Source organism: Rhizorhabdus wittichii, from assembly GCF_017607425.1.
In the GTDB taxonomy this organism is placed as follows: domain Bacteria; phylum Pseudomonadota; class Alphaproteobacteria; order Sphingomonadales; family Sphingomonadaceae; genus Rhizorhabdus; species Rhizorhabdus wittichii.
In genome coordinates this window covers 5,640,659-5,695,987 of sequence record NZ_CP059319.1, presented here as the reverse complement: position 1 = coordinate 5,695,987, position 55,329 = coordinate 5,640,659, and the positions used below count along the sequence as shown (strand labels likewise).

At 69.2% G+C, this 55,329-nt stretch carries 56 protein-coding genes (1 of these 56 running past the window's edge); 28 read left to right on the top strand and 28 right to left on the bottom strand.

Annotated elements, in window-relative coordinates; genetic code table 11:
- A protein-coding gene (locus HRJ34_RS27175; RefSeq protein WP_208632968.1) for a hypothetical protein crosses the window boundary here: on the top strand, positions 1–1,010 show its 3' portion. It extends 37 nt beyond the left edge of the window; the window shows 1,010 of its 1,047 coding nt (coding positions 38–1,047); its start codon lies beyond the left edge, outside the window; its stop codon occupies positions 1,008–1,010.
- A 95-nt stretch (positions 1,011–1,105) separates the two neighbouring features.
- Here the strand turns inward: HRJ34_RS27175 and HRJ34_RS27170 are convergent, their stop codons facing one another.
- The gene (locus tag HRJ34_RS27170) at positions 1,106–1,597 is read right to left on the bottom strand and encodes a methylated-DNA--[protein]-cysteine S-methyltransferase (RefSeq protein ID WP_011952091.1); all 492 of its coding nucleotides are present in this window, start codon (positions 1,595–1,597) and stop codon (positions 1,106–1,108) included.
- Positions 1,598–1,793: 196 nt separating this feature from the next.
- On the opposite strand from HRJ34_RS27170, the gene HRJ34_RS27165 reads away from it, so the two are divergent.
- Positions 1,794–5,012, top strand: coding sequence for a DUF3857 domain-containing protein (locus HRJ34_RS27165; RefSeq protein ID WP_208632967.1), 3,219 nt, complete (start codon positions 1,794–1,796; stop codon positions 5,010–5,012).
- Between the two features lie 70 nt (positions 5,013–5,082).
- Here the strand turns inward: HRJ34_RS27165 and dnaJ are convergent, their stop codons facing one another.
- Together dnaJ and dnaK are read right to left on the bottom strand one after the other, a co-directional pair.
- The gene (gene dnaJ, locus HRJ34_RS27160) at positions 5,083–6,225 is read right to left on the bottom strand and encodes a molecular chaperone DnaJ (RefSeq protein WP_011952092.1); all 1,143 of its coding nucleotides are present in this window, start codon (positions 6,223–6,225) and stop codon (positions 5,083–5,085) included.
- A gap of 134 nt (positions 6,226–6,359) precedes the next feature.
- On the bottom strand, positions 6,360–8,252 hold the full coding sequence (dnaK, locus tag HRJ34_RS27155) for a molecular chaperone DnaK (protein ID WP_011952093.1): 1,893 nt from the start codon (positions 8,250–8,252) through the stop codon (positions 6,360–6,362).
- Between the two features lie 160 nt (positions 8,253–8,412).
- Between dnaK and HRJ34_RS27150 the strand changes: the two genes are divergently transcribed.
- The gene (locus HRJ34_RS27150) at positions 8,413–8,865 is read left to right on the top strand and encodes a copper chaperone PCu(A)C (protein WP_016745712.1); all 453 of its coding nucleotides are present in this window, start codon (positions 8,413–8,415) and stop codon (positions 8,863–8,865) included.
- A complete protein-coding gene (locus HRJ34_RS27145; protein ID WP_011952095.1) occupies positions 8,865–9,791 on the top strand; it encodes a sulfotransferase family protein in 927 nt (308 codons plus the stop codon). The genes HRJ34_RS27150 and HRJ34_RS27145 overlap by 1 nt, the downstream gene beginning before the upstream one ends.
- Before the next feature lie 149 nt (positions 9,792–9,940).
- Here HRJ34_RS27145 and grpE read toward each other — a convergent pair whose 3' ends face one another.
- The gene (gene grpE / locus HRJ34_RS27140; protein ID WP_011952096.1) at positions 9,941–10,486 is read right to left on the bottom strand and encodes a nucleotide exchange factor GrpE; all 546 of its coding nucleotides are present in this window, start codon (positions 10,484–10,486) and stop codon (positions 9,941–9,943) included.
- Positions 10,487–10,613: 127 nt separating this feature from the next.
- Between grpE and HRJ34_RS27135 the strand changes: the two genes are divergently transcribed.
- The 5 genes from HRJ34_RS27135 to HRJ34_RS27120 all read left to right on the top strand — a co-directional run bounded on the left by HRJ34_RS27135 (position 10,614) and on the right by HRJ34_RS27120 (position 14,670).
- The gene (locus tag HRJ34_RS27135) at positions 10,614–11,723 is read left to right on the top strand and encodes an 8-amino-7-oxononanoate synthase (protein WP_208632966.1); all 1,110 of its coding nucleotides are present in this window, start codon (positions 10,614–10,616) and stop codon (positions 11,721–11,723) included.
- Positions 11,720–12,349 carry a dethiobiotin synthase gene (gene bioD / locus HRJ34_RS27130; RefSeq protein ID WP_208632965.1) on the top strand — a complete coding sequence of 210 codons (630 nt, stop codon included), beginning with the start codon at positions 11,720–11,722 and terminating at the stop codon, positions 12,347–12,349. The genes HRJ34_RS27135 and bioD overlap by 4 nt, the downstream gene beginning before the upstream one ends.
- A complete protein-coding gene (locus HRJ34_RS27125) occupies positions 12,346–13,599 on the top strand; it encodes an adenosylmethionine--8-amino-7-oxononanoate transaminase (protein ID WP_208632964.1) in 1,254 nt (417 codons plus the stop codon). Before bioD ends, HRJ34_RS27125 begins: the two co-directional genes overlap by 4 nt.
- On the top strand, positions 13,596–13,730 hold the full coding sequence (locus HRJ34_RS29520; protein WP_264319411.1) for a hypothetical protein: 135 nt from the start codon (positions 13,596–13,598) through the stop codon (positions 13,728–13,730). The genes HRJ34_RS27125 and HRJ34_RS29520 overlap by 4 nt, the downstream gene beginning before the upstream one ends.
- Before the next feature lie 61 nt (positions 13,731–13,791).
- Positions 13,792–14,670, top strand: a complete 879-nt coding sequence (locus HRJ34_RS27120) for a hypothetical protein (protein WP_208632963.1) — start codon at positions 13,792–13,794, stop codon at positions 14,668–14,670.
- Between the two features lie 47 nt (positions 14,671–14,717).
- Here HRJ34_RS27120 and HRJ34_RS27115 read toward each other — a convergent pair whose 3' ends face one another.
- The 13 genes from HRJ34_RS27115 to flgB form a co-directional block, all read right to left on the bottom strand.
- A complete protein-coding gene (locus tag HRJ34_RS27115; protein ID WP_016746074.1) occupies positions 14,718–15,722 on the bottom strand; it encodes a flagellar motor protein MotB in 1,005 nt (334 codons plus the stop codon).
- Between the two features lie 31 nt (positions 15,723–15,753).
- A complete protein-coding gene (gene motA / locus HRJ34_RS27110; protein ID WP_011952103.1) occupies positions 15,754–16,617 on the bottom strand; it encodes a flagellar motor stator protein MotA in 864 nt (287 codons plus the stop codon).
- Positions 16,618–16,726: 109 nt separating this feature from the next.
- A complete protein-coding gene (locus HRJ34_RS27105) occupies positions 16,727–17,584 on the bottom strand; it encodes a flagellin (RefSeq protein ID WP_011952104.1) in 858 nt (285 codons plus the stop codon).
- A 12-nt stretch (positions 17,585–17,596) separates the two neighbouring features.
- Positions 17,597–18,949 (bottom strand): flagellar hook-associated protein FlgK, encoded by a 1,353-nt coding sequence (flgK, locus tag HRJ34_RS27100; RefSeq protein ID WP_208632962.1) that lies wholly within the window; start codon positions 18,947–18,949, stop codon positions 17,597–17,599.
- A complete protein-coding gene (locus tag HRJ34_RS27095) occupies positions 18,946–19,314 on the bottom strand; it encodes a rod-binding protein (RefSeq protein ID WP_011952106.1) in 369 nt (122 codons plus the stop codon). Before HRJ34_RS27095 ends, flgK begins: the two co-directional genes overlap by 4 nt.
- A complete protein-coding gene (locus HRJ34_RS27090; protein WP_011952107.1) occupies positions 19,311–20,414 on the bottom strand; it encodes a flagellar basal body P-ring protein FlgI in 1,104 nt (367 codons plus the stop codon). The genes HRJ34_RS27095 and HRJ34_RS27090 overlap by 4 nt, the downstream gene beginning before the upstream one ends.
- A 26-nt stretch (positions 20,415–20,440) precedes the next feature.
- Complete coding sequence (locus HRJ34_RS27085) at positions 20,441–21,124, bottom strand: flagellar basal body L-ring protein FlgH (RefSeq protein WP_016746071.1); 684 nt, start codon at positions 21,122–21,124, stop codon at positions 20,441–20,443.
- The gene (flgG, locus tag HRJ34_RS27080; protein ID WP_011952109.1) at positions 21,105–21,893 is read right to left on the bottom strand and encodes a flagellar basal-body rod protein FlgG; all 789 of its coding nucleotides are present in this window, start codon (positions 21,891–21,893) and stop codon (positions 21,105–21,107) included. The genes HRJ34_RS27085 and flgG overlap by 20 nt, the downstream gene beginning before the upstream one ends.
- 21 nt (positions 21,894–21,914) lie before the next feature.
- A complete protein-coding gene (locus HRJ34_RS27075) occupies positions 21,915–22,658 on the bottom strand; it encodes a flagellar basal body rod protein FlgF (protein WP_011952110.1) in 744 nt (247 codons plus the stop codon).
- A gap of 29 nt (positions 22,659–22,687) precedes the next feature.
- Complete coding sequence (locus HRJ34_RS27070; protein ID WP_030091013.1) at positions 22,688–23,995, bottom strand: flagellar hook protein FlgE; 1,308 nt, start codon at positions 23,993–23,995, stop codon at positions 22,688–22,690.
- A 23-nt stretch (positions 23,996–24,018) separates the two neighbouring features.
- Positions 24,019–24,699, bottom strand: a complete 681-nt coding sequence (locus HRJ34_RS27065) for a flagellar hook assembly protein FlgD (protein ID WP_011952112.1) — start codon at positions 24,697–24,699, stop codon at positions 24,019–24,021.
- Positions 24,696–25,100 (bottom strand): flagellar basal body rod protein FlgC, encoded by a 405-nt coding sequence (gene flgC / locus HRJ34_RS27060; protein ID WP_011952113.1) that lies wholly within the window; start codon positions 25,098–25,100, stop codon positions 24,696–24,698. Before flgC ends, HRJ34_RS27065 begins: the two co-directional genes overlap by 4 nt.
- Before the next feature lie 3 nt (positions 25,101–25,103).
- Complete coding sequence (flgB, locus tag HRJ34_RS27055; RefSeq protein ID WP_011952114.1) at positions 25,104–25,451, bottom strand: flagellar basal body rod protein FlgB; 348 nt, start codon at positions 25,449–25,451, stop codon at positions 25,104–25,106.
- A 218-nt stretch (positions 25,452–25,669) separates the two neighbouring features.
- Between flgB and HRJ34_RS27050 the strand changes: the two genes are divergently transcribed.
- The 5 genes from HRJ34_RS27050 (at position 25,670) to HRJ34_RS27030 (ending at position 28,255) form a co-directional block, all read left to right on the top strand.
- Positions 25,670–26,356 carry a motility protein A gene (locus HRJ34_RS27050; RefSeq protein ID WP_016746070.1) on the top strand — a complete coding sequence of 229 codons (687 nt, stop codon included), beginning with the start codon at positions 25,670–25,672 and terminating at the stop codon, positions 26,354–26,356.
- Positions 26,353–26,853, top strand: coding sequence for a flagellar motor protein MotB (locus HRJ34_RS27045; RefSeq protein WP_030091011.1), 501 nt, complete (start codon positions 26,353–26,355; stop codon positions 26,851–26,853). The genes HRJ34_RS27050 and HRJ34_RS27045 overlap by 4 nt, the downstream gene beginning before the upstream one ends.
- Before the next feature lie 162 nt (positions 26,854–27,015).
- On the top strand, positions 27,016–27,591 hold the full coding sequence (locus tag HRJ34_RS27040) for a flagella basal body P-ring formation protein FlgA (protein WP_011952117.1): 576 nt from the start codon (positions 27,016–27,018) through the stop codon (positions 27,589–27,591).
- Between the two features lie 65 nt (positions 27,592–27,656).
- Positions 27,657–27,941, top strand: a complete 285-nt coding sequence (gene flgM, locus HRJ34_RS27035; protein ID WP_208632961.1) for a flagellar biosynthesis anti-sigma factor FlgM — start codon at positions 27,657–27,659, stop codon at positions 27,939–27,941.
- Positions 27,938–28,255, top strand: a complete 318-nt coding sequence (locus tag HRJ34_RS27030; protein WP_011952119.1) for a hypothetical protein — start codon at positions 27,938–27,940, stop codon at positions 28,253–28,255. The genes flgM and HRJ34_RS27030 overlap by 4 nt, the downstream gene beginning before the upstream one ends.
- Here HRJ34_RS27030 and HRJ34_RS27025 read toward each other — a convergent pair.
- Both HRJ34_RS27025 and HRJ34_RS27020 read right to left on the bottom strand, forming a co-directional pair.
- Positions 28,234–29,166, bottom strand: coding sequence for a DMT family transporter (locus tag HRJ34_RS27025; RefSeq protein WP_208632960.1), 933 nt, complete (start codon positions 29,164–29,166; stop codon positions 28,234–28,236). The genes HRJ34_RS27030 and HRJ34_RS27025 overlap by 22 nt on opposite strands.
- Positions 29,167–29,182: 16 nt before the next feature.
- Entirely contained in the window at positions 29,183–30,478 is a 1,296-nt protein-coding gene (locus HRJ34_RS27020; RefSeq protein WP_208632959.1) for an O-acetylhomoserine aminocarboxypropyltransferase/cysteine synthase family protein, read from the bottom strand.
- A gap of 227 nt (positions 30,479–30,705) precedes the next feature.
- On the opposite strand from HRJ34_RS27020, the gene flhA reads away from it, so the two are divergent.
- The 3 genes from flhA to HRJ34_RS27005 are packed head-to-tail and all read left to right on the top strand — an operon-like array spanning position 30,706 to position 34,425.
- Positions 30,706–32,853, top strand: coding sequence for a flagellar biosynthesis protein FlhA (gene flhA / locus HRJ34_RS27015; protein ID WP_011952122.1), 2,148 nt, complete (start codon positions 30,706–30,708; stop codon positions 32,851–32,853).
- Positions 32,850–33,707, top strand: a complete 858-nt coding sequence (locus tag HRJ34_RS27010) for a MinD/ParA family ATP-binding protein (RefSeq protein ID WP_208632958.1) — start codon at positions 32,850–32,852, stop codon at positions 33,705–33,707. The genes flhA and HRJ34_RS27010 overlap by 4 nt, the downstream gene beginning before the upstream one ends.
- Complete coding sequence (locus tag HRJ34_RS27005) at positions 33,697–34,425, top strand: sigma-70 family RNA polymerase sigma factor (RefSeq protein WP_011952124.1); 729 nt, start codon at positions 33,697–33,699, stop codon at positions 34,423–34,425. Before HRJ34_RS27010 ends, HRJ34_RS27005 begins: the two co-directional genes overlap by 11 nt.
- 23 nt (positions 34,426–34,448) lie before the next feature.
- Here HRJ34_RS27005 and HRJ34_RS29355 read toward each other — a convergent pair whose 3' ends face one another.
- The 4 genes from HRJ34_RS29355 to HRJ34_RS26990 all read right to left on the bottom strand — a co-directional run bounded on the left by HRJ34_RS29355 (position 34,449) and on the right by HRJ34_RS26990 (position 37,412).
- Positions 34,449–34,823: a hypothetical protein gene (locus HRJ34_RS29355; RefSeq protein ID WP_226948979.1), complete on the bottom strand. Its 375-nt coding sequence runs from the start codon at positions 34,821–34,823 to the stop codon at positions 34,449–34,451.
- Positions 34,790–35,239, bottom strand: coding sequence for a hypothetical protein (locus HRJ34_RS29350; RefSeq protein ID WP_226948978.1), 450 nt, complete (start codon positions 35,237–35,239; stop codon positions 34,790–34,792). The genes HRJ34_RS29355 and HRJ34_RS29350 overlap by 34 nt, the downstream gene beginning before the upstream one ends.
- Before the next feature lie 87 nt (positions 35,240–35,326).
- Positions 35,327–36,148: a flagellin N-terminal helical domain-containing protein gene (locus tag HRJ34_RS26995; protein WP_011952126.1), complete on the bottom strand. Its 822-nt coding sequence runs from the start codon at positions 36,146–36,148 to the stop codon at positions 35,327–35,329.
- 442 nt (positions 36,149–36,590) lie between these two features.
- The gene (locus HRJ34_RS26990; protein ID WP_011952127.1) at positions 36,591–37,412 is read right to left on the bottom strand and encodes a flagellin N-terminal helical domain-containing protein; all 822 of its coding nucleotides are present in this window, start codon (positions 37,410–37,412) and stop codon (positions 36,591–36,593) included.
- A 481-nt stretch (positions 37,413–37,893) separates the two neighbouring features.
- Between HRJ34_RS26990 and HRJ34_RS26985 the strand changes: the two genes are divergently transcribed.
- From HRJ34_RS26985 to HRJ34_RS26935, 11 genes are all read left to right on the top strand, one after another.
- Positions 37,894–39,171, top strand: coding sequence for a sigma-54 interaction domain-containing protein (locus tag HRJ34_RS26985; protein ID WP_208632957.1), 1,278 nt, complete (start codon positions 37,894–37,896; stop codon positions 39,169–39,171).
- 11 nt (positions 39,172–39,182) lie between these two features.
- On the top strand, positions 39,183–39,548 hold the full coding sequence (fliE, locus tag HRJ34_RS26980; RefSeq protein ID WP_029994231.1) for a flagellar hook-basal body complex protein FliE: 366 nt from the start codon (positions 39,183–39,185) through the stop codon (positions 39,546–39,548).
- A gap of 3 nt (positions 39,549–39,551) precedes the next feature.
- Complete coding sequence (gene fliF, locus HRJ34_RS26975; RefSeq protein WP_011952130.1) at positions 39,552–41,288, top strand: flagellar basal-body MS-ring/collar protein FliF; 1,737 nt, start codon at positions 39,552–39,554, stop codon at positions 41,286–41,288.
- Between the two features lie 4 nt (positions 41,289–41,292).
- Positions 41,293–42,327, top strand: coding sequence for a flagellar motor switch protein FliG (gene fliG, locus HRJ34_RS26970; RefSeq protein WP_011952131.1), 1,035 nt, complete (start codon positions 41,293–41,295; stop codon positions 42,325–42,327).
- Entirely contained in the window at positions 42,320–42,973 is a 654-nt protein-coding gene (locus HRJ34_RS26965; RefSeq protein WP_208632956.1) for a FliH/SctL family protein, read from the top strand. Before fliG ends, HRJ34_RS26965 begins: the two co-directional genes overlap by 8 nt.
- A gap of 31 nt (positions 42,974–43,004) precedes the next feature.
- Positions 43,005–44,330, top strand: a complete 1,326-nt coding sequence (locus HRJ34_RS26960; protein WP_208632955.1) for a FliI/YscN family ATPase — start codon at positions 43,005–43,007, stop codon at positions 44,328–44,330.
- Complete coding sequence (locus HRJ34_RS26955; RefSeq protein ID WP_011952134.1) at positions 44,327–44,755, top strand: hypothetical protein; 429 nt, start codon at positions 44,327–44,329, stop codon at positions 44,753–44,755. Before HRJ34_RS26960 ends, HRJ34_RS26955 begins: the two co-directional genes overlap by 4 nt.
- Position 44,756: 1 nt before the next feature.
- Entirely contained in the window at positions 44,757–46,412 is a 1,656-nt protein-coding gene (locus tag HRJ34_RS26950; RefSeq protein ID WP_208632954.1) for a flagellar hook-length control protein FliK, read from the top strand.
- A 27-nt stretch (positions 46,413–46,439) separates the two neighbouring features.
- A complete protein-coding gene (locus HRJ34_RS26945; RefSeq protein ID WP_011952136.1) occupies positions 46,440–47,039 on the top strand; it encodes a flagellar basal body-associated FliL family protein in 600 nt (199 codons plus the stop codon).
- A 159-nt stretch (positions 47,040–47,198) separates the two neighbouring features.
- A complete protein-coding gene (locus HRJ34_RS26940; protein ID WP_086014471.1) occupies positions 47,199–47,348 on the top strand; it encodes a hypothetical protein in 150 nt (49 codons plus the stop codon).
- 26 nt (positions 47,349–47,374) lie between these two features.
- Positions 47,375–47,653: a DUF3175 domain-containing protein gene (locus HRJ34_RS26935; protein ID WP_011952138.1), complete on the top strand. Its 279-nt coding sequence runs from the start codon at positions 47,375–47,377 to the stop codon at positions 47,651–47,653.
- Positions 47,654–47,721: 68 nt separating this feature from the next.
- Here HRJ34_RS26935 and lpdA read toward each other — a convergent pair whose 3' ends face one another.
- The 5 genes from lpdA to mdh all read right to left on the bottom strand — a co-directional run bounded on the left by lpdA (position 47,722) and on the right by mdh (position 55,316).
- Complete coding sequence (gene lpdA, locus HRJ34_RS26930) at positions 47,722–49,113, bottom strand: dihydrolipoyl dehydrogenase (RefSeq protein ID WP_016746314.1); 1,392 nt, start codon at positions 49,111–49,113, stop codon at positions 47,722–47,724.
- A 13-nt stretch (positions 49,114–49,126) separates the two neighbouring features.
- Complete coding sequence (gene odhB, locus HRJ34_RS26925; RefSeq protein WP_029994227.1) at positions 49,127–50,377, bottom strand: 2-oxoglutarate dehydrogenase complex dihydrolipoyllysine-residue succinyltransferase; 1,251 nt, start codon at positions 50,375–50,377, stop codon at positions 49,127–49,129.
- Between the two features lies 1 nt (position 50,378).
- On the bottom strand, positions 50,379–53,291 hold the full coding sequence (locus HRJ34_RS26920; RefSeq protein WP_011952141.1) for a 2-oxoglutarate dehydrogenase E1 component: 2,913 nt from the start codon (positions 53,289–53,291) through the stop codon (positions 50,379–50,381).
- 126 nt (positions 53,292–53,417) lie between these two features.
- Positions 53,418–54,302 (bottom strand): succinate--CoA ligase subunit alpha, encoded by an 885-nt coding sequence (gene sucD, locus HRJ34_RS26915; protein ID WP_011952142.1) that lies wholly within the window; start codon positions 54,300–54,302, stop codon positions 53,418–53,420.
- A gap of 51 nt (positions 54,303–54,353) precedes the next feature.
- Positions 54,354–55,316 carry a malate dehydrogenase gene (mdh, locus tag HRJ34_RS26910; protein ID WP_011952143.1) on the bottom strand — a complete coding sequence of 321 codons (963 nt, stop codon included), beginning with the start codon at positions 55,314–55,316 and terminating at the stop codon, positions 54,354–54,356.
- Positions 55,317–55,329 lie beyond the last annotated feature (13 nt).

The following is a 55,329-nucleotide window of genomic DNA, read 5'->3' as shown; positions in this document are numbered from 1 at the left end:
CCGCGATTGCCGCGGTCCTGGCCTTTTCCTCAACCCCGTCCTTCGCGCAGGATGCCGCCCCGACCGTGGTGACCCCGCCGCCGGTCGTGGAGCCGGCACCGGCAACCATCGCGCCCACCCTCGCTCCGATGACGCAGAGCAGCGCCGCGCCGTCGACCGGCGGCCTCGTCACCGTTCCGACCCGGCCGGGCGGCATCGCCACCGGCCTCGACGCGGCCCCCGCGACGCCGGCCGCCGCTCCCGAACCTGCGGCCGAGACGGTGAGCCGTCCCGTCGTCCGCACTGCACCGGCGCGGCGCGCCAACCCGGCTCCCGCGCCACGCGAAACCGCTCCGGCCGCTCCCGTCGCGGCCCAGCGCGCGGCGCCCGTCGCGCCGCCCACGGCTCCGGCCGTCGATACCGCTCCACCGCCCGTCGCGCCCGTCGCCGAGGTTCCGGCCGTCGCGCCCGAACCCGCGCCGGCGCCCGCCCCTCGCGCCACGCCGGCCGATGCCGACAACGACGTCCTGCCGATCGCCGGCGCCGCCGGTATCGCCATCCTGCTGATCGGTGGAGGCGTCTATGCGATGCGTCGCCGCCGCCGCGACGAGGGCGAGGAGGAACTCCTGCTCGCCGACAGGGTGGCCGAGACGCCGGCCGAGCCCGTCCCGGTCCCGGCCGCCGCCGCGCCCCTGCCGATGGCAGACGCAGCCCCCGCCACGACCACCGATGCGCCCGTCACCGCCATCCCCGCCGGCTTCGACATCTCGCGCTTCGGCCGCCACACCCAGGCCGCCTATCGCGGCCCGACGCCCGGCAATCCCTCGCTGTCGCTGAAGCGCCGCCTGAGGGTCGCCAGCTTCCTCGACGGGCGCGAGCGGATGGCGGCGCCGGGCGGGCAGCCCGCCGCGACCCCGGCCGCCGCTGCACCCGCGCCCCAGCCGGCCGCCGCCCCGCGCCAGCCCGGCCACATCACGACGCGGATCAAGGTTCCGCCGCGTCCCGGTTTCCGGCCCGCCTGGCAGAGCTGAGGTCCCGGCCTCGCTCCGCCACGGACCGGAGCGCCGTCTCTTGCCAGGTCGTTCTCCGACGGGGGGAACGACCCGGCGAGGGGCGGCGCACCTTTTCAGGCCGCCAGCCGGCCGCTTTCCAGATCGAGCAGGTAGCGCTTGGCGTCGAGCCCGCCGGCAAAGCCGGTCAACGCCCCGGCCGATCCCACCACGCGATGGCACGGCGCGATGATCGAGATCGGGTTGCGCCCATTGGCCGCCCCCACCGCGCGCGACGCCGACGGGCGGCCGATCTGCCGGGCGATCTCGCCATAGCTCCGCGTCTCGCCGAACGGGATGGTGAGCAAGGCGGCCCACACCTGCTTCTGGAAATCTGTGCCCCGGAAATCGAGCGGCACGTCGAAGCGTTCGAGCTGCCCCGCGAAATAGGCGCCGAGCTGCCGGACGGTCTCGACCAGCACCGGATGACCGGGCTGTTCGGCCAACCCCTCCAGACGGACCCGACCCGGATCGTCGTCGGGCCAGAGGATGGCGACGAGTCCGCGCTCGCCGGCGACGAGCGTCAGGTCGCCCACGGGCGAAGGAAGGATGGTGAAGGCGAGGGTCATCGATCGGCTCCTTGACGGGCGCGGATGTCTCCGCGGATGTCCTTCCATGGCGCAGGCAAAAGGGCAAAGCTCTCCGTTCCTTGCGGCATAATCGCGTTCCTTCGCTGCGGTCCGTCCCGAGATCGGTCGATCTTGGACCTTTTCTACGGTTGATTGTTCCACCCGGGCAATTAAAAAGAACAAAGGGGGATCAATCATGCGGATGCTCATCTGGATCATGCTGGCCTGCGCGGCGCTATCGCCGGCGCGGGCGGCCGACAGGGTGGAGACCGGGCCGGTTCCGGCCTGGGTCAGGCCGGTCGCCATGCCCGCCGCCACCGGCCCGGTGCGGGGATCGATCAGCTATCTCCTCGCCGACAGGCAGGTCCGCCTGGAGCCGGGCAGGACCAGCATCTACGGCGAGACGGCGATCCGGATCGAGACGGCCGAGGGGCTGGCGGCCGGCAATATCTCGCTGTCCTGGCAACCCGGGACGCAGACCGTCACCGTCCACCGGCTGGCGATCGAGCGCGGGGGCAGGACAATCGACCTGCTCGCGACCGGACAGGCCTTCACCGTGCTGCGCCGCGAGGCCAATCTGGAAAGCGCGATGCTCGACGGCGAGCTGACCGCCAACTTCCAGCCCGAGGGGCTCCAGGTCGGCGACATCGTCCATCTGGCGACCACGACGACCTCGTCCGATCCCACCTATGGCGGGCATGTCGAGCATCGCTTCGACGCCGCTTACCGGGTCCGCGTCGGCCGCCAGCATTTCCGCGCGCAATGGCCGGCCTCGATGGCCGTGCGGCTGCGCCAGACCAGCGGCCTGCCGCCGCTCGAGCCCCGGCGCGTCGGCGGCGTCGTCACCGCCGAGCTGACGGTCGACGGGCTGGAGCCGGCGGCGACGCCGAGCCAGGCGCCGCAGCGCTACCGGCGGCCACGACTGGTCGAGCTCAGCGATTTCGGCGACTGGGCGCAGCTCGCCGGCCTGTTCCGGCCGCTCTACGACCGGGCCGCGACGCTGCCGGCGGACAGCCCCTTGCAGGCGGAGATCGCCCGCATCCGCGCCGCCTCCACCGATCCCAAGGCGCGCGCCGAAGCCGCGCTGGCGCTGGTGCAGGGACGGGTCCGCTATGTCGCGCTGCTGATGGGCGACGGCAATTTCGTGCCGGCGGACGCGACGCTGACATGGCAACGGCGCTTCGGCGACTGCAAGGCCAAGTCGGCGCTGCTGCTGGCGGTGCTGCGCGGCCTCGACATCGCCGCCGACCCGGTCGTGGTCAACGCCGATGGCGGCGACGGGCTCGACGAGCGGCTGCCGATGATCGGCCTGTTCAACCATGTCATCGTGCGCGCGACGATCGGCGGCAGGAGCTATTGGCTCGACGGCACCCGGACGGGGGACGCGCAGCTCGACCTGATCGACACGCCCGACATGGGCTGGGGGCTGCCGCTGGTGGCGAATGCCGTTCCGGTCCGGCTCCTTCCCGAAGCGCCCGAGCGGCCGCTCGTCGAAACCCGGCTGCGGATCGACGCGCGCAACGGCATCACCCTGCCCGCGCCGGCCGAACTGGAGGTCGTGTTCCGGGGTGACGACGCCTATCGGATGCAACTCGGCGACATGGCGGCAAGCGCGGAGGAGCGCGAGCGGGGGCTGCGCGACTTCTGGAAGAAGACCTACGCCTTCGTCGACGTCCGGACCACCGGCGCCGGCTATGATCCCGATCGCCGCGAATATCGGATCGAGGCGAAGGGCGATGCCCGGCTCGACTGGGAGGACAAGGCCCATTGGCTGACCGACAGCGGGCTCGGCGATGCCGAGGTCAGTTTCGAGCGCGATGCGCGGGAGGACCAGAACGCCCCCTTCGCCGTCACCTATCCCTATTTCTGGCGCACGACCCAGACGATCCTGCTGCCGCCCGGGATCGAGCCCGACGACGCCGACGTGGACGAGACGGCCGGCGGCATCCATTATCGCCGCAAGGCGAGCTTCGTCGATAATGTCTATACGATGGAAAGCAGCACCCGGAGCATCGCCCCCGACTTCCCCGCGCGCGAGGCCCCGGCCGCCCAGAAGACGATCCGCGCCCTCGCCACGCGTCATGTCGCCCTTCGCATCGGGCGCGATTATGAACAGAGCCCTGCGGAGATCGAGGCCGTGCTCGCGCGGACGGCCGAAACGGCGGAGGAACTGAACGAGCAAGGCAAGCTCCTGTTCGATCTTGCGCGCTATGAAATGGCGCTGGCCCGGTTCGATCAGGCCGCGAAGCTCGAGCCGGACAATGCGATCGTGCTGGCAAGACGAGGCGTCACGCGGTTGCGGCTTGGCGACCATGCGGCCGCGGATCGCGACTTCGCGGCGGCCGAGGCGATCGATTCCGACAGTCTGACGCTGGCATGGGGGCGCGGCCTGCTCGCCCAACAGACCGACAAGGCCGAGGAGGCGGTTCGCTATTACAGCAAGGTGATCGAGAAAATACCCGGCGACAGCGAGGTGCTGGTCTCGCGGGCGGAAATGTATGTCGACCTGAAACGCTATCCGGCCGCGCTCGACGATCTTGATCGCGCCATCAAGCTCCGGCCCGACTGGATTCGACCCAGCGGGCTCCGGGCCAAGGTTCTCCATCGGATGGGAAAGACCGATCAGGCGCTGGCGACAATCGACCGGATGCTCGTCGATCATCCCGGCGAGCGCATGGCGGCGATCACGGCGGCCTGGTACCATGCCCGCTTCGGCAGCCGGAAGGATGCGCTGCGCTTGTACAGCCGCGCGCTCGACATGGAAAAGACCGTCGATACATTATTGGATCGTTCCTATTTTCGCCCGTGGGACGATGTTGCCGGCCGCCTGGACGATGTGGCAACGGCGCTCCGCATCGATCCGGGCAATGCCGCGGCACTGCGGGAGAAAGCCGATCTTCAGCGCCGCAACGGCGACCTGGCTGGAATGACCACCACCCTGTCCACCGCGCTGAAGCGCCATTCGAACGATGTCATATTGCTGGGGCAGCGGGCCCAGTCGCTCTGGCTGGACGGACGCAAGGCGGATGCGCGCAAGGGCTTCGCCGCCGCGCGCGCCACCGCCGAAAATCCCATCGAACTGGCCAGTCTGTGCTGGATCAGGGCCATCAGCGACATCGACCTGACCGAGGCGCTCGCCGATTGCGATGCCGCGCTGTCGCGATCCCCGAACAGCGCGGCCGTGCTCGAAAGCCGCGGCTTCGTCCTCGTCAAGCTGGGGCGTCTCGACGACGCCATCCTCTCCTATGATCGCGCGCTGGCGGAAGATCCGGCCATGGCGGAAGCATTGCTCGGCCGCGCCGTCGCCTGGAAACGCAAGGGCGATCAGGCCAGGAGCGACGCCGACTTCGCGGCGGCGACGGCGCGCAACGAAGACATCGTCGCCCAATATCATTATTATGGGATGAGCTTTTAACCTCTTCTCTACGCTCCATCTTCGTCATTCCCGCGAAAGCGGGAATGACGAGGAGCAAGTAGGACGAGGCCTACTCCGTCAGATCTTCCCACATGCCCTTGAGGCGGGCGAAGAAGCCGCTCGACTGGGGGCATTCCTCGCCGGTCTCGGTCGAGCGGAATTCCTCGAGCAGCTCCTTCTGTCGCGCGCTGAGGCGGGTCGGGGTCTCGACGTCGATCTGGATGACGAGGTCGCCATGGCCGCGGCCGTTGAGCACCGGCATGCCGGCGCCGCGCTGGCGGATCTGCTTGCCCGACTGGATGCCGGCGGGGATGCGGATCTCGTGGCGCTTCTTGTCGAGGCCGGGCACCTCGATCGTGCCGCCGAGCGCGGCGGTGGTGAAGCTGATCGGCGCGCGGGCGAACAGGGTCGTCCCGTCGCGCTCGAAGATCCCATGCTCGCGCAGGTGGATGAAGATGTAGAGGTCGCCCGGCGGGCCGCCCCGCGCGCCGGCCTCGCCCTCGCCGGTCAGGCGGATGCGGGTGCCTTCGTCGACGCCGGCGGGGACCCCGACGTCGAGCGTCTTGGTCTTCTCGATCCGGCCCTCGCCATGGCAGGCGTCGCAGGGATCGGAGATCACCTGCCCCGCGCCGTGGCACGACGGACAGGTCCGCTCGACCACGAAGAAGCCCTGCTGCGCGCGCACCTTGCCGTGGCCGCCGCAGGTCTTGCAATGCTGGGTGCCGGTGCCGGGCTTGGCGCCCGATCCGTCGCAGGTGTCGCACTGCGCCGCGACGTCGACGGTGATCGACGCCTGCTTGCCGGCATAGGCCTCCTCCAGCGTGATCTCGAGATCGTAGCGCAGGTCCGCGCCGCGCCGCACGCTGGAGCGCTGTCCGCCGCCGCCACGGCCGCCGCCCATGAACTCGCCGAAGATATTCTCGAAGATGTCGGAGAAGCCTTCGAAGCCGCCGCCGCCGAAACCGCCGGCGCCCGGCCCGCCATTCTGGAAGGCCGCCTTGCCGAACCGGTCGTAGGCGGCGCGCTTCTGCGGGTCCTTCAGGCAGTCATAGGCCTCGTTGATCGCCTTGAACTTCGCCTCGGCCGCATGATCGCCGGGATTGCGATCCGGATGATACTGCATCGCCAGCCGTCGGAACGACGTCTTGAGGACCTTGTCGTCGGCCGTACGCTCGACCTCGAGCAGCTCGTAATAATCGATATCCGTGCTCATCGCGCCCCGTAGACCACCACATGCCCCGCGACCGCCTCCATCGCGGCGGCCGACCATTCCATATGCTCTTGCCAGACATTACACGGCCCCGCCATCGCTGACGGGGCCGGTAAGGTCACGGCATCATCGACGCCTTACTTCTTGTCGTCGACTTCCGAGAATTCGGCATCGACCACGTCGTCGTCCTTCGGCGCCTCTTCGCCCGGAGCCGCGGCGGCCGCCTGCTCCTTCTCGTAGATCGCCTGGCCGAGCTTCATCGCGACCTGGGCGAGCGCCTGGGCCTTCTCGGTCATCGCATCGGCGTCGCCGCCCTCGACCGCGGTCTTGGCGTCGGCGATCGCAGCCTCGATCTCGGACTTGAGGCCGCCGTCGACCTTGTCGCCATGCTCCTGGAGCTGGCGCTCGGTCGTGTGGATCAGGCTCTCGGCGTTGTTCTTCGCCTCGGCCGCCGCACGGCGCTTCTTGTCCTCCTCGGCGAACTTCTCGGCGTCCTTCACCATGCCGTCGATGTCGGCGTCCGAAAGGCCGCCCGAGGCCTGGATCTTGATCTGCTGTTCCTTGCCGGTGCCCTTGTCCTTGGCGGACACGTTGACGATGCCGTTGGCGTCGATGTCGAAGGTGACCTCGATCTGCGGCACGCCGCGCGGCGCCGGCGGGATGCCGATCAGGTCGAACTGACCCAGCATCTTGTTGTCGGCCGCCATTTCACGCTCGCCCTGGAAGACGCGGATGGTGACGGCGTTCTGGTTGTCGTCGGCCGTCGAATAGGTCTGCGACTTCTTGGTCGGGATCGTCGTGTTGCGGTCGATCATCCGGGTGAACACGCCGCCCAGCGTCTCGATGCCCAGCGACAGCGGGGTCACGTCGAGCAGCAGCACGTCCTTGACGTCGCCCTGGAGCACGCCGGCCTGGATCGCCGCGCCCATCGCCACCACCTCATCGGGGTTGACGCCGGTGTGCGGCTCCTTGCCGAAATAGCTCTTCACGACCTCGCGGACCTTGGGCATGCGGGTCATGCCGCCGACCATGACGACCTCGTCGATGTCGGCCGCCTTCAGGCCGGCATCGGCCAGCGCCTTCTTGACCGGCTCGATCGAGCGCTGGATCAGCGGCTCGACCAGACGCTCCAGATCGGCGCGGGTCAGCGACTTGACGAGGTGCTTCGGCCCGGTCGCGTCGGCGGTGATGAACGGCAGGTTGACCTCGGTGGTCTGCGCCGAGGACAGCTCGATCTTCGCCTTCTCGGCGGCTTCCTTGAGCCGCTGCAGCGCGAGCCGGTCCTTGGTCAGGTCGATGCCCTCGGCCTTCTGGAAGTCGGCCGCGAAGAACTCGACCAGCTTGGCGTCGAAGTCCTCGCCGCCCAGGAAGGTGTCGCCGTTGGTCGACTTCACCTCGAACACGCCGTCGCCGATCTCGAGGATCGAGATGTCGAAGGTGCCGCCGCCGAGATCGTAGACCGCGATGGTCTTGCCGTCGTTCTTCTCAAGGCCATAGGCGAGCGCCGCCGCCGTCGGCTCGTTGATGATGCGCAGCACCTCGAGGCCGGCGATCTTGCCGGCGTCCTTGGTCGCCTGGCGCTGGGCGTCGTTGAAATAGGCGGGGACGGTGATCACCGCCTGGGTCACGGTCTCGCCCAGATAGCTCTCGGCGGTCTCCTTCATCTTCTGCAGCGTGAAGGCCGAGATCTGCGACGGCGAATAATCCTCGCCGCCCGCCTGCACCCACGCGTCGCCGTTCGGGCCCTTCACGATGTGATAGGGGACCAGCTCGGTGTCCTTGCGGGTGATCGGATCGTCGAAGCGACGACCGATCAGGCGCTTCACCGCGAAGATGGTGTTGTCCGGGTTGGTGACGGCCTGACGCTTCGCCGGCTGGCCGATCAGCCGCTCGCCATCCTTGGCGAACGCGACGATCGACGGCGTGGTCCGCGCGCCTTCCGCATTTTCGATGACCTTGGGCTTGCCGCCTTCCATCACGGCGACGCAGCTGTTGGTGGTGCCCAGATCGATACCGATTACCTTAGCCATTCCAGTCCTTTCAAACCCCCAAAACCGATCCCGTCCATGCCCCCAGATAACGAGGCGAGCATGCGGCCGATCGCATTGAATGGGGGCGATATAGGTGGGGATTCATTTGCTGCAAGACGCAACAGCGCCTAATTGCATCCCGATTCCCACGGAGTTTCCGATGCATCGCACGATTGCCGCCGTCATGGCCCTTGTCGCCCTGTCCGCCTGCCAGCCCAGAGGCGCCGGCCAGCCGGTGGTGAAGGGCGCCCAGGTACGGCTCGCCGCGGTGCCCGGCGGCCCGGCCGGCGGCTATTTCACGCTGGAGGGCGGCGCGAAGGACGATCGGCTGCTGAGGATCGACAGCGCCGTGGTGAACAAGATAGAGTTGCACGAGAGCGTCATGAACGGGGGCGTGATGACGATGCGGCCGATCGCCGAAGTGCCGGTTCCGGCAGGGAAGACCGTCGCGTTCGCGCCGGGCGGCAGCCATGCGATGCTGTTCGGCGTCGATCCGCGAATCACCGCGGGCACCGGCGTGCCGATGCTGTTCACCTTCGCCAGCGGCGCGCGGATCGAGGTCGAGGCCAAATCGGTCGCGGCCGGGGACGACATGGACGGCATGCGCCACTGATGGCCACCGCGCCGGCCATGGCCCCGCCCGTCTTCCTGGTCGCGGCACCGCGATCGGGCTGCGTGGCGTTGCGCCAGTTGCTGGACCGGCACCCGGCGGTGGCGATCGCCCCCGACATCGACTTCCTCGTCGACGCGATCACCCCCGACGGACGCTTCATGAAGCGCGACGCCTTCGTCCGGTCGGTCGAGTTCGACAGCCGGTTCAGGACGCTGGGGCTGACCGTTCCCACCGGCCTGCCCTTCACCGGCATCGCCCGCGCGCTGCTCGACCAGCTCACCGCGAAGCCCGGCGCGACCGTGACCGGGGCGACGATCCGGCATCATTTCGACCGCATCCTGTGGCTGTGGCCCGACGCGCGCTTCATCCACCTCGTTCGCGACGGGCGGGACGTCGCCGCCGCCCATGTCCACCGCCGCGAGGCGGGCAATCTGTGGCACGGCGTCGCCGACTGGGTCGAAGTTGAGACGTTGTGGGACCGGATGTCGCACAAATTGCCGCCGGACCGGCAGTTCACCCTGAAATATGAGATGCTCGCCGGCGAACCCGAATATGAGCTGCGCCGCCTGTGCGAGTTCCTGCGGGTGCCGTTCGCGCCGGCGATGCTCCAGCCGCCGGTGGCGCTCGACCAGGAACCGGCGGGCCGCTGGCGCAAGGCCGACACGCGCGAGATCTCGGCGGCGGAGCACAGCGCCGCGCGCTGGCTGCTCCAGAACGGCTATTTCCTGAGCGGGACGGTCCGGCCGCCGTCGATGCTGCGCCGCGCCGCGTTCGGCATCCAGAACAAGCTCGTCCTCGCCAACCATCGCCGCGAGCGGCTCGGCACCGGGCTGTGGCTCAAGGCCGGGCTGGTCGCGAAGCTCGGCGGCCGCAAGGCCAGGGCGCGGATGAAGCGCCGCCAGTACGACATACTGTCGAGGGATTGAGGGAGTTCCCCCTCCCTTTCAAGGGCGAGGGTCAGGGGGTGGGTGCGAGCGCAGCGAGCATGCTCGATCGTCGCGCGGAACTCCGTAGAGGGGCATCGAGCCCCTCTACTCCGTACCCCACCCTCCCCTGAAGGGGAGGGAAAAACCTTTTAGGCCTCCGGCGTCTTCGCGACGCCGACCAGGGCCGGGCGCAGCAGCCGGTCCTTGATCATGTAGCCGGCCTGCATCTCCTGGATCACCGTGCCGGGCTCGGCGTCGGCGCTGGGCAGCTCGACCATCGCCTGGTGGCGATTCGGGTCAAGCTTGGCGCCCAGCGCCTCGATCTTGCTGATGCCGTTGCGCTGGAACACGTTCTCCAGCTCCTTGGCGGTCATCTCGATGCCGGTCAGCAGCGAACCGATCCGGTCGTCCTCGCGCAGCTCGGCGGGAATCGCGGCCAGCGCGCGGCCGAGATTGTCGGCGACCGACAGCATGTCACGCGCGAAGCCGGTCGCGGCATAGGCCGAGGCGTCGGCCTTTTCCTTCTCCAGCCGGCGGCGGACGTTCTGGGTCTCCGCCTGGGCGTACAGCACCTCGTTGCGCAGCTTCTCCAGTTCGCCTTCGAGCTTGGCGAACGGGCTCTCGACCTCGGCCTCGGCCGACGGTTCGGTCTCGGGGGTCTCGACTTCGTTCTCGCCGATATTCTCTTCGCTCATGCCTTCTTCCGGTAGCTTCGCGGATCGATCCGCATCTGTTTCGCGGGCTGATATAGTCAAACGCGGCCGAACGACCAGAGGTTCGGTATTTTTTGCATCATAAAGGATCAGGCTCTAGGGCAACGCCATGTCGATCCTCGACGCGCATCGCGAAGCCCTCGTCCGGATCGCCCGGCGCTCCCGCACCCGCAGCCTGATCCCGCGCGCGGGGCACGACTTCGCCTCGAACGACTATCTCGGGCTGTCGCGATCGGCCGAGCTGCGCACCGCCGTCGCCGCCGCGCTCGACCGGGGCGTGGCGATCGGCGCGGGCGGGTCGCGGCTGCTGCGCGGCAACGATCCCGAGCATGAGGCGCTGGAGGCCGAGGCAGCCGCCTTCTTCGGCAGCGAGGCGAGCCTGTTCTTCTCCTCGGGCTTTGCGGCGAACAGCGCGATCTTCTCCACCCTGCCCGGCGGGCGCGACCTGATCGTCCATGATTCGCTGATCCACGCCAGCGCGCATGAGGGGATGCGGCTCGGCCGCGCGGCGACGGTCGCGGCCGCGCACAACGACGTCGACGCCTTCGCCGACGCGATCGCCCGCTGGCGCGCGGAGGGCAACAAGGGCCGCGCCTGGATCGCGGCCGAGAGCCTGTACAGCATGGACGGGGACAAGGCGCCGCTCGCCGAGCTGGCGGCGCTCGCCGATCGCGAGCAGGCCTTCCTGCTGATCGACGACGCCCATGCCGTCGGCGTGTTCGGCCGCGACGGCCGGGGCCTCGCCGACGGCCTCGACGGGCGCGAGAACGTCGTCGTGCTGCGGACCTGCGGCAAGGCGCTGGGCTGCGAGGGCGCGCTGGTCTGCTGCCCCCGCGTCATCGCCGACCTGTTGGTCAACAAGGGGCGCGGCTTCATCTTCTCGACCGCGCCCTCGCCGCTCGCCGCCGCCGCCGTCCGCGCCAGCCTCGACCTCGTCCGCGCCCAGCCCGAGCGGCGCGATCGGCTCGCCCGGCTCGTCGCCTTCGCCGGCGGGCGGTTGCCGCCGAGCGGCTCGCAGATCGTCCCCGTCATCCTCGGCGACGACGCCCGGACGATGGCGGTCGCCGCCGGTCTCCAGCGGCGCGGCTTCGACGTGCGCGGCATCCGGCCGCCGACCGTGCCGACCGGCACCGCGCGGCTGCGCATCTCGCTGACCCTCAACGTCGACGAGGCCGCGGTCGCAGCACTCGCCGACGCCGTCACGGAGCTGACCGCATGACCCGCGCGATCGTCGTCACCGCCACCGACACCGACGTCGGCAAGACCGTCTTCTCGGCCGGGCTCGCCGGCATGCTCGACGGCTGCTACTGGAAGCCGGTGCAGGCCGGGCTGGCCGACGGCACCGACAGCGACACCGTCCGCCGCCTGTCGGGCCTTCCCGACGACCGCATCCTGCCCGAGGCCTATCGCCTCGCGACCCCCGCCTCGCCGCACCATGCCGCCGCGATCGACAATGTCGTGATCGATCCCGCGCTGCTGGCGCCGCCGCCCTGCGACCGGCGGCTGGTGATCGAGGGCGCGGGCGGGCTGCTGGTGCCGCTGGCGGGCGGGCTGCTGTTCGCCGACATCTTCGCGGGCTGGCGGTTCGAGACGGTGGTGGTGGCGCGGACCGCGCTCGGCACGATCAACCACAGCCTGCTGACGATCGAGGCGCTGCGCGCGCGCGATATCCCGATCCTCGGCATCGCCTTCATCGGCGATCCGCAGGAGGAGAGCGAGCGGACGATCGCGGCGATCGGCGGGGTGCGGCGGCTGGGCCGCCTCCCCCGGCTCGACCCGCTCGACGCCGGCACGCTCGCCGCCGCCTTCGCCGCCGCCTTCTCGCCCGAGGATTTCGCCCCATGAGCTCGCCCGTCTGGCACCCCTTCACCCAGCACGGCCTGGGCGAGGACATCCCGCTGATCGAGCGCGCGGAGGGCGCCGGGCTCCACGCCGCCGACGGCCGCCGCTATGTCGACGCGATCTCGTCCTGGTGGGTGACGACCCACGGCCATTGCAATCCCCGGATCATGGCCGCGATCCGCGCCCAGACCGAGAAGCTCGACCAGCTGATCTTCGCCGGCTGGACCCACGAGCCTGCCGAGACGCTGGCGCGCGCTCTGGTCGACATCACCCCCGCCGGGCTCGACCATGTCTTCTTCTCCGACAGCGGATCGACCAGCGTCGAGGTCGCGCTGAAGATGGCGCTGGGCACCTGGCTCAACCGGGGCGAGCCGCGCCACCGCATCGTCGTGATGGAGCACAGCTATCATGGCGACACGATCGGCGCGATGTCGGTCGGCGAGCGCGGGGTCTACAACCGCGCCTACCAGCCGCTGCTGTTCGACGTCGACACCCTCCCCTTCCCCGTCGGCGACGGCGACCGGACGATCGCCGCGCTCGAGGCGATCTGCGCGCATGGCACGCCGCCCGCCGCGCTGATCGTCGAGCCGCTGATCCTCGGCGCCGGAGGGATGCTGATCTATCCGCCGCATGTGCTGAAGGCGCTGCGCGACATCTGCGCGCGCGAGGGCGTGCTGTTCATCGCCGACGAGGTGATGACCGGCTGGGGCCGCACCGGCATGCTGTTCGCCTGCCAACAGGCGGGGGTGAAGCCCGACCTGATGTGCCTGTCCAAGGGGCTGACCGGCGGCGCGATCCCGCTGGCGGCGACGCTCGCGACCCGCGAGATCTTCGACGCGCACCTGTCGCAGGACCGCGCGCGGATGTTCTTCCATTCGTCGAGCTACACCGCCAACCCGATCGCCTGCGCCGCCGCCAACGCCAATATCGCGATCTGGCAGGAGGAGCCGGTGCTCGACCGGATCGGCGCGCTCGTCCACCGCCAGGCGCGGCGGCTCGACCGGCTCGACCACCCGCTGATCGTCGGCAAGCGCCAGCTCGGCACGATCACGGCGATGGAGTTCGTCGATCCCTATGGCGACTATCTGTCGGCGATGGCGCCGATGCTCGGCCGCTTCTTCCGCGACAACGGCCTGCTGCTGCGGCCGATGGGCAACACCGTCTATGTGATGCCGCCTTATTGCATAGACGATAAGGACCTCGACGCGATCTACGACGCGATCCTGGCGGCGGCGCTGGAGATGGCGGCGTGAAGAAGCAGATCGTCGCCGCGATCCTGCTGCTCGTCCTGCTGCTGCCGATGTTCGCGGGGATCAGCCGGATCAAGCGCCTGCCGCGTGCGCCGAAGAAGAAGGACGAAGGCGCGAAGGACGACGGCGCCTGAGCGGCAACCTTTCGTTAACCATGATCAGCGACAATTAAGGGATGTTAACGGGACCCTTCTCATGAGCCTGCCGGGCTTCGGCCGCGTCGAGCGCGAGGCCGGCGTGCGCGGGGCGATCGGCCGCGCGGCGCAGCGGGTCGGGGTCGACTTCACCTATCTGCTCAACCAGGCGCGCTCGGAGAGCGGGCTCGACCCGAACGCGCAGGCGCGGTCGAGCTCGGCGGGCGGGCTGTTCCAGTTCATCGACCAGAGCTGGCTCGGCGCGGTCAAGATGTACGGCGCGAAGCACGGCCTCGGCTGGGCCGCCGACGCGATCAGCCGGCGCGGCGACGGCGGCTGGAAGGTCGACGGCGCGGTGCGCGACCAGGTGATGGCGCTGAAGAACGATCCGGAGGCCTCCTCGCTGATGGCCGCCGAGTTCGCGAGCGACAATGCCGACGGGCTGAAGGCCTCGCTCGGCCGCCAGCCGCGCTCGGCCGATCTCTATTTCGCCCATTTCCTGGGCCTCGAAGGCGCGACCCGCTTCCTCAAGGCCGCCGACGCGCGGCCCGACGCCAGCGCCGCCGCGCTGTTCCCGCGCGAGGCCCGCGCCAATCGCTCGATCTTCTACGACGGCGGCGGCAATGCCCGATCGCTGTCGCAGGTCTATGCGCTGATGGCGAAGAAGATCGACGACAATGGCGCGCCGCTGAACGGCGCTCCCGCCAACCCCGCCAACCCCGGCGACGCCTTCGGCGCCGACACGCTCCGCCTCGCTTATGCGAAGGAGGTGTTCGAAGGCGACGACACGGCGACCCCCGACACCGGCGAGATGCTGGCGATGATCGGCAACCAGCGGCTCAACCTGCTCAAGCCCAACCCCGCCAATGCGAGGCTCGCCTATATGATGCTCGCGTCGGACGGCAACGGCAGCATCACCGACACCAGCCTCGACGCCTGATTCCCGTCGTCCGTGCTCGTCATCCTGGCGAAAGCCGGAATGACGATCTACGGAGCGCCGTCCTGTTTCCCCGCCTTGCGCGCGGCGATCTGCGCCAGCCCGGCGGCCGGCATGGCGGTCGGGTCGCTGGCGCCGCCGCCCGCCATCAGGTCGACCGGCCCCGCCTCGGCGGGAGCATCGGCCGCCGACCAGGCGAGGGTGATCGACATGCGGCGATTGCGGGGATCATAGGGATCGCCCGCGACATAGGGCTCGCGGTCGGCGACGCCCTCGATCCGCGCGAAGCGGGTGTTGGCGACGCCGAAGTCTGAGAGGGCGCGACGGGTCGCCTCGGCCCGCGCGGCCGACAGCGTCCAGTTGTTGACGGTGCGGCCCTTCGAATAGGGCATCGCATCGGTGTGCCCGCGCACGATCACCGAATTGTCGGCGAAGTTGGTCACCTCGGCGACCTGCTTCATCAGCGCGCGCGCCTCGGACGACAGCTCGTCGGTGCCCGAGCGGAACATCGCGAAGTCGGCCTGGTCGACCAGGTCGATGCGCAGCCCCTCGCGCGTCTCCACCATCCGCACATTGCTCATCATCTTCGCGAGCCTGGGGTCGGCCGCCATCTTCGCCTGGAGCAGCAGCTTGAGCTTCTGGAAGGCGACGCGGTCCCGCGACTTCGCCGATCCGGCGCCGTCCTTCTCGCCCCCCGACGCATCCTTGGGGATGCTGATCGACTTCGATCCGGTCTGCGCCGCGCGGTGCGGGTAATTGTCCTTGTCGACCACCGACTCGCCGCCGAAGATGCCGTTGGAGCCGGCGCTCTTCTCCTTGAACTGGACCATCGTCGGCGTGAAATAGTCGGCGATGCCCTTGCGCTGCTTCTCGTTGGTCGCGCCGAGGATCCACATCAGCAGGAAGAAGGCCATCATCGCCGTCACGAAGTCGGCATAGGCCACCTTCCAGGCGCCGCCATGATGGCCGCCATGGCCTTCCGCGATGATCTTCTTGATGATGATCGGGCGGGGTTCGGGCTCGTTCCTGCCGCGCTTCGTGGGCGATTGCGCCATGGTGGAAGCGTTCCTCTATGCGCCGGGGGGCTCAGCGGCCGCGCATGCCGTCGAACACGTCGGCGAAGGCGGGCTGGTTGACATGGGTGATGCCCGAGCGGGCGGCCTCGATCACCAGCGGCAGCGGGTGGCCGTGCAGCGAGGCGATGATGATCTGCTTGACCACGCCATAGATGGCGCCATCGGCCTCGATCACCTGGCGGCAGCGGCCGGCGAAGGGGCCGACGATGCCATAGGCGAGCAACACGCCGAGGAAGGTGCCGACCAGCGCCGAGCCGATCATCGCGCCGAGGATCGCCGGCGGCTTGTCGATCGAGCCCATCGTCTTCACCACGCCGAGCACGGCCGCGACGATGCCGAGCGCGGGCAGCGAGTCGGCGAGGTTCTGCATCGCGTCGGCGGGCTTGATCTCGTCATGGTGGTGCGTCTTCAGCGCATTGTCCATGACGTCCTCGACCGCCATCGGATCGAGCGTGCCCGAGGAGATGACCACCAGACGCAGCGTGTCGGTGATCATGTGGATCAGCGTGTCGTCCTTGAGCAGCTTGGGATATTCGGCGAACAGCGTCGATCCCTTGGGGTCCTCGATATGCGGTTCGAGCGCGACGGGCCCCTCGGTGCGCAGCTTCTTCATCAGCGTCGAGACGAGGAAGATGACGTCGAGATAGTCCTTCTTGCCGTATTTCGGTCCCTTGAAGACCTTGGCGAAGCCGCCGCCGAGCGCCTTGAGCTCCTTCATCGAATTGCCGGCCACGACCGCGCCGAGCGCGGCGCCGCCGATGATCAGCATTTCGTGCGGGATGGCATGCAGCACGGGCTCCAGGTCGCCGCCGGTGAAGGCGAATCCCCCGAACACCATGGCGAAGAGAATGACCAGGCCGATGCCAGCAAACATGAACGCTTACTCCCAGGAATTCCGTCGGGTCCGGGCCCGGTCGCCGGTCCCTCCCCCATCACCGTTAACGGCACGAAAAGCAGATGCTTTATCCATGCCGCGAGCCCGCCTAGCGCAGGAAATCGAATAAAGTGTTGCTGTTGACCTTGGCGAAGGCGGCCTGCGCGGCCTGCAGCGTCAGGGTCTTGGCGTTGAGCTTCATGATCGCCGCCGCGACGTCGGTGTCCTCGAGCGAGCTGCGCTCCTCGGAGAGTTGGGTCGAGACGCCTTCGAGCGTGTCGGCCGCGACGTCGAGCTGCTGGGCGCGGACGCCCTGGGCGGCGCGCTGATCGGTGACGCGCTGGACCGCCACGTCGATGTCCGACAGCGCGACGTCGGCGGCGGCGCGGCGCGCGGTGGCGTCGTCGGTCGAGATCGCGTCGATCGCGGTCCCGATCGCATCGTCGAGGCTGCCGGTGCCATGGGTATAGGCGAGGCCGTCGAACACGGTCGACCGCTGCGCGGTCGCCGCCAGCCGCACCGTCGACGACACCGATATCTGCAGCGGGGCGTCGGTCGGGAACAGCGCCTGGCCGGTCGGCGTGCTCGTGGTGGCGATGTTGCTGAGCGCGGTGCGCAGCGATTGCAGTTCCTGCACCATCGCCGCGCGATCGGCGGCCGATGCCGAATCCGATCGCCCGGCCAGCGTCAGTTCCTTCACGCGATTGAAGATGTCGGCCATGTTGCCCATCTGCGTGTCGACCTGCGCGGCGACCGACTGCGCGGTCTGGATGTTGCGCGACCAGGTGACCTGGTCGGCCTGCACGCGGCGCAGCTCGGCGATGCGGGCGGCCGAGATCGGATCGTCGGACGCCGTCTGCACCTTCTTGCCGGTCGATATCTCGGTCTGGGTGCGGGCAATCTCCTCGCCGAGCTTCGCCTGGCGGTTGATTTGCGCAATGGCGCTGTAGCGGGTCGCGGAGATCACCGGTCAATCCTTCTAGTTGAACAGGCCCAGGATTTCCTGGAGGGTTTCGCGGGCGACCTGGATGATCCGGGCCGAGCCGCTATAGGCCTGCTGGAAACGCAGGAGCTGCGCCGCCTCGACATCGAGATCGACGCCCGTGACCTCGTCGAGCTGCTGGTAGGCGCCATCGCGCTGGGTGGCGGTCGCCGTCTGCTCCGCCTTGGCCGCCGACACGCTCTGCGCATGCGCCGAGACGAGCTGCGACCATTGCGCTTCCGGCCCGGTGGAATTGCGATAGTCCTTCAACGCCAGCGCATTGCCGTTGGCGACGCCGCCCTTCGCGGCGGCGATCTTCGACAGGTCGCTGGTGGCGACCTCCAGCGTATCCGCCGTCGTACCGGTGATCAGCGCCGCGCCGGGATCGCCGTTGCGATCGACGCCCGCACTGTTCCAGTCGTTGATCACCTGCGCGAAGCGGCCGGCGATCGCATCGAGCGAGTCGCGGCGCGAGGCGATGATGTTGGCCGCGTCGGCGAGCCCGGCGAGCGAGCCCGATTGCGGGTTCATCGCCATTTCGCTGCCGAAGCCCGAGGCGATCAGCGAGAAGCGGCCGCTGTCCGATGCGACAAGCCCGACATAGCCGGCATTGGTGCTGGCGGCGTCGACCAGGGTGACGGTGCTGTCGCCGAGCAGCTTGACCGTGGCGCGGCCGTCATCCTCCAGCTTCACGTCGATGCCGACCGCGTTGGAGATGCTCTGCAGCACCTGGTCGCGCTGGTCCTGGAGCAGCGCCTGGCCCGACGAGCCCGCACCGGCGCGGCGGAGCGCCGAATTGATCTGCACCAGCGTGCGCAGGTCGTCGTTGAGCTTGGCAACGGCGTTCTGCGCCTCGGTCGAGACGCCGTCGGCCGCCGAGCGCAGCGCGGTCGAGGTGGTCTTGAACTGGTTCACCGCATTGCCGAGCGCGGTCAGCAGGGTCAGGCGGTTGGTGTCGCTGCTGACGTCGGCGCTCATCGCCTCGGCGGCGGTGAACACGCTCGACATCTTCACGCCCAGGCCGACGTCGGAATCGTCGAGCGCGGCCTCGGCGGTGTCGAGCCAGGTCGCCTTGGCGTCGGCGCGCGCCGCCTCCGAATTGGCGAAGCGCGCATAGGTGCTGCGATAATTGTCGAAGATGCGCTGGACGCTGCCCGCCTCGACGCCGCCGAACACCGCCGAGGAGCGGTAGATATAGCTGTTCGCAGCGGAGACGGCCGACTCGTTGAGCACCACCTTGCGGCGGCTATAGCCCTCGGTCTCCGCGTTCGAGACGTTCTCGCCGACCGTGGCCAGCGCCGTCCGATAGGCGACGACGCCCGAGCGGCCGATCTGGAGGAGGTCGCTCATCCGCTCGCCCCGTCGGCCTTGGCGGCGTCGGCGGTCGCGGCGGCGTCGGTCGATCCGGTCGATCCGGTCGTGGCGGCGGGCTTCGCCACGCGCGCCTGGAACTGGCGGACGAGCAGGTCGGCGATGCCGATCGCGCCCTTGTTCGCGAGCTGGTCGGCGAGGTTCGAGTCCTGCATGTCGCGGAACTGGTCGGTCGCGTCGCTGCCGAACAGATCGTCGTCGCACAGCTTCGCGTCGCGGGTGGACTTGAGCATCTGGCGGGTGAAGATCGCCTCGAACTGCTTCGCGGCGGCCTTGAGCTGGTCGAGCCCGCTCGCCTTGGGATCGGCGAGCGCGCCGACCTTCGCGGAAACATTGCCGATCATAGCACCACCAGCTCCGCCTTCATCGCGCCCGCCTGCTTGAGCGCCTCGAGGATCGCGACCAGATCGGCCGGCGAGGCGCCGATCGCGTTGACCGCCTTGACGATGTCGGCCAGCGACGCGCCGGGGTTGAACTCGAACATCGGCCGGGCCTCCTGCTCGACGTTGATCGCGCTCGACTGCTGGACGGCGGTCTGCCCGCGCGAGAAAGGCTGCGGCTGGATGATCTGCGGCTTCTCGTCGACCTGGACGGTCATCTTGCCATGGGTGACGGCGACCGGTGCGATCCGCACCGCGCCGTTGATCACGACGGTGCCGGTGCGCGCGTTGACCACGACCCGCGCGGGGGCCTCGGCCGTGTCGACCTCCAGATTCTCGATCCGGCTCATCAGCGCGGTGCGGACCTCGGCGCCCTGCGGCGCGTCGATGGTGATGGTGGTGGCGTCGATCGAGCGGGCGATCGGCTGGCCGAGCCGACCGTTGATCGCGGCGGCGACGCGCTGCGAGGTGGTGAGGTCGCCCTCCGAAAGGTCGAAGCGGAGCTGCGGCGTCGTCGCGAAGCCGGCGTCGACGCTGCGCTCGACCGTCGCCCCGCCGGGGATGCGACCGGCGGTCGGCACGTTGATCGTCAGCTTGGAGCCGTCGGCGGCATCGATGCCGAGACCGCCGACCGCGAGATTGCCCTGCGCCATCGCGTAGATCTGACCGTCGGCGCCCATCAGCGGCGCCATGATCAGCGTGCCGCCGCGCAGCGACTTGGCCTTGCCCAGCGCCGATATGGTGATGTCGAGCCGCTGGCCGGGCTTGGCGAAGGCGGGCAGCTCGGCGGTGATCATCACCGCCGCCGCGTTCTTGAGCGCCGGGTTGACGCCGGCCGGAAGCTGCAGGCCGAAGCGCGAGGCGACGCCCTTCATGCCGAGGGTCGAATAATCGAGGCTGTCGTCACCGGTCCCCGCCAGGCCGACGACGATGCCGTAGCCGGTGAGTTGGTTCGCGCGCAGGCCCGCGAAGCTGCCGATGTCCTTGATCCGTTCGGCATGGCCCGCCCCCGCGAGGGCGAGGCCGGAGAAGCAGAACAGGGCGGTGATCAGGGCGCGGAACATGAACGGCCAATCCTCGAAATTCTTAATCAGAATGGACTCAAGATGGAAAAGAAACGGTTAAGCCATCCCTGCCGCGAACCGCGGGCGATCTCGCCCTTGCCCGAATAGGTGATGCGGGCGTCGGCGACGCGGGTCGACGGAACCCGGTTGTCCGGGCCGATGTCGGCGGCGCGGATCAGGCCGGTGATCGCGATATTCTCGTCGCCGCGGTTGAGCGTCAGCAGCTTCTCCCCGCGCACCAGCATCGTCCCGTTCGGATAGACCCGGACGATCGAGACGCTGATCTCGCCGTTGAGCTGGTTCGACTGGGCGGCGGCGCCCTTGCCGGTGAAGGTGCTGCCCCCGCTCGCGCCGACGTCGGTCGGCTTGAACAGCGACAGCGGGCCGGTGGTCGGCGGGGTCAGGCCCAGTTCGCCCGAGCGATCGGTCGACGCGCTGTTCGACTTGGCCGCCTGGGTCCGCTCGACCAGCGTGATCGTGACGATGTCGCCGATCATCGCGGCGCGCGCGCCGTTGGTCAGCGCCGAATAGCCGTTGGCGGCCTGGTAGATCGCGCCGTTCGCCTGCGACGGCAGCGGCTCCGCCGCGAACACCGGCGAATAGTCGATGGCGCGGGCGCGCTTGGCGGCCAGCGCCGGATCGGCGGCGGCACCGAGCGACAGCGCCGCGAGCGCGCCGAGCAGGACGGCCTTAGAGGTTCTGGTTGACATATTGCAGCATCTGGTCGGTCGAGGAGATCATCTTGCTGTTCACCTCATAGGCGCGCTGCGTCTCGATCATGTCGACCAGCTCCTCGACGATGTTGACGTTCGAGGATTCGAGCGACGACTGCTGGATCGTGCCGCGCCCGTCGATGCCGCCGGGGCCGGTCTGCGGCTGGCCCGAGGCGGGGGTCTCGGTCAGGATGTTGTTGCCCTCGGCCTGAAGCCCCGCCGGGTTGGAGAAGCGCGCCAGCTCGATCTTGCCCAGCTCGGTCGAGGTCGTCTCGCCGGCCTGGGTCGCGCTGACCGTGCCGTCGGCGGCGATCGTCAGGTTGGTCGTGTTCTCGGGGATCTGGATCTGCGGCTGGAGATGATAGCCGTCGGCGGTGACGATCGTGCCGTCGTCCGAACGGTTGAAATTGCCGTCGCGGGTATAGCCGGTCCGGCCGTCGGGCAGCAGCACCTGGAAATAGCCGTCGCCCTGGATCGCCATGTCGAGCGGGTTGCCGGTCTCCTGCAGCGCGCCCTGGGTCTGGATCTTGGCGGTGCCGTTGATCTGGACGCCGGTGCCGAGATTGGTGCCGGTCGCGAATTTGGTCGAATCCGACGAGGCGGCGCCCGGCGCCGTCATCGCCTGATAGGCGAGCGTCTCGAAGCTGGCGCGGTCGCGCTTGAAGCCGGTGGTGTTCACGTTCGCCAGGTTGTTGGCGATCACCTGCATGCGCATGTTCTGGGCATCGAGGCCCGTGCGCGCGACGTGCAGTGCTGCGTTGCTCATGGCAAGCTACTCCTCTGAACTTTAATCGAACCGCATGAGATCAGCCGACGCCTTGTCGATGTCCTGGGCCGAACTCATCATCTTGACCTGCATGTCCCAGTCCCGACTCGCCTCGATCATGTCGATCAGCGTGGTCGAGACGTTGACGTTCGATCCCTCGATCGCGCCCTGCCGCACCGCCGCCTGGGGATCGGCGCCGAGCGTGCCGCCGCTCTGCGGGCGGAACAGGCCGTCGAGCCCCTTGGCGACCGCGCTGCCGTTGGTCGATACCAGCTTGAGCCGGTCGACCATCTGCATCTGGGTCGGATCGCCGCCCTGCGGCACGATCGAGATCGTGCCGTCGCCGGCGATCACCAGCCTGTCATAGGGCGGCAGGGTGATCGGTCCGCCGTCGCCGAGGACAGGCATCCCGTCGCCGGTGGTCAGCAGCCCGCTGTCGCCGATCTGGAGATCGCCGCGGCGGGTATAGGCCTCGTCGCCCTCGCGGCTCTGCACCGCGAGCAGCGTGTCCTTGCCCTGCAACGCGACGTCGAGGTCCCGGCCGGTCTCGTTGATCGTGCCTTCGCTCATGTCGGCCGAGGTGACCTCGCCCGAATTGGTCGCGCGGCTGTCGAACCCGTCGCCCTTGAGCCACAGCGCCGTGCTCGAGCTCATCTCGCCGCGGAAGCCCACGGTGTTGGCGTTGGCGAGGTTGTTGGCGGTCATCGTCTGACGCGCCATCGCCGATCGCATCGCCGAGAGGGAGCTGTAGATCAGCTTGTCCATGGCCGGGGTCCTCTAGTCCGTCAGCGGGATCAGGTGCGCAGGTTGACGATCGTCTGGGTCATGGTGTTGGCCGCCTCGATCGTCTTGGCGTTGGCCGAGAAGTTGCGCTGCGCCTGGATCAGCGCGACCAGTTCCTCGGTGATGTCGACATTGGCCTGTTCGAGCGCGCCGGACTGGATCTGGCCGGTGCCGTTGCTGCTCGCCTCGCCGATGATCGGTTCGCCCGACAGGCCGGTGGCGCCCCACTTGCTGTCGCCGAGCTGGCGCAGCCCCTCCGGGTTGGAGAAGTTGGCGAGGATGATCTTGCCCAGCGCCTGGCTGTCGCCGTTCGAGAAGGTCGCGACGATCAGGCCGTCCGCACCAACCGACACGTTGTCGAGCTGGCCGGCGGCATAGCCGTCCTGGTCGAAGCTGGTCAGCGTGAACGGCGAAGCCGACATCTTGGTGCTGCCGCTGTAGTTCAGGGTGAATTCGAGCGGAGCCGAAGCGCCGGCCGGGGTGAGCGGACCGAGATTGATGACGCCCGACGGAGCGGTCTTGGCGCCGGTGCTGTCGAAGGTCAGCGTCAGCGGCGCCGGCTGGGTCGCGGCCGAGCTGTCATAGCTGATCTCGGTGTCGCCAATGAAGGTGTGCGCGGTCCAGTTGGTGTCGGTGACCGAGCCGCCCGGCAGGTTCTCGCGGATATAATAGGTGGTCATCGGGAAGGCATTGCCCGCCGCGTCATAGACCGTGGTGGTGGTCGACTGGTTGTAGCTGTTCGGATCGGTGCGGTCGAACTTGTAGGGGTTCGTCGTGCTGTAGATCGCCCGGGTCGAGGGCACGTCGCCCGCCGACGGGAAGGTCACCGACAGGTCGATCGTCTGCGTCGCCTTCGAGGTGCCCGAGGTGAGCGGGAGCTGTATCGAGCGGGCCGAGCTGAGGCCGGTCGCGGTGACGTTGCCCTTGGTGTCGGTCGGCAGCGCCTGCAGATAGGCGCCCGAGGAGTCGACCAGGAAGCGGTTCGCGTCGACGCTGAACGCGCCGTTGCGGGTGTAGCTGACCTGCCCGTTCGAGTTGGAGGCGCGGGTCACGAAGAAGCCCTGGCCCGAGATGGCGAGATCGAGCGAACGCTCCGACGATTCGAGGCCGCCCTGGGTGAACTGCTGGGCGATGCCGCGCAGGCGGGTGCCCTGGCCGGCGATGCCGGAGCTCTGCATCGGCGAGGAGGAGACAAGGTCGCCGAACTCGGTGCCGCTGCGCTTGAAGCCGGTGGTGCCGACATTGGCGATGTTGTTCGAGATGACGGCGAGGTCGGTCTGCGAGGCCTTGAGGCCGGAAAGCGCGGTGTAGAAGGACATGGGGGCTTGCTCCGTTACCGAAATCAGGAAAGCTGAAGGGCGTCCGCCGGGTCGAAATTGCCCAGCGGGGTGACGATCTTGGTGGAACCGCTGGCCGGCGAGCTGACGCTCGCGACGGTGGCCCAGCTCGACGTGGTGATGCCGGCCATCGCCTGCGCCTGGCTGTCCTTGGCGGAGGCGACGATGGTCAGCGGACCGGCGACGGGATTGCCGTCCTGGTCCTTGCCGTCCCAGTAGAAGGGGACGTCGCCGGCCGGCACGTTGGTGGCGCTGCCGGTATAGACGACGGTGCCGCTGCCATCGACCAGGCTGATGTCGACCCGCGAAGCGGCGTCCGGCAGGGTGACGTTGCCGGCGAAGGAACCGTCGGCCAGCGCGCTGGCGGCCTTGGACGGCAGCAGCGCCGCCTTGCCGATCCAGTTGGCGGCGTCGGCGACGCGCGACTGCTGGAGGCTCTGGACCATCGACTTGAGCGACTGGTTCATCTCGGCGATGCCGGTCGTCTGCGAGAATTGCGCCATCTGGGCGACCATCTGCGTGTTGTCGACCGGGTTGAACGGGTCCTGCGTCTGCATCTGCGTGGTCAGCAGCTTCAGGAAGTCGTTCTGGCTGAGCGACTCGTTGCTCTTCTTGGTCGTGGTGGTCGAGCTGTTCTTCGCGCCGTTCAGGCTGTCGAGATAGCTGCTACCGGTGGATATCGTCATTTGCCGAGCCTCAGCGTGTCGAGGGTGAGCGTCTTGGCGGTCTGCATGACCGAGACGTTGTTCTGGTACTGGCGCGCGGTCTCCATCATCTCGACCAGCTCCTGCGCCTGGTCGACGCCCGCTTCCCAGACATTGCCGTCCTTGTCGGCCTTGGGATGGTTGGGGTCGTAGCGCTTGGTCGGCTCGATGTTGGAGGCGACGACCTGGTCGACCTTGACCGTCGCGACGCCGGGGGCGTCGGTGACCGAGGAGAAGACCGGCTTGATCGCGCGGAACGCCTCGGCCTTGCTGCCCGCGACCGACCCCGCATTGGCGAGGTTCGAGGCCGAGGTGTTGAGCCGGACCATCTGCGCCGACATGGCGCGGCCGGCGATGTCGAAGACGGAGAGATTGCCCGCCATGGCTTATTCTCCCTTCAGCGCCTGCATGACCGTGCCGATCCGGCCTTCGAGGAAGGACAGCGTGGTCTTGTAGCGCAGGGCGTTCTCGGCGAACTGGTTCTGCTCGGTCGACAGCTCGACGGTGTTGCCGTCGAGCGAGGTTTCGAGCGGGACGCGGTAGCCGATATGGGCGTCGGCGGCCTGCGCGGCCGACATGCCGTCGGTCGCGTCGGACAGCGCCTTCTGGAAATCGATGTCGCGCGCCTTGTAGTTGGGCGTGGCGGCATTCGCGATGTTGGACGCCAGCATCGACAGGCGCTGCGACCGCAGCTCCAGTGCCTTGCCGTGGATCCCGAAAAGCGGATCAGCCATTTTTTCGCTTCACCTTCTAAAGTCCTGTCGTCGGCGGCCGTTAATCCTGTTCGAACAGGCTCGACGGCTGCCTTGGCCACCACCCAAGCAACTGCCGTGCCAAACATGGTTAACGGGGCGATCACCCCCGAAATTTCCGGGATTCGACGTCGAACCGGCAACGCCTTGCCGGGAGCGGCAAACTCTTGCCGGCGATCTTGCCGGATATTGGGGAAGCAATGGTCCTGCTCGAACAGATCGCCCGATATATCGACCCGGTGGCGATCGGGATCGTGTTCGGCGGGACGCTTCTGACCACCGTCTTCCGGGCGACCCGCGCCGATATCGGCCGCGCCCTTGCCTCGCTGTCGCTGCTCGGCCGGGCCGATCCGCAGGCCGATGCCGCCGCCGCCCGCGTCTCGGTGAGCCGCATCCGCGAGCTGGCCGAGGTCCGCAGCCTCGCCTGCGTCGACCGGGTCGAGACCGCCCAGCGCTTCCTGCTGCGCGCCGCGCGCGAACTGTCCGACGCCCGCACCTCGGCCGACTTCGTCCGCTGGGCGAGCGCCGACATCGAGGCCCGCCGCCAGCGCCACCAGGGCGTGATCGGCGTGTGGCGCGCGATCGCCGAGACCGCGCCGGCGATGGGCATGATCGGCACGATCATCGGGCTGGTCCAGATGTTCGCGCATATGGAGGACCCGGCGGCGATCGGCCCGGCGATGGCGGTGGCGATGCTCACCACCCTCTATGGCGTGATCCTGTCCTCGGCGGTGGCCGGGCCGATCGCGGGCCGGCTGGAGACCCTCTCCGATGCCGAACTCGCCTGGCAGACCATGGCGTGCCGGCAGCTCGAGCTGCTCGCGCGCGAGGAGCTGGACAGCCTGCCCCCCGCGATCGTCCGCCCGAACCTGAGGACCGTGCTGTGAGGCGCGAGATATCGCAGCGCTGGGTGCTCAGCTTCGCCGACCTCACCCTCCTCCTCCTCGCCTTCTTCGTGCTGATGCAGGCGCAGGCCGCCGACCGGCTCAAGCTGGCGGCGGGCATCCGCGACGCGTTCGGCGGCGATGGCGCGGACGGCGCCTCCAGCAACGACGTCCAGGGCTTCACCGCTGCCGCGATCTTCGAGAGCGGCGAGGCGATCCTCAAGCCCGGCGCGCTCCAGCGGCTGAAGGCGATCGGCGCCGCCGCCGCCCGGACGGGCGCGCGGGTCGTCGTCGCCAGCCAGGGCCGCGACGGCCAGTCGGCCCGGCTCGACAGCTGGGAACTCGCGGCCGCGCGCGCGACCGCGACCGCGCGCGCGATCCGGTCGGGCGGCCTTTCCGACGCGAGGATCGAGATCACCCTGCCGCCGATGCGCGCCAGCGAGCCCGCCAAGGGCCAGCGCATCTCGGTTCAACGGCTTTCGGGGCCCCCGCCCCGATGACGGTCCCCCGGCGGACGGCCGGGTTCCCCCAACGGGCGCTCCTGTCTCTGTGCTGGCCGCAGGACGCCCGGGAACCCGCCGCCCGCCGGGGCGATCGCCCCGCGCGAATGGTAAGCGCGGCGTTAACCAAATCTTTGCGGTTGGGCGGATAGGCTCGGCAGCATGAACCGGAACCTGCCCACGACGCGCATCGCCCTTCGGCCCCTGGCGCTGGCCGCCGCCGCGCTGGGCGTCGCGGCCCCGCTCGCCGCGCAGAACGCGCTGCCGCCCGCGCAGGACCTCGGCCAGCTCGAACGGATGGTGGTCGCCTCGGTCGGCGCCGACGTCGGCATGCCCGGCGGTCCGCTGGCGCCGATCGACCGCCGCATGCGGCTCGCCGCCTGCCCCGGCGCGATCCAGATCGATCCGCCGGGCACCAGTTCGGTCACGGTGCGCTGCACCACCTCCGGCTGGCGGCTGCGCGTGCCGCTGATGCGCGCCGCCATGGCGATGAACGCCAGCGCGACGATGGGCGGCGGCAATGACGGCACCACCGCCTCCGCCAACGCCGCGGTCCGCAAGGGCGATCCCGTCCAGCTCGTCGCCCAGGGCTCCTCCTTCTCGATCAGCGTCGATGCGACGGCGATGGAGGATGCCGATATCGGCCGCCGGGTGCGGGTCGCAACCAATTCGAAAGGCTCGACAATCTTCGCGGAGGTGATCGATGTCGGCCGGGTCCGCCTGATCGGATTTAAATAAATTCGAAACCTGTCGTTATCATCGGCAGTGGTGGAATCGCGGCCCTCGGGCCAGGAACGAAAGGAATGGTCATGATCAATGGGGTAGGACAAGCCAGCCCGACCCGCATCGGTCAGGTGAAGGACGAGACGGTGAAGCCGCTGGCGTCGCCGGCCCCGGTGGAGTCCACCGGGCGCGCGCCGATCGCGGCGCCCTCGCTCGTCGCCGCGCTCGCGGAAGCCGGGCCTCCGGTCAACAGCGAGAAGATCGCGGCGATCCGGCAGGCGATCGCGTCCGGCCAATATCCGATCGACGCCAAGGCGATCGCCGCGAAGATGATCGCGCTCGACCTGCCCGGCACGTCCAAGTGACGAACCCGGTCGTCGAAGCTCTGATCGTATCGAGCGAGGCGTTGATCGCCGCGCTCGATACGCACGACATCGACGCCATCGAGGCGGCGCTGCCGGCACTTGCCCGCAGCGTCGAGGCGCTCGACACGCTCGACCGCCGCGCCCTGTCCCCGGAGCTTCGCGCCCGGCTCGAAGAGGCGATGCGGATCGCCGACGGCGCCCGCGCCCGCGTCCGCTACCTGGTGGACCGCACCCGCCAGCGGATCGACCTGCTTGCCATGGCGGCCGGCCGGTTCGACTGCACCCCCGCGACCTACGGCCGCCCGGACCGCTGACCGCGCGCCGGCCCGGGGCGCATCCAGGCGCCGATCAGGATGCCGCCCAGGATCAGCACCATGCCGGTCAGGTGATAGGCGTGCAGCGTCTCCCCCAGCAGCCCGGCCGCCAATAGCGCGCCGAACAGCGGCATCAGCGTGATCGTCTGCCCCGCCGGCCCGGCGCCCAGATCATGCACCGCCGCATTGTAGAGCATGTAAGCGGCGAGCGAGGGCAGCAGCGCGACATAGGCGAAGGCGCCGACCGTCCCCCAGCCCATCACGACCCGCGCGCCGCGCGCCCATTCGAGCATCGCCAGCGGCGCCATCGTCGCGATGCCGATCAGGAAGGCGACGAACAGGAAGCTGAGCGGATGGCTGGCCGGCCGCAGCCGCAGCAGGCTGGTATAGGCGGCCCAGCCGATCACCCCGCCCAGCACCAGCAGATCGCCGATGTTGAGTCCGATCGACAGGATCGCGAACGGATCGCCGCGCAACACGATCAGGATCACCCCGGCGATCGACAGCAGCACCGCCGCCATCTGCGCGAGGGTCGCGCGCTGGCCGAACAGCATCCGGTCGAACAGCAGCACCAGCGCCGGGATCGCCGCCTGGAGCAGCAGGCCGTTGGTGGCGGTGGTATATTGCAGTCCGGCATAGACGAAGCCGTTGAAGGCCGCGATGCCGACCAGGCCGAGCAGCAGCACGATCCTCCACTGCGCCGCGAGCAGCGCGCGGTCGACGCGCAGGTGCCGCCAGGCGAAGGGCGCCAGCACCAGCGCCGCCCCGCTCCAGCGGACCAGCGCCAGGGTGAAGGGGGGGATCGCCCCCTGCACCGCCCGGCCGACGATGAAGTTGCCCGACCAGAACAGCATCACCGCCGCCAGCGTCGCATAGGAATAGAGCGGCGTGCGCCGCCGGTCGGTCGTCATCGCGGGCGTATGTCGGTCAGCCGGCCGCGCGCAGCGCCTGGTCGAGATCGGCGAGGATGTCGTCGATATGCTCGAGCCCGATCGACAGGCGGACATAGCCGGGCGAGACGCCGGCCGCCGCCTGCTCCTCGGCCGATAGCTGCGAATGGGTGGTGCTGGCCGGGTGGATCGCCAGGCTGCGCGCGTCGCCGATATTGGCGACATGGTAGAACAGGCGCAGGGCGTCGATGAAGCGGCGCCCGGCCTCGACCCCGCCCGCCAGCTCGAAGCCGAGCAGGCCGCCCTGCCCGCCGGTCAGGACGCGGTCGGCCCGCGCCCGCTCCTCGCCGGTCTGGACCGACGGGTGGATCACCCGGGTCACGCCGGCGCGGCCGGACAGGAAGCGCACCACCGCCAGCGCGTTCTCGCAATGGCGGGGCATGCGCAGCGGCAGCGTCTCCAGCCCCTGCAGGATCTGGAAGGCGTTGAACGGCGACAGCGCCGCGCCGAGGTCGCGCAACAGGATCGTGCGGGCGCGCAGGATATAGGCGATCGGCCCGAGCGGCTTGGCCGCCTGCGCCCAGACGGCGCCGTGGTAGCTGGGATCGGGCGTGTTGAGGTTCGGCTGCCGATCGGGAAAGGCCTCCCAGTCGAAATTGCCGCCATCGACGATGACGCCGCCGATCGAGGTACCGTGCCCGCCGATATATTTGGTCGTCGAATAGACGACGATCGCGGCGCCATGGTCGAGCGGACGGGCGATCAGCGGCGCGGCGGTGTTGTCTACGATCAGCGGGATGCCGATCGGCCGGCCCGCGGCGGCCAGTTCGGCGATCGGGCAGACGACCAGCTTGGGATTGGGCAGCGTCTCGACATACCAGGCGCGGGTGCGGTCGTCGGAGGCGGCGGCGAAGCCCTGCGGATCGGCCGGATCGACGAAGCGCACCTCGATCCCCTGATCGCGCAGCGTGTTGGCGAACAGGTTCCAGGTGCCGCCATAGAGATGCGTGCCGGCAACGATATTGTCGCCGGCGCGGGCGAGGTTCTGGATCGCATAGGCCGAGGCCGCCTGCCCCGATGCGACCGCCAGCGCCGCCGCGCCGCCTTCGAGCGCGGCGATGCGGTCCTCGAGGATCGCCGTGGTCGGGTTGCCGATGCGGGTGTAGATGTTGCCCAGCTCCTCCAGCGCGAACAGCCGCGCGGCGTGGCCGGCATCGTGGAACTGGTAGGAGGTCGTCTGGTAGATGGGCGGCGCCACCGCCCCCGTCGTCGGATCGGCGCGCCAGCCGGCGTGCAGCGCCAGGGTCTCGGGGCGGTAAGCGGGCTTGTCCATCAGTCGCGTCTCCTTTCGCGCCGGTCTGGCTCAGAGTCGTTGCCTTGTCGAGGCGGAGTCGAGACGGACGGCGATCTTCACCATTCCTAACTCAAAATTAACCACGTTCCGCGCATTCCTCGTCCCGCATTCACGCGAGGATCATCGAGGATCGCATGTCGGTGGCACGGAATATCTCGGATTTCCGCAATTTCGGGCACCCGCTTCCCGGCGGGAGGGGCTGAGTCATGGCCGCTCCCCACTCCGTGACTCGCAAGCTCTGGGCGATGACAGGCAAGAGCGCGATCCTGCCGCTCGCGACGCTGATGCTCGTCGGCCTGATGGTGATCCCGGTGCCCAGCTTCGTGCTGGACATGGGCTTCATCGCCAACATCATGATCTCGCTGGCGGTGCTGATGGTGGCGCTCAACGCCGCCAAGCCGCTCGATTTCTCCTCCTTCCCGACGGTGCTGCTGTTCGCGACGCTGCTGCGCCTGTCGCTCAACGTCGCCTCGACCCGCGTCGTGCTGGTCGATGGGCACACCGGCCCGGCCGCCGCCGGCCATGTCATCGAAAGCTTCGGCAATTTCCTGATCGGCGGCGACTATGCGGTCGGCCTGTTCGTGTTCGGCATCCTGATGGTGATCAACCTCGTCGTGATCACCAAGGGCGCCGGCCGCGTCTCGGAAGTGTCGGCGCGCTTCACCCTCGACGCGATGCCCGGCAAGCAGATGGCGATCGACGCCGACCTCAACGCCGGCCTGCTGACCCCCGAGGAAGCCAAGGCCCGCCGCCAGGAGGTCGCCACCGAGGCCGACTTCTACGGATCGATGGACGGTGCGTCGAAGTTCGTGAAGGGCGACGCCGTCGCCGGCGTGCTGATCCTCGTCATCAACATCTTCGGCGGCCTGATCCTCGGCACGCTGAGCCACGGCCTGTCGCTGAGCGAGGCGGCGTCGACCTACATCATCCTGGCGATCGGCGACGCGCTGGTCGCGCAGGTGCCGGCGCTGCTGCTGTCGATCGCCGCCGCCGCGATCGTCACCCGCGTCTCCTCCCCGCTCGATCTGTCGGGCCAGATCACCAGCCAGTTCGGCTCGGCCCGCGCCTGGGCGCCGGTCGCCGCGATCCTCGGCCTGCTCGGCATCGTGCCGGGCATGCCGCACATGATCATCCTGTCGGCCGCCGCCGTCGCCGGCTTCGTCGCCTGGAAGCTGTCGAAGATCAAGAAGGCCGAGCAGGCGATCGAGGTCGCCGCCGCCGAGGCCGCCAACGCGCCCGCCCCGGTCTCGCCGAACAGCATCGACTGGAACGAGATCTCGGACGGCTCGGCGCTGGGCCTGGAGCTCGGCTACGGCCTGGTCGGGTTGGTCGACGAGCGCAAGGGCGCGCCGCTGATGGCGCGGATCACCGGCATCCGCCGCCAGCTCTCGCGCGAGATGGGCTTCGTCATCCCGCTGGTCCGCGTCCGCGACAATCTCAGCCTGCCGCCCAACGCCTATCGCATCACCGTCGCCGGCGTGATCATGGGCGAGGACGAATGTTTCCCCGAGCAGCTGCTGGCGCTCGACAGCGGCGACCTGGAGGGCCGGGTCGAAGGCCGCGAATGCCGCGACCCGAGCTTCGGCCTCGAAGCCGTGTGGATCAGCCCCGACCGGCGCGGCGACGCGATCGTCGCGGGCTATACGGTGGTCGATCCGGCGACCGTGGTCGCGACCCACCTGAACCAGGTGATCGCCGCCACCGCCGCCGACCTGTTCGGCATGGACGAGGCGCAGCGCCTGCTCGACGCGCTCAAGGAGGCCGCGCCGCAGCTCGTCGCCGGCCTCACCCCGCAGCCGCTCAGCCTGGCGCAGATCGCCTCGGCGTGCCGCGCGCTGCTCGCCGAAGGCGTGCCGCTCAAGGATTTCCGCCGCATCGCCGAAGCGATGGTCGACGCGGCCGGCCAGTCGGCCGACGGCCTCGCGCTGGTCGAGAACATCCGCTCGCGGATCGGCGCGCTGATCGTCCAGACGCTGGTGCCGGTGAAGATGCCGCTGCCGGTCGTCACCCTCGACGCCGGGCTCGAATCGCTGCTGGCCCAGGCGGTCCGCACCTCGCCGGGCGCGAGCCATCCGTTCGAGCCGGCGCTCGCCAACCGCATCGTCGCCGCGATCTCCGAAGCCGCGATGCCGCTGGTCAACAGCGCGACCCGCTTCGCGATCGTCACCTCGCCGATCGCCCGCCGCGCGCTGGCGCGGCTGCTCAAGCCGCACCTGCCCGAGACCCCGGTGATGTCCTTCCTGGAGATCCCCGACGGCAAGGCCGTCGAGGTCGCGGCGGTGGTCGGCGGCGGCCCCGCCAACAATATGAGCGCCGGCGCGCTGAGCGCCCGGCCGATGGAGACGGCAGAATGACCCTCGCCTGGCCCGACATCACCGAGCTGCCCGGCACCGCCGGCCAGGCGCGCAGCGCGCGCGTGATCAGCATCGCCTGCGGGCGCAGCGGCGTCGGCAAGACGACGATCGCGGCGAACCTGGCGCTCGGCCTGTCGAAGATGCGCCGCCGCGCGATGCTGGTCGATTGCGATCCCGGCCCGGCGGACGCGACCCGCATGATGGGCCTCGCCCCCGCTCATTCGATCGACGACGTGGTCGGCGGCCGCCTGACCGTGGACGAGATCGTCGTCGACGGGCCCGAGGCGCTGTTCGTCGTCCCCGCCGGCCCGACCGACCGTGCCGGCCGCGTCGACCTGTCCGCGCGGCTCAAGCTCGCCGACGCCTTCCGCCCGCACCGCCGCTCGCTCGACTTCGTGATCGTCGACACCCCCGGCAGCGCCGATCCCGACACGCTCGACATGGTCGCCTCGGCCGACCTGCCGATCGTCGTCCTCGCACCCGATGCCGAGCGGTTCATGGACGCCTATGGCACGGTCAAGCTGCTCGCGCTGGAGCATGACGTGCGCGAGATCGCGATCGTCACCAACCGCGTCGCCGACGAGGCGATGGGCCAGGAGCTGTTCCGCCGCTTCCGCGACGTCGCCGGCCGCTTCCTGACCGACACGACGCTCAGCCATCTCGGCGCGATCCCGCGCGACGATCGGGTGCTGACCGCCGCCGCGCGCCGCCGCCTGGTCGTCGACCAATATCCGCACGCGCGCGCCGCGCAGGCGATCGCGCAGCTCGGCCGCACGATCGACACGCTCGCCATCCCCGCCCGGCGCGGCGGCGACAGCTTCTTCGGGATGGAGGCGGTGTTCCGTGCTGGCTGAGAAGATCGATCCGGCGCTCACCTATGGCCGCAAGCCGCAGAAGACGCGGCCCGAGGACCTGGTCCGCGCGCACATGCAACTCGTCCGCAAGATCGCCTGGCACGTCCATGGCCGGGTCTCGACCGCGATCGACGTCGAGGACCTGATCCAGATCGGCATGATCGCGCTGGTCGAGGCCGCGAACGGCTATGAGGATCGTGGCCACGCCTTCTCGACCTATGCGTCGATGCGGGTGCGCGGCGCGATGATCGATCATCTCCGCCGCCAGGCCGCGCTGACCCGATCGGCGATGGCCAAGCGGCGCGCGCTGCTCACCGCCAAGGCCGATTTCGAGAAGAAGCACGGCCGCAGCCCCAGCGAGTCCGAACTCGCCCAGGCGCTCGGCCTCGACGGCGCCGCCTTCCACGCGCTGCTCGACGAGACCGCCGCGACCTATCACGAGTCGATCGACGAGGTCTATTCGGACCAGTCGATGTGGTTCGCCGACGTCGAGGAACGGGTCGACCAGACGATCGAGCGCGAGGAACTGGCGGGCGCGCTCGCCGAGCATATCTCCGAGCTGCCCGAGCGCGAGGCGATGGTCCTCCAGCTCTATTTCGTCGAGGAGATGAACCTCGAGGAGATCGGCCAGACGCTGGGCATCGGCGCCGCGCGCGTCTGCCAGATCAAGAAGGCCGCGCTCGACAAGCTGCGCGTGTCTCTACGGGAGTGGGGTTGATCCTCACCACGTCGGGATAGGATTTACCGCTCCCCGATCGCCGCTTCGATCCGGTCCATCTTCCGCTCGAACTCGTTGAGCCGGACGTTGGTCGCGGCCTGTCCTTCGCGGACGGCGCGGACGACCTGGGTCAGCGGGTCGCGTTCGAGCAGGCCCTTCTGCAGATTTTCCATGCGATGCTGGAGCTCGGCGCTGGTCACAGGCGCGCTGGCGAGCTGGGCCTGCTGCGCCTTGAGCAGCTCGACCTGCCGGTCGCGGACGATCCGCAGATCGCGGACCAGCCGGGTCGCGCTTTCGAGCTGCGCCTGCCGCTCGCGCGCATCGGCGACGACGAGCCGGGCGGACATGATCGTCCGTTCGGCGATCACCAGCCCGGCGGCGGAGACCAGGCTCGACACCAGGCCGAGGCCGATCGCCACCCGGCCGAACATCCCGCCGCGCGACGCGCGGGGCGGAGGCGACGGCGACGGGCGCCGGATCGGGGGTGGGCAGGGGCGGGCGGAGCCACGGCAACCGGTTCGGCGGCGGGCTCGTCCTGCGGAGCGGGTTGCGGCGACGCGGCGGCGGCTTCGACGTCGGGGGGCGGAGGAGCCTCCTCGACCTCGACGATCGGCACGGCGGTGATCGCGGCGGCCGGGGCCGGTTCGACCGCGGCGGCCGGTTCGGCGGGCGGCGGGGCGGGCTTGTCCTCGCGGGCCTGGGCGACGCTCGTCTCGAGATCCTCGAGCGCCTTCAGCGCCGCATCGAAACCTTTTCCGCTGCTACCCTTGGTCGCGTCCATCACCCTGATCCCGTCGACGGCGTGAAATCTCAAGAACAAGGCCCCCGGCGCGGGGGAAACGCTGCGCCGGGGGCCTGTCTGGAGGGGCGGACCGGTGGCCGGGCCGCCCCCGTGCTGGTCTTAGCGCAGGAGGCTAAGGACGCTCTGGCCGTTCTGGTTCGCCTGGGCGAGCATCGCGGTCGAGGCCTGGGCCAGGATCTGCGACTTGGCGAGCGCCGTCGATTCCACCGAGAAGTCCGCGTCCTCGATCCGCGAGCGGGCCTCGGACAGGTTGGTGACGTTCGCGGTCAGCACGTTGACGGCGGCATCGAGACGGCTCTGGGTCGCGCCGAGACCGGCCCGGACGGTGTTGACCTGGCCCAGCGCGGCGTCGGCGGCGGTGATCGCCAGGCCGGCATTGGCGGCCGTGTCGACCTTGATCGTGCTGGCATAAGCCGCGGCGACCTTGTCGAGACCACCGACCGAGATGGTGGTGCTGTCGCCGGCGTTGACGCCGGTCTGGATCGCGAAGCTGGTGCCCGAAGTGGCCGAGAACAGCGTGTTGCCGTTGAACTTGGTCTTGGTCACGACGTCGGTGATCTGCGACTGGAGCGCCGACACTTCGGTCTGCAGATTGTCGCGATCGGTCGACTGGTAGGTGCCGTTGGCAGCCTGGACCGACAGCTCGCGGATGCGCTGCAGCATGTTGCTGACTTCGCCCAGCGCGCCTTCGGCGGTCTGCGCCAGCGAGATGCCGTCGTTGGCGTTGCGGATCGCGACGGACATGCCGCGGACCGACGCGGTCATCGACGAAGCGATCGCCATGCCGGCGGCGTCGTCCTTGGCGCTGTTGATGCGCTTGCCGCTCGACAGGCGCTCCATCGCGGTCGCCTGCAGCTGCGAAGCCAGGCGGCCGGCATTCTGCGAACGCAGCGACGAAATGTTGGTGTTGATGACAGCCATTTGAAAAATCCTTCCGCTACTACTCGGCGTTCCGGTTCACTCGACCGTCCTCGCCACGAAACCGGTAACGACGCCCCGAATGCGGGCTTAAGGCAGAAAGATGGTTAGCGCGGGTTAACCTTGATTTTGTTGGTTAACGGGGTCTGAAGGCGTCCGAAAAGGCAAGAAAATGGAGGCTTTTTCGAGGGTTATACGACCCCGGCCCTCCCCGTCATGCTGAACTCGTTTCAGCATCCACCGGCCCGCTCAGGCTGTCCCGGAGAGTATAGGGGCGTTCGCAACAGGAACCCCGACACCGAGGCCCAGCCTCCCGGTGGATGCTGAAACGAGTTCAGCATGACGGTTGTGCTTGGGACGGCCGCTGCGCGCCCCAAAACCGAAACGACCCCCGATGCGGATGCACCGGGGGCCGTCTCGGCCAGCAAGTGATGAGGTGGAAGTCTTATTTGAGCAGGCTGAGCACGCTCTGCTGGCTCTGGTTCGCCTGGGCGAGCATCGCCGTCGACGCCTGCTGGAGGATGCCGGCCTTGGCGAGCGCCGTCGATTCCACCGAGAAGTCGGTATCCTCGATCCGCGAGCGCGCCTCGGACAGGTTGGTGATGTTCGCGGTCAGCACGTTGATCGTCGCGTCGAGCCGGTTCTGGTTGGCGCCGAGGCTGGCCCGGACGGTGGCGACCTGGGTCAGCGCGGTGTCGGCGGCGGTGATCGCCAGGCCGGCATTGGTGGCGGTGTCGACCTTGATCGTCGCCGCATAGGCGGCGGCGACCTTGTCGAGGGCACCGACCGAGATCGCGGTGGCGTCGCCCGAATTGACCCCGGTCTGGATCGAGAAGCTGGTGCCCGACGTCGCCGAGAACAGCGTGTTGCCGTTGAACTTCGTGCCGGTCACGATGTCCGAGATCTGCGACTGGAGCGCGGCGACCTCGGTCTGCAGATTGGCGCGGTCGGTCGACTGATAGGTGCCGCTGGCGGCCTGCACCGCCAGTTCGCGGACCCGCTGCAGCATGTTGGCGGCTTCGCCGAGGGCGCCTTCCGCCGTCTGCGCCAGCGAGATGCCGTCATTGGCATTGCGGATCGCGACCGACATGCCGCGGATCGAGGCGGTCATCGACGAGGCGATGGCGAGGCCGGCGGCGTCGTCCTTCGCCGAGTTGATGCGCTTGCCGCTCGAAAGGCGGGACATCGCGGTCGACTGGAGCTGGTCGGCAAGGCGGCCCGCATTCTGGGCGCGCAGCGAAGAGATGTTGGTGTTGATGACGGTCATTGGATCAGTCCTTACCTGGTTAAAGGGGCGATGATCCGGTGCTGGCCGTTCTCGCCTCGATCCCATTAACGGCCGTGCTTACCCGGGCTTTAACCGTGAAAATTCACCACGCTCGTCTTTTCCCGCCATTTTTCCATCAAGCATTTGATTCATATCGATAATTTTTTGCAATTTTCCCGCCTTCACCATCCCTCCCGGGCGGCGCCCCTCCTCCGGCTATGTGCGGCGCAAGCGAGCCCCGGCAATTTTTTGCCGGGTTCGACCAAAGAATGGAAGCCATCTGCCGCCCGCCATAAATTCCTTTCTTTCCAATAAGATGCCTGCCGCCTTCGAGGCCTCTTCGCGCGCTCGCGTGCGACGGGCACGGGTCCGGGCCCGCGCGGCGCGCGGTCTATTAAGACTTTTTAAGTTAATCCGCCGGTAAGCATGTCCGGCAAGGAGCGGGCGTGGCTGGCACGCCGGATCCGCGAGAAGGACGGCGATGGTGATGATCGGCATCAGCGAGAAGGCGCAGGGTTCGCAGCCGACGCTCGTGTCGTGGTTGGCCGGCGCCGGCATCGAGACGATGCTGATCGATCCGGCCGCGCCCCAGGGCCGCGACGGCCGCCGCATCCTGCACGTCACCGAAGTCGGCATGGCCCGGCAGCAGGACGTCCTGATCGATTTCGCCGACGGTACCCCGGTGCTGCGCCGCGCCAAGGTCGGCCGCCCGGCGACCGCCATCTTCGGCTTCGAGGACATGGCGTTCGGCCACGCGCTGATCGCCGAGCTGATCCGCCCCCGCCCGATGCCCGCCTGCGGCGAACCCGAGAGCGCGCACTTCCTCGGCATCGCCGCGCGCATCGCCCGGAGCGACGCCACCGTCCTGCTGCTCGGCGAGACCGGCACCGGCAAGGAGGGCGTCGCCCGCTACATCCACGCCGCCTCGCCCCGCGCCGACAAGCCGTTCGTCGCGGTCAATTGCGCGGCGCTGCCCGAAACCATGCTCGAAGCGATGCTGTTCGGCCACCAGAAGGGCGCTTTCACCGGCGCCAGCGGCGCAGGCGAAGGCCTGTTCCGCGCGGCCGAGGGCGGCACGCTGCTGCTCGACGAGATCGCCGAGCTGCCGCTCGCGCTCCAGGCCAAGCTGCTCCGCGCGCTCCAGGAGCGCGAGGTCCTGCCCGTCGGCGCCACCGCGCCGGTCGCGGTCGACCTGCGCATCATCGCCGCCGGCAACCGCGACCTCGCGGTCGAGGTCGAGGCCGGCCGCTTCCGCGCCGACCTCTACTGGCGGCTCAACGTCATGCCGCTCGTCCTCAAGCCGCTCGGCGCCCGCCGCCAGGACATCCGCGCGATCGCCGCCGCCCTGATGCTGCGCCACACGCCCGAGCATGAGGAGCTGGCCTGGCCGACCGCGCAGGCGCTCGACCGGCTGATGGCGCATGACTGGCCCGGCAATGTCCGCGAGCTGGAGAATGTCCTGCAGCGCGCGATGCTGATGCGCGACGGCGCGCGGATCGTCGCCGAAGACCTGATCATCGACCGCACCCGCGCCGCGCCGCGCGCTGCCGTCGCCGCCGTCGAAACCGCGCCGGCCGCGCCCGTCGTCGCCGAACCGACGCCGATCCGCCTGGCCGACGCCAAGCGGATCAGCCAGGCCCGCGCGATCGAGGAAGCCCTTGCCGCCACCGGCGGCCACCGTCTCCGCGCCGCCCAGCGGCTCGGCATCTCCGAACGCACCCTGCGCTATCGCATGGCCGATATGCGCGCGGTGGCTTGAGGGAGCGCCCGATGACGACCGTCAACACCAGCAATCTCCTGGCGATGCGCAATGCCATATTGCAGCAGAACAGCGCCTTGCAGAAGGCCGCCGCCGCGCCCGCGCCGAACCCGCTGACGGGCCCCGGCGCGATCGGCAGCGCCACCGCCGCGCCCGACGGCAACTTCGCCACGACGCTGCGCGGCGCGCTGACCGAGGTCAACGCGATGCAGGCCAAGGCCGGCGCGATCACCGAGAGCTACGAGCGCGGCGAGACCACCGACATCGCGGCGGTGATGCTCCAGCGCGAGCAGGCCAGCGTCGGCTTCCAGGCGACCCTGCAGGTCCGCAACAAACTCCTGTCCGCCTACAAGGACATCATGAGCATGCCGGTATAATCGATGGCTGACATCATCCCCTCCCCCGCCTCGGCCCCCGCGCTGGCCGGCTCGCCGGCCGGTCCGGGCGTCGGCACCGGCGCCGTGCTCGAACGGATCAAGGATTTCACGGGCCAGCCCGCGGTCCAGCGCAGCCTGCCGATGATCGGCCTGCTCGGCCTGCTGGGCGGCGCGGCGCTGCTGTGGTCGACCATGTCGGGCGCGCCGCAGCGCGACCTGTTCGCCGGGATGGGCGACGCCGACAAGGCCGCCGTGGCCGAGGCGCTCAAGACCGCGAACATCCCCTATCAGATCGATCGCGGCACCGGCGCGCTGACCGTGCCCGAGACCAGCTTCTACCAGGCGAAGATGCTGCTCGCGCAGCAGGGCCTGCCCAAGTCCGCGCCCGACGGCGACGCGCTGATCTCCTCGCTACCGCTCGGCGCCAGCCGCGCGGTCGAGGGCGAGAAGCTGCGCACCGCGCGCGAGATGGACCTCGCCCGCACGATCGAGGCGATCGACGCGGTCGAGAGCGCCAAGGTCCATGTCGCCGCCGAACAGCCCAGCGTGTTCCTGCGCGACGAGGCCAAGCCGCAGGCGTCGGTCATGCTCCGCCTGCGCGCCGGCCGCGCCCTGGCGGACTCGCAGGTCCAGGCGATCGTCCACCTCGTCGCCTCGTCGGTGCCGAACCTGACGCCCGACGGCGTCTCGATCGTCGACCAAGCGGGCCGGCTGCTGTCCGCGTCGGGCGGCGACCCGATGAGCCAGGCCTCGACCCGGCAGGTCGACATCCAGAACAAGATCGAGCAGCGCTATCTCGACGCGCTGACCAAGATCCTGACGCCGATCGTCGGCCCCGGCAACTTCACCGCCGAGGTCCATGCCGACGTCGACTTCACCGAGACCCAGGCGACGCGCGAGAGCTATCCCAAGGATACCGCCGTGGTCCGCCAGGAGCAGGGAAGCTGGACCGGCGACAAGAAGGACGGCGAAGCGACCGGCATCCCCGGCGCGCTGTCGAACCAGCCGCCCGCCGCCAGCCAGGTGGCCGCCGCGCCGAACCAGACCGTCGCCGCGCCGACCGCCGGCACCACCGACGCCGCCAATGCGGGGAAGACCTCCGAGAATTACAACCGCACCTATGAGCTGGGCCGCGAGGTCTCCGTGACCCGCGCGCCGATCGGCACCGTCAAGCGGCTTTCGGTCGCGGTGGCGCTGCGCGAGGGCAGCCGCAAGTTCAGCCGCGCCGAGCTCGCCTCGATCGAGACGCTGGTGCGCGGCGCGATCGGCGCGGACCAGGCGCGCGGCGACGTCGTCGCGCTCTCCGCGCGCAGCTTCGCCGTCGCCGAGGATGCCGAGGTCAAGCCCAACTGGTGGGATGCCCCCTGGGTCTCCACCCTCGCCCGCAACCTGTCGGCGCTGCTCGTCGTCGCGCTGCTGGTGTTCGGCGTCGCCAAGCCGCTGCTCAAGCGCCGCGCCGCCTATATCGAGGAGAAGAAGGCCGCGCTCGATGCGATGGCCGCCTCGGGCGGGCGCTTGCCGCAGGGCACCAACCCGTCGATCCGCGCCGAGATCGCCTCCGAAATGGCGCAGCAGGCGCTGATCGACCCGAACAAGCCGGTCACCCTCGACATGATCGAGGCGACCCCAGGCTATGCCAACCGCGCCGAGCTGATCCGCAACTTCGTCCGGCAGGACCCCGACCGCGCCGCGCTGGTCGTCCGCGACCTGATCCGCGCCGACATGCCGGGGGCGAACTGACGCCATGGCCGACGGAACCCCGATCGATACCGAGAATGCGACGCCGGTCGAGCCTTCGGGCAGCTCCGCCGCCGCGATCCTGCTGATGCTGCTCGGCGAGGAGGAGGCCGCCACCGTGCTGAGCCGCCTCCAGCCCGACGAGGTCCAGCATCTCGGCGGCGCGATGTTCAACGTCGCCAACATCTCCGAACAGGAGATCGACGGCGTGTTCGACGTGTTCGTCGACCGCGCCCGCGTCCGCACCACGCTGGGCTTCGGCGTCGAGCGCCAGATCAAGGGCATCATGCACAAGGCGCTGGGCCAGGACAAAGCCGACCAGGTCCTGCAGCGCATCACCCCGGCCCAGCACACCAACGCGCTGGAAAACCTGAAATGGATGGACGCGCGGCAGATCGCCAACCTGATCGAGTTCGAGCATCCCCAGATCGCGGCGATCGTCCTCGCCTTCCTCGACGCGCAGCGCGCCGCCGACGTGCTCGCGCTGCTGCCCGAGGAGATGCAGGCCGACCTCGTCTACCGCGTCGCGACGATGGGACCGGTGACCGAGACCGCGCTGGCCGAGCTCGACGAGCTGCTGAGCCGCCCCGCCACCGCCCAGTCGACCGGCGCCACCACCCGCCGCGGCGGCGCGGGCGAGGCGGCCAAGATCGTCAACAGCTCGCGCAAGGCCGCCGAGCAGCGGATCATCAAGGCGCTCCAGAAGCTCGACAAGACCGTCGCCCGCACGATCGAGGAGGAGATGTTCGTCTTCGACAACCTGATGGCGCTGACCGAGAAGGACCTCGGCACGCTGCTGCGGGCGGTCGACAACGACATCCTCGTCGTCTCGCTCAAGGGCGCGGACGAGAAGCTGCGCAGCAAGATCTTCGGCTGCATGTCGAGCCGCGCCGCCCAGTCGATCCAGGACGAGATCGCCGATCGCGGGCCGATGCGCCTGGCCGACGTCCAGGAAGGACAGAAGCAGATGCTCGCCGTCGCCCGCAAGCTGGCGGCGGAAGGCACGATCAGCCTCGGCGGCAAGGGCGACGACTTTGTCTGAGGTCTGGACCAGCGAGATCGGCATCGCCGCCACCCGGGTCGACGCCTGGACCCGGCCGGCGCCGTCGGGCAGCTTCACCGCCTGGGGCGGCGGCGCCGGCCATCCGCGCCGCCGGGCGAGCGACTTCGCGCCGAGCGCCATGGCAAGCCCGGCCGAGGACGAGCCCGCGCCCGACATCGAGGCGATCAGGGCCGAAGCCTTTGCCGAGGGCTTCGACCATGGCCGCCAGGCGGTGCTCGCCGAATTCGCCCGCGAGCGCGAGGCGCTCGCCCAGCTGATCCGATCGGCCGAGGCGTTGCAGCCCGAGCCGGCCGGCCCGCTCGCCGCGGTGCTCGCCGAGACCGTCGCCCGTCTCGTCCGCCAGGTCGTCGGCGAGGTGCGGATCGACCCGGCGACGCTCCGCGAGCGCGCCGAGGCGATCGCCGAAATGGTCACCGCCGAGTCCGGCCCCGCCCGGCTGCGCCTGCACCCCGACGACATCGCGATGCTCGACGGCGTCGACCTCGGCCTGCCGGTCGCGCCCGACCATCATCTCGCCTCGGGCACGATCGTCCTCGAAAGCGGCGAAGGCTGGATCGAGGACGGCCCGCAGGTCCGCCTCGCCCGGCTGCGCGCGCAACTCGACGGCATGGGCCTGCCGCGATGATCAGGATCATCGCTCATATGGGCCTGCCCCGATGAGCCTCGCCGCAAAGGCCGAGGCAATGCTGTCGGCGGTCGAGATCGACCATGCCGGCCCGCGCCGGATCGGCCGGCTCGCCTCCTATGACGGGCTGATGCTCGAAGCGACCGGCTTCCCGATACCGGTCGGCTCCAACGCCCGCGTGATCGACGCCGACGGCCATGCCGCGCTCGCCGAGGTGGTCGGCTTCCGGGGCAACCGTACCTTGCTGATGGCCCTCGACGCCGACGCGCCGCACAGCGCGGGCGCGCGGGTCGAGCCCGACCGGCGCGGCGGATCGGTCGACGTCGGCGAAACCCTGCTCGGCCGGGTGATGGACGCGCTCGGCAACCCGATCGACGGGCTCGGCCCGATCGCCACCGCCGAGCGCTGGCCGCTGGCCGGCCGGCGCGGCAACCCGCTCGACCGCGCCCGCGTCACCGAGCCCTTCGACATGGGCGTCCGCGCGATCAACGCGCTGCTGACCGCCGGCGTCGGGCAGCGCATCGCGATCGCCGCCGGGTCGGGCGTCGGCAAGTCGGTGCTGATGGGCCAGATGATCGCCGGCGCCGACGCCGACATCATCGTCGTCGGCCTGGTCGGCGAACGCAGCCGCGAGGTTTCGGACTTCCTGGCGACCAAGCTGGCCGGCCCCGTCCGCCAGAAGAGCGTCGTCGTCGCGGTGCCGGCCGATCATCCGCCGGTGCTGCGCCTGCGCGCCGCGATGCGCGCGACCGCGATCGCCGAATATTTCCGCGCGCAGGGCAAGCGCGTGCTGCTGCTGATCGACAGCCTGACCCGCGTCGCCCATGCGCAGCGCGAGATCGGCCTGTCGCTGGGCGAGCCGCCGACGATGAAGGGCTATCCGCCCTCCGCGCTCGGCCTGATCCCGCGCCTGATCGAGCGCGCCGGGGTCGACGCCCATTCGGGCGGCTCGATCACCGCGCTCTACACGGTGCTCGCCGACGGCGACGACACCGACGACCCGATCGTCGACACCGCGCGCGCGATCGTCGACGGCCACATCATCCTGTCGCGCAGCCTGGCCGAGCAAGGCGTCTTCCCCGCGATCGACGTCGGCAAGTCGCTGAGCCGCGTGATGAGCGACATCGTCACGCCCGAGCACCAGCAGGCGGCGCAGATCCTCCGCCGGCTCTGGGCGGTCTATGAGGAGAATCGCGACCTGATCCTGATGGGCGCCTATCGCGCCGGCAGCGATCCGATCGTCGACGTCGCGATCGCGCGGCACGACCATATCCTCGAGTTCATCAGCCAGGGCCAGAAGGACCGCGTCGACTATGCCCAGTCGGTCCAGGCTCTGCTCGAGGCGTTCGGCGGATGAAGGCGCTGGTCCGGAAGCGGGCGCGGATCACGCGCGTGCGGGCGGCGCAACACCTGCTCGCGGCCTCGGCCGCGGCGAACGCCGAGGCGCAGGTCGACCAGCTCGAAACCAACGCCGCCAAGCTCGCCAGCCTGCGCGACAGCCTGACCCTGCCGGTCGGACCGGTGTCGGGCGCGGCGCTGCAGAACCGGGGCGAGCTGGCGCTGCGGCTCGACAATGCCCGCCACGGCCTGAGCGGGGCGATCGCTTCGGCCAAGGCGACCGCCGAGCAGAAGGTCGCCGAGCGGCTCGAAGCGCGCCAGCGCCAGGAAAGCGCGGCAAAGCTCGACGCGCGCGCCGTGCAGGCGCTGACCGAGTGGACCGAGGCGCGGATGGCCGCGTCGTTCCGGCCGAAGCTCGCCAAGACCAGTGAAGGGAATGATTGAGATGGGTGTTGCCGCGCTTTCGACCTCCGCGATCGCGTTGAGCGTAGGTTCGGCGCCGCAGCCGGGCGCCGCCGTCGCGCCCGTGTCTCCGGCTGCCCCGGCGACCCCGGTGATGTTCGCGCAGCTCGTCGCGCAGGCCAAGTCCGGCGACAAGGGCGCGCAGCAGGGCGCGGGCGCCCAGACGGGCCGCGAGGGCGATGCCGAAGCCCCCGCCGCGATCGTCGACGAGATGCTCGCGACCGCCCCGGCCGACGAGACCAGGGACACTGCGAGCGACACGTCGACCGACCTGCTCGCCGACATCGTCGCGATGGTGACCGCCGCCGCGCAGGTGACCGTCACCCCGACCGCTGCCGTGCCTCCCGCCCCGCCGCAGGCCGCCCCCGTCGCGGAAGCGCCGGTCGCGGCCCCGGTGGCGACCAGCCGCAGGACCGCCGCGGTCATCGTCACCGTACCGGCGCCCCTCGCCCAGCCGGCGCTCCAGGTCCCGGCGCAGACCGCCCCGCCAGCCATGCCCGTCGTGGACGAGACCGTGCCGACCGCCCAGCCTGTCGCGACCGCCGATGCGCCCGTCCCGTCCCCCGTATTGGAGGCCGCGCCTGCCGATCCGAAGCAGGTCGCGGTTGCCGCCGCCGCCACGCCGAAATCGCTGCCCAGCGACATCGCCTCGCTGCTGGCCTCGCTGAAGGCCGCCTTCCATCCCGCCGGCCAGCCGCCGGTGAAGGAAGCCGCCGCCGCGCCGACGCCCGCCGTGCTACCGGAGGTTCCCGTCGCGACGCCGGTCGAGGCCCCGGTCGCAACGGTCGTCGCGACCGATCAACCCACGCCCGCCATGGCCGACGGCGCCATCACCGAAGTCGTCGTCGAAACCGCCAGGCCAAAGGACGGCAAGGCCGCCACGAAGGCTGCGAATACCGCGCCGGCCGTCGCAGTCGATATCCCGACGCCGGCTCCTGCCCGGATCGTCGCCGACACCCAGCCCCAGCGCGGCGATGCGACCGCCCCGCTCGCCGATGCCGCCCGCCCGGCCGAGGATGCCGCCGAGCCGGCCCGGCCTGCCGCCGCAACCCCGGCGACAGCCGCCCCGGTCGCTCCACAGATAGCCGTCGCCCAGCCGCTCGCCCCCGCCCCGGCGGTGGACGGCGCGAAGGCCGCCGACCCCTCGGCCGCGATCGACCAGCCCGACCAGGTCGTCACCCGACATCTCGACCTCGCCCGCGACAATCAGTGGCTCGACCGGCTGGCGCGCGACATCAGCCAGGCGGCCGCGCATCAGGGCCATCTCAAATTCCAGCTCAACCCCGAGCATCTCGGCGCGCTGACCGTCGAGATCGCCAACAGCGCCTCGGGCACCGCGATCCGCATGACCGCCGAGACCGACCAGACCCGCGCGATCATCGCCGACGCGCAGCCCCGGCTGCTCGCCGAGGTCCGCGCGCAGGGCCTGCGCGTCGCCGAAGCGCATGTCGACCTGAACCAGCAGGGCCAGGGCGGCGGCCATGGCTCGTCCGCCTCGGCGCATGGCCAGCAGGGCCAGCCCGGCCAGCAACGCCAGCCCACGTCAGCAGATCATCAACCTTTTGGCCGTACACAGGCCGCGATTCGCGACGATGCCGGCGATTCGGCGTCGCGCGACGATGGTGATCTCTATGCCTGATCCGGGCCTGATCATGGGATGTGAACGATGAGTGCTGCCGCAGCTCCCGCCGCCGAGGCGCCCAAGAAGCCGGGCAAGATGAAGGGCATCCTGGTGATGCTCGTCGTCGCCCTCCTGTTCGCCGGCATCGGTGTCGGAGCGGGGCTGTACGCGGCCGGCGCCGGCCTCGCCGGCGGCCATGCGAAGCCCGCCGAGGACCCCAACGCCCCCAAGCTCGTCCCCAAGCCGGGCGCCGAGACGGGCGGCCATGGCGAGAAGAAGACCCTGCCGATGGGCCTGGAGACCGACGCGTCGCCCGATCCCACCAAGTACAAGGCGACCTTCTACACCTTCGAGCAGCCCTTCACCTCCAACCTGCGCGATTCGGACGGCTTCTCGCAGGTCGGGCTCGGCGTCTCGACCTATTACGACCAGAAGGTGCTCGACAACCTGAAGGACAACGAGATGCCGATCCGCTCGGCGATCCTGATGGTGATGGCGCAGCAGGACAGCTTCACCATCTCGACCCCCGAGGGCAAGGTGAAGCTCCAGAAGGACCTCAAGGCCGCGATCAACGACGTGCTGCGCCAGCGCACCGGCTTCGGCGGCATCGACAACGTCTATTTCACCAGCATGGTCGTCCAGTAGGTTTCGTCACGCAGCGTAGCGACATGAGCCCCCGGGTTTCCGCCCGGGGGCTTTTTCGTGCGCGCGCCGCTGGAACGGCACGGGAACTGGTTCCGATCGCGTACCGAGCGGAACGTCGGTCCCACCCTTTCCGTTCTCCCCGCCGAGAGGAGAAGGATGATGATCCGCAAGCTCAAGTCGGGCGAATATCGCCTCTATTCGCGCAAGCCGGATGGCAAGACCGGCAAGCGCCGCAACCTCGGCACCTTCGCGTCGCGCGCGGCGGCCGAGAAGCACGAGCGCGAGGTCCAGTATTTCAAGCGTCACTGATCGCCGGTCACAGGCAGGAGGTTGCGATGCCGACGCATAAATGGTCGCAGCAGGCGACCGAACATTCCGACGCGCTGACACTCGACCGGGGCGTCTTCGCCCAGTCCGACCCGGCCGAGATCGCCCGATCGTTGAAACGATCGGCCGAACACAGCCGCCGGCGCAAGGCGACGCCGTTCCGATCGGCGATGTCGATGCTGACCTTCTACATCAACCGCGCGGGCAAGGACCTGCCGGAGAAGCAGAAGAAGATCCTCGAAGCCGCGAAGGACGAGCTGCGCAAGGCGTTCGGGAAGGAAACATAAACGTCACCCCAGCCTGCGCTGGGGTGACGTGGAGAGGAGAGAGGGGCCGGAACCCCTCCCCCTTTGCATCACATGTGGATCGGCTTGCCGGTGACGGCCATCGCCGCCTCCTTGATCGCTTCCGAATGGGTCGGATGCGCGTGGCAGGTATAGGCGATGTCCTCGCTGGTCGCGCCGAACTCCATCGCCTGGGCGGCCTGGGCGATCATCGTGCCGGCGACCGAGGCGATGATGTGGACGCCCAGCACCCGATCGGTCTTTGCGTCGGCGATCACCTTCACGAAGCCATCGGGCTCATGGTTGGTCTTGGCGCGCGAATTGGCGAGCATCGGGAACTTGCCGACCTTCACCTCGCCGCGCTCCTTCGCCTCCTCCTCGGTCAGGCCGACGCCGGCGATCTCGGGCATGGTGTAGACGACGCCGGGGATGACGTCGTGGTTCACGATGCCGGTCAGCCCGGCGATGTTCTCGGCGACGGCGATGCCCTCGTCCTCGGCCTTGTGCGCCAGCATCGGGCCGGGGACGACGTCGCCGATCGCCCAGATGCCGGGGACGGCGGTCGCGAGGTCGTGGTCGACCTCGATCTGGCCGCGCTTGTTGACGGTCAGGCCGGCCCGCTCCAGCGCCAGCCCCTCGGTGTTCGGGCGGCGGCCGATCGACACCAGCACGGCGTCGGCCTCCAGCGTCTCCGCGGCGCCGCCGGCGGCGGGCTCGACGGTGACGGTCGCCTTGCCGCCCTTGACGGCGACGCCGGTGACCTTGGTCGACAGCTTGAGCTCGATGCCCTGCTTCTTGAAGATCTTGGCGGCTTCCTTGCGGACCTCGCCGTCCATGCCGGGCAGCAGCTGGTCGAGGAACTCGACGACGGTGACCTTGGCGCCGAGGCGCTTCCAGACCGAGCCCAGCTCCAGGCCGATCACGCCGCCGCCGATCACGACCAGATGGCCGGGGACCTTCGCCAGCTCGAGCGCGCCGGTCGAGGAGACGACCACCTTCTCGTCGATCTCGACGCCCGGCAGCGGGGTGACGCTGGAGCCGGTGGCAACGACGATGTTCCTGGCGCGATAGCTCTTGCCCGCGACGTCGATCCTGTCCTTGCCGGTGAACGCCGCATGGCCCTTCAGCCATTCGACCTTGTTCTTCTTGAACAGGAACTCGATGCCGCCGGTCAGGCCCTTGACCGCGTCGCGGCGCTGGCCGTGCATCGTGTCGAGATCGAGCTCGACCTGGGTCTTGATGCCGAGCTTGGCGAGCTTGCCGCTGGCGGCCTCGTCATAGAGCTCGGACGCGTGGAGCATCGCCTTGGACGGGATGCACCCGACGTTGAGGCAGGTGCCGCCGAGCGTCTCGCGGCTCTCCACGCAGGCGGTCCTGAGGCCGAGCTGCGCCGCGCGGATCGCGGCGACATAGCCGCCGGGACCCGCGCCGATGACGATCACGTCGAAATCATAGTCGGACATTGGTTCGTCTTCCTCAGAGGTCGATCAGCAGGCGGGTCGGGTCCTCGATCGCGTTCTTGATCGCGACGAGGAAGGTGACCGCCTCGCGGCCGTCGATCAGGCGGTGATCGTAGCTGAGCGCGAGGTACATCATCGGCCGCGCGACGATCTGTCCGTCACGGACGACCGGACGCTCCTCGATCCGGTGCAGGCCGAGCACGCCGGCCTGCGGCGGATTGATGATCGGAGTCGACATCAGCGAGCCGAACACGCCGCCGTTCGAGATGGTGAAGGTGCCGCCCTTCATCTCCTCGAGCTTGAGCGTACCGGCCTTGGCGCGGGCGCCGAAGTCGCCGATCGTCTTCTCGATCCCCGCGACCGACAGGTCCTGCGCATCGCGGATCACCGGAACGACGAGGCCGTTCGGGGCGGACACCGCGACCGAGACGTCGACATAGTCGCGATAGACGATCTCGTCGCCCTCGATCGAGGCGTTGACCGCGGGCACGTCGCGCAGCGCCATGCAGGCCGCCTTCACGAAGAAGCCCATGAAGCCCAGGCGGACGCCGTGCTTCTTCTCGAACAGGTCCTTGTACTTGTTGCGCGCCTCGATCACCGCCGTCATGTCGACGTCGTTGAAGGTGGTCAGGATCGCCGCGGTGTTCTGGGCCTCCTTGAGGCGGCTCGCGACGGTCTGGCGCAGGCGGGTCATGCGAACCCGCTCCTCGCGGCGCTCGCCCGCCGGGGCGGCGGCAACGGCGACCGGCGCCGCGGCCGGAGCCGCCGCTGCGGCGGCCGGCTTCGGCTGGGTCTTCGCCGCGGCGATCACGTCGTCCTTGGTCAGGCGGCCGTCCTTGCCGGTGCCCTTGATCTTCGACGGGTCGACGCCATGCTCCAGCACCGCGCGACGGACCGACGGCGACAGGGTGACGGGGTCGCCCGCATCCTCGACCGGCGCGGCGGCCGGCTCGGCCGGGGCAGCCGCCTCGGCCTGGCCGATCGCGTTGCGATCCTCGACCGCCGGGGTCGCGGCGGTCGATGCCGTCGCACCCGCGTCGATCCGCGCGATCACCGCGCCGACATTGACGGTATCGCCCTCGCCGACGACCAGCTCGGCGATGACGCCGGCGGTCGGGGCCGGGACTTCGACCGAGACCTTGTCGGTCTCCAGGCTGGCGATCGGCTCATCGGCCTTCACGGCCTCACCCGGCTTCTTGAGCCACTGGCCCAGCGTCGCCTCGGTGATCGATTCGCCGAGCGTCGGCACCACCACATCGGTTGCCATCTTACTTACCCTTCGCTTCGTGGCCGAGCGCGTCGGCAATCAGTGCCGCCTGCTGGACGGCGTGGTTACGGGCGAGGCCGGTGGCCGTCGCGGCGGCGGCCTTGCGGCCGGCATAGACGGCGCGGCGCGGCGTGCCGCCCACGTCGGTCAGGACCTTCTCGATATAGGGCTCGACGAAGGTCCAGGCGCCCTGGTTCTTCGGTTCCTCCTGCGCCCAGACCACGGTTTCGAGGTTGGGCATCCGGCCCAGGCGCGTGATCAGCGCATCGGCCGGGAAGGGATAGAGCTGCTCGAGCCGCAGGATCGTGGTGTTGGCGTCCCCGGCCGCGTCGCGCGCCTCGGCCAGCTCGTAGAAGAGCTTGCCCGAGACCAGCACCACCCGGCGGACGTCCTTGTCCTCCGGCGGATTGTGGTCGGGAAGGACGCGCTGGAACCGGCTTTCGCCCAGCATCTCCTCGGTCGTCGACACCGCCGACTTGTGACGGAGCAGCGACTTCGGCGTCATGATGATCAGCGGCTTGCGGAACTGGCGGACCATCTGCCGGCGCAGGATGTGGTAATAATTGGCCGGCGTCGTGCAGTTGGCGACCTGCATATTGTCCTCGGCGCAGAGCTGCAGATAGCGCTCCAGCCGGGCCGAGCTGTGCTCGGGCCCCTGCCCTTCATAGCCGTGCGGCAGCAGCATCACGAGGCCGTTGACGCGCAGCCACTTCGCCTCGCCCGACGAGATGAACTGGTCGATGATGACCTGCGCGCCGTTGGCGAAGTCGCCGAACTGGGCTTCCCACATGACCAGCGTGTTCGGCGCCGCCGACGCATAGCCATATTCGAAGCCGAGCACGCCGAATTCGGACAGCGGGCTGTCGAGCACCTGGAAGCGCCGGTCCATCGCCGAGAGCGGGATGTACTTGTGGCCGTCCTTCTGGTCGACCCAGACGGCGTGCCGCTGGCTGAAGGTGCCGCGGCCCGAATCCTGGCCCGACAGGCGGACGCCATAGCCGTCGCGCAGCAGCGAGCCGAAGGCGAGCGCCTCGGCGGTCGCCCAGTCGAAGCCGGCGCCCGACGCGAACATCTCCTTCTTCGCGTCGAGGATGCGGTTGAGCGTCTTGTGGATCGACAGCCCCTCGGGGACGGTGGTGAGCTGCCGGCCGAGATCCTCGAACAGCTCGGCCGAGATGCCGGTGACGGCGGCGCGGCGCTCGGTGATCGCCTCGCGCGGCTCGGCGAAGCCGGTCCAGTCGCCTTCGAACCAGTCGGCCTTGTTGACCTTGTAGCCCTTGCCCGCCTCGAACTCGGTTTCGAGATGGGCGACGAACTCGGCCTCGGCCTTGCCGGTCCATTCGGCGTCGATGACGCCTTCCTGCACCAGACGCGCGCTGTAGATCGCGCTGACCGGCGGATGCTTGCGGATCGCCTCGTACATCAGCGGCTGGGTGAAGCCCGGCTCGTCGCCTTCGTTGTGGCCGAAGCGGCGATAGCACCACATGTCGATCACGACGTCGCGCTTGAAGGTCTGGCGGAATTCGGTCGCCACCTTGCAGGCGAAGGTGACGGCCTCGGGATCGTCGCCGTTCACGTGCAGGATCGGCGCCTGCACCATCTTCGCGATGTCCGACGGATAGGGCGAGGAGCGCGCGAACTGCGGCGAGGTGGTGAAGCCCACCTGGTTGTTGATCACGAAATGGATCGTGCCGCCGGTGTTGTAGCCGCGCAGGCCGGAGAAGCCGAAGCACTCCATGATGATGCCCTGGCCCGCGAAGGCGGCGTCGCCGTGCAGCAGGATCGGCAGCACCTTCGACCGTTCGAGATCGTCGAGCTTGGTCTGCTTGGCGCGCGACTTGCCGAGCACCACCGGGTTGACGCATTCGAGGTGCGACGGGTTCGGCGCGAGGCTCAGGTGGACCTTGTTGCCGTCGAACTCGCGGTCGGTCGAGGTGCCGAGGTGATATTTGACGTCGCCCGATCCGCCGACGTCCTCCGGATTGGAGGAGCCGCCCGCGAACTCGTTGAAGATCGCGCGGTAGGGCTTCTCCATGACGTTGGAGAGGACGTTGAGGCGGCCGCGATGGGCCATGCCGATCACGACCTCGTTCACGCCATAGGCGCCGGAATATTTGATCACAGCCTCGAGCGCGGGGATCATCGATTCGCCGCCGTCGAGGCCGAAGCGCTTGGTGCCGACATATTTGCGGCCCAGGAACTTCTCCCACTGCTCGGAGTGGATCACCTTGTTGAGGATCGCCTTCTTGCCCTCGGGCGTGAAGCTGATCTCGGCATCCTTGCCTTCCATCCGCGCCTGGAGGAAGCGCCGCTCCTCCACGTCGCCGATGTGCATATATTCGACGCCGACATTGCCGCAGTAGTTCCTGCGGAGGATGGCGAGGATCTCGCGCGGGGTCGCCCAGTCGAGGCCCAGGAAGCCGGCGATGTAGACCTGCCGGTCCATGTCGGCCTCGGTGAAGCCGTGCCAGGCCGGGGTCAGGTCCTCCGTCTCCTCGCGCTGCGACAGGCCGAGCGGATCGAGATTGGCGAGCAGGTGGCCGCGCACCCGATAGGTGCGGATCAGCATGATCGCGCGGATCGAGTCGAGCGCGCGCTGCTCCACCTCGGCCGGCGTCGCGCCGGCAGCCGGCGCCGAAACGGCCGGCGCGGGTGCCCCACCGGCCTTGGCCGGCTTGGCGGGCACCTCCATCTGGGTGGGATCGAGCGCCGCGGTCAGCGCGTCGGTGCTGGTCGGCGGCCAGTTGGTGCGGGCCCAGCTCGGTCCCGAAACCCCCGCCTCGATGCCGGCGAAATAGTCCTGCCAGCTCGGCTCCACGCTCGACTTGTCCGAGCGATATTGACGATAAAGCGATTCAACGAAGGAAGCGCTAACTCCCTCCGGTCCGTCGAACTCGACGCCTTCGATGCCCATCTCACCATCCTTGTCTGCACCCACCCCGGGACTTAGGCCCGAAGCACAGCAACGTGGGTTGATACACTTGATGTACGTTAACCTGGCGTGAAACGCCGCCCCGCCGGATGGCGGGGCTGGTATTTTTTAACCCTTCAGAACCTCCGCCAGGGTCGTGCCGAGCTCCGAGGGGCTCGCCGCGACCTTGATGCCCGCCGCTTCCATGGCGGCGATCTTGTCTTCGGCGCCGCCCTGGCCGCCCGAGACGATCGCCCCGGCGTGGCCCATGCGGCGGCCCGGAGGCGCCGTGCGACCGGCAATGAAGCCCGCCATGGGCTTCTTGCGGCCGCGCTTCGCCTCGTCGCGCAGGAACTGCGCGGCTTCTTCCTCGGCCGACCCGCCGATCTCGCCGATCATGATGATCGACTTGGTCTCGTCGTCGGCCAGAAACAGTTCGAGCACGTCGATGAAGTTGGTCCCGTTGACCGGGTCACCGCCGATGCCGACCGCGGTGGTCTGGCCCAGGCCGATGGCCGAGGTCTGGAACACCGCTTCATAGGTAAGCGTCCCCGAGCGGGAAACAACGCCCACCGAGCCCTTCTGGAAGATCGAACCCGGCATGATGCCGATCTTGCACTCGTTCGGGGTCAGGACACCCGGGCAATTCGGTCCGATCAGGCGCGACTTGGAACCCTGCAGGGCACGCTTCACCCGGATCATGTCGATCACGGGAATGCCCTCGGTGATGCAGACGATGAGGGGAACCTCGGCGTCGATCGCCTCCAGGATCGAGTCGGCCGCGAAGGGCGGCGGAACGTAGATGACGCTGGCGTCAGCGCCGGTGGCGGCCACCGCCTCGTGGACGGTGTCGAAGTTCGGCAGGCCGATATGGGTGGTGCCACCCTTGCCCGGCGTGACGCCGCCGACCATTTGCGTACCGTAGGCGAGCGCCTGTTCGGTATGAAAGGTGCCGGTGTTGCCGGTCATACCCTGAGTGATGACCTTGGTATTCTTGTTGACCAGGATACTCATGTGCCTGTCGAACCTTCCTTTTTCCCTGGGGAGGGCGATTCCAATGCGGGTTTAGGCGAGCGAGCTGTCGATGCCCTTGCAGGCGACCAGCAGTTCCTTGACCGCATCGACCGAGACCTGGAGATTGGCCTTGGCCGAGTCCGACAGGTTGATCTCGACGATCTTCTCGACGCCGTTCGCGCCGATGATCACCGGAACGCCGACATAGAGGTCGTCGACGCCATATTCGCCGCTGAGATAGGCGGCGCAGGGCAGGACCCGCTTCTTGTCCTTCAGATAGCTCTCCGCCATCGCGATCGCCGAGGTGGCGGGCGCGTAGAAGGCCGAGCCGGTCTTGAGCAGGGCGACGATCTCGCCGCCGCCGCTGCGGGTGCGCTGGACGATCGCGTCGATGCGCTCCTGGGTCGACCAGCCCATCTTGATCAGGTCAGGGATCGGGATGCCGGCGACGGTCGAATATTCGACGACCGGGACCATGGTGTCGCCATGGCCGCCGAGCACGAAGGTGGTGACGTCCTGCACCGAGACGTTGAACTCCTCGGCGAGGAAGGTCGCGAAGCGCGCCGAGTCGAGAACGCCGGCCATGCCGACGACCTTGTTGTGCGGCAGGCCCGAGAATTCGCGCAGCGCCCACACCATCGCGTCGAGCGGGTTGGTGATGCAGATGACGAAGGCGTCGGGGGCGTTCGCCTTGATGCCCTCGCCGACCGACTTCATGACCTTCAGGTTGATGCCGAGCAGATCGTCGCGGCTCATGCCCGGCTTGCGGGCGACGCCGGCGGTGACGATGATGACGTCCGCGCCCGCGATGTCGGCATAGTCGTTGGTGCCCTTGAGCTTCGCGTCGAAGCCCTCGACGGGGCCGCACTGCGACAGGTCGAGCGCCTTGCCCTGCGGCACGCCTTCGACCACGTCGAACAGGACGACGTCGCCCAGCTCCTTCGAGGCCGCCAGATGCGCGAGCGTCCCACCGATATTGCCAGCACCGATCAACGCAATTTTAGTACGAGCCATCCGACTACTCCGA

Coding starts and splice junctions, on each gene's coding strand:
- HRJ34_RS27050 (WP_016746070.1), top strand. CDS start 25,670: ATGGTCCTGCTCGAACAGATCGCCCGATATATCGACCCGGTGGCGATC.
- fliF (WP_011952130.1), top strand. CDS start 39,552: ATGGCTGACATCATCCCCTCCCCCGCCTCGGCCCCCGCGCTGGCCGGC.
- flgC (WP_011952113.1), bottom strand. CDS start 25,100: ATGGCGGGCAATCTCTCCGTCTTCGACATCGCCGGCCGCGCCATGTCG.
- lpdA (WP_016746314.1), bottom strand. CDS start 49,113: ATGTCCGACTATGATTTCGACGTGATCGTCATCGGCGCGGGTCCCGGC.
- HRJ34_RS27115 (WP_016746074.1), bottom strand. CDS start 15,722: ATGGCGCAATCGCCCACGAAGCGCGGCAGGAACGAGCCCGAACCCCGC.
- bioD (WP_208632965.1), top strand. CDS start 11,720: ATGACCCGCGCGATCGTCGTCACCGCCACCGACACCGACGTCGGCAAG.
- HRJ34_RS26995 (WP_011952126.1), bottom strand. CDS start 36,148: ATGGCTGTCATCAACACCAACATTTCGTCGCTGCGTTCGCAGAATGCC.
- HRJ34_RS27010 (WP_208632958.1), top strand. CDS start 32,850: ATGACCCTCGCCTGGCCCGACATCACCGAGCTGCCCGGCACCGCCGGC.
- HRJ34_RS27085 (WP_016746071.1), bottom strand. CDS start 21,124: ATGTCAACCAGAACCTCTAAGGCCGTCCTGCTCGGCGCGCTCGCGGCG.
- grpE (WP_011952096.1), bottom strand. CDS start 10,486: ATGAGCGAAGAGAATATCGGCGAGAACGAAGTCGAGACCCCCGAGACC.
- HRJ34_RS27070 (WP_030091013.1), bottom strand. CDS start 23,995: ATGTCCTTCTACACCGCGCTTTCCGGCCTCAAGGCCTCGCAGACCGAC.
- fliG (WP_011952131.1), top strand. CDS start 41,293: ATGGCCGACGGAACCCCGATCGATACCGAGAATGCGACGCCGGTCGAG.
- HRJ34_RS27120 (WP_208632963.1), top strand. CDS start 13,792: ATGAGCCTGCCGGGCTTCGGCCGCGTCGAGCGCGAGGCCGGCGTGCGC.
- HRJ34_RS27090 (WP_011952107.1), bottom strand. CDS start 20,414: ATGTTCCGCGCCCTGATCACCGCCCTGTTCTGCTTCTCCGGCCTCGCC.
- HRJ34_RS27025 (WP_208632960.1), bottom strand. CDS start 29,166: ATGACGACCGACCGGCGGCGCACGCCGCTCTATTCCTATGCGACGCTG.
- HRJ34_RS27125 (WP_208632964.1), top strand. CDS start 12,346: ATGAGCTCGCCCGTCTGGCACCCCTTCACCCAGCACGGCCTGGGCGAG.
- HRJ34_RS26945 (WP_011952136.1), top strand. CDS start 46,440: ATGAGTGCTGCCGCAGCTCCCGCCGCCGAGGCGCCCAAGAAGCCGGGC.
- flgM (WP_208632961.1), top strand. CDS start 27,657: ATGGTCATGATCAATGGGGTAGGACAAGCCAGCCCGACCCGCATCGGT.
- dnaK (WP_011952093.1), bottom strand. CDS start 8,252: ATGGCTAAGGTAATCGGTATCGATCTGGGCACCACCAACAGCTGCGTC.
- HRJ34_RS27150 (WP_016745712.1), top strand. CDS start 8,413: ATGCATCGCACGATTGCCGCCGTCATGGCCCTTGTCGCCCTGTCCGCC.
- HRJ34_RS27075 (WP_011952110.1), bottom strand. CDS start 22,658: ATGGACAAGCTGATCTACAGCTCCCTCTCGGCGATGCGATCGGCGATG.
- HRJ34_RS26985 (WP_208632957.1), top strand. CDS start 37,894: ATGGTGATGATCGGCATCAGCGAGAAGGCGCAGGGTTCGCAGCCGACG.
- HRJ34_RS26990 (WP_011952127.1), bottom strand. CDS start 37,412: ATGACCGTCATCAACACCAACATCTCTTCGCTGCGCGCCCAGAATGCG.
- HRJ34_RS26935 (WP_011952138.1), top strand. CDS start 47,375: ATGCCGACGCATAAATGGTCGCAGCAGGCGACCGAACATTCCGACGCG.
- HRJ34_RS27145 (WP_011952095.1), top strand. CDS start 8,865: ATGGCCACCGCGCCGGCCATGGCCCCGCCCGTCTTCCTGGTCGCGGCA.
- HRJ34_RS27020 (WP_208632959.1), bottom strand. CDS start 30,478: ATGGACAAGCCCGCTTACCGCCCCGAGACCCTGGCGCTGCACGCCGGC.
- flgK (WP_208632962.1), bottom strand. CDS start 18,949: ATGAGCGACCTCCTCCAGATCGGCCGCTCGGGCGTCGTCGCCTATCGG.
- motA (WP_011952103.1), bottom strand. CDS start 16,617: ATGTTTGCTGGCATCGGCCTGGTCATTCTCTTCGCCATGGTGTTCGGG.
- flhA (WP_011952122.1), top strand. CDS start 30,706: ATGGCCGCTCCCCACTCCGTGACTCGCAAGCTCTGGGCGATGACAGGC.
- HRJ34_RS26960 (WP_208632955.1), top strand. CDS start 43,005: ATGAGCCTCGCCGCAAAGGCCGAGGCAATGCTGTCGGCGGTCGAGATC.
- HRJ34_RS27040 (WP_011952117.1), top strand. CDS start 27,016: ATGAACCGGAACCTGCCCACGACGCGCATCGCCCTTCGGCCCCTGGCG.
- HRJ34_RS27170 (WP_011952091.1), bottom strand. CDS start 1,597: ATGACCCTCGCCTTCACCATCCTTCCTTCGCCCGTGGGCGACCTGACG.
- mdh (WP_011952143.1), bottom strand. CDS start 55,316: ATGGCTCGTACTAAAATTGCGTTGATCGGTGCTGGCAATATCGGTGGG.
- sucD (WP_011952142.1), bottom strand. CDS start 54,302: ATGAGTATCCTGGTCAACAAGAATACCAAGGTCATCACTCAGGGTATG.
- HRJ34_RS27135 (WP_208632966.1), top strand. CDS start 10,614: ATGTCGATCCTCGACGCGCATCGCGAAGCCCTCGTCCGGATCGCCCGG.
- HRJ34_RS27095 (WP_011952106.1), bottom strand. CDS start 19,314: ATGATCGGCAATGTTTCCGCGAAGGTCGGCGCGCTCGCCGATCCCAAG.
- odhB (WP_029994227.1), bottom strand. CDS start 50,377: ATGGCAACCGATGTGGTGGTGCCGACGCTCGGCGAATCGATCACCGAG.
- flgB (WP_011952114.1), bottom strand. CDS start 25,451: ATGGCTGATCCGCTTTTCGGGATCCACGGCAAGGCACTGGAGCTGCGG.
- HRJ34_RS27165 (WP_208632967.1), top strand. CDS start 1,794: ATGCGGATGCTCATCTGGATCATGCTGGCCTGCGCGGCGCTATCGCCG.
- dnaJ (WP_011952092.1), bottom strand. CDS start 6,225: ATGAGCACGGATATCGATTATTACGAGCTGCTCGAGGTCGAGCGTACG.
- HRJ34_RS27065 (WP_011952112.1), bottom strand. CDS start 24,699: ATGACGATATCCACCGGTAGCAGCTATCTCGACAGCCTGAACGGCGCG.
- HRJ34_RS26920 (WP_011952141.1), bottom strand. CDS start 53,291: ATGGGCATCGAAGGCGTCGAGTTCGACGGACCGGAGGGAGTTAGCGCT.
- HRJ34_RS26955 (WP_011952134.1), top strand. CDS start 44,327: ATGAAGGCGCTGGTCCGGAAGCGGGCGCGGATCACGCGCGTGCGGGCG.
- HRJ34_RS26950 (WP_208632954.1), top strand. CDS start 44,757: ATGGGTGTTGCCGCGCTTTCGACCTCCGCGATCGCGTTGAGCGTAGGT.
- HRJ34_RS26940 (WP_086014471.1), top strand. CDS start 47,199: ATGATCCGCAAGCTCAAGTCGGGCGAATATCGCCTCTATTCGCGCAAG.
- fliE (WP_029994231.1), top strand. CDS start 39,183: ATGACGACCGTCAACACCAGCAATCTCCTGGCGATGCGCAATGCCATA.
- flgG (WP_011952109.1), bottom strand. CDS start 21,893: ATGAGCAACGCAGCACTGCACGTCGCGCGCACGGGCCTCGATGCCCAG.